The 55,987-nt window shown below is 61.3% G+C and carries 56 protein-coding genes and 1 pseudogene (1 of these 57 cut by a window edge); 17 read left to right on the top strand and 40 right to left on the bottom strand.

Translation table 11 applies throughout. From position 1 onward, the window contains the following. The 6 genes in view from ABIN98_RS28660 to cobM are tightly spaced (at most 4 nt apart) and all read left to right on the top strand, a layout consistent with a single transcriptional unit that may run on beyond the window. Positions 1 to 562, top strand: the 3' portion of a protein-coding gene (locus tag ABIN98_RS28660) for a precorrin-8X methylmutase (protein WP_346915660.1). Its footprint begins 110 nt before the window's first position; the window shows 562 of its 672 coding nt (coding positions 111-672); the start codon falls outside the window, past its left edge; it ends in the stop codon at positions 560 to 562. Continuing rightward, complete coding sequence (locus ABIN98_RS28655; RefSeq protein ID WP_346915658.1) at positions 555 to 782, top strand: hypothetical protein; 228 nt, start codon at positions 555 to 557, stop codon at positions 780 to 782. Before ABIN98_RS28660 ends, ABIN98_RS28655 begins: the two co-directional genes overlap by 8 nt. Further along, positions 779 to 1,984, top strand: a complete 1,206-nt coding sequence (gene cbiE / locus ABIN98_RS28650; RefSeq protein WP_346915656.1) for a precorrin-6y C5,15-methyltransferase (decarboxylating) subunit CbiE — start codon at positions 779 to 781, stop codon at positions 1,982 to 1,984. Before ABIN98_RS28655 ends, cbiE begins: the two co-directional genes overlap by 4 nt. 4 nt (positions 1,985 to 1,988) lie before the next feature. Next, on the top strand, positions 1,989 to 2,714 hold the full coding sequence (gene cobI, locus ABIN98_RS28645) for a precorrin-2 C(20)-methyltransferase (RefSeq protein WP_346915654.1): 726 nt from the start codon (positions 1,989 to 1,991) through the stop codon (positions 2,712 to 2,714). Further along, positions 2,684 to 4,540, top strand: coding sequence for a precorrin-3B C(17)-methyltransferase (gene cobJ, locus ABIN98_RS28640; RefSeq protein WP_346915652.1), 1,857 nt, complete (start codon positions 2,684 to 2,686; stop codon positions 4,538 to 4,540). The genes cobI and cobJ overlap by 31 nt, the downstream gene beginning before the upstream one ends. Further along, positions 4,537 to 5,316 (top strand): precorrin-4 C(11)-methyltransferase, encoded by a 780-nt coding sequence (gene cobM / locus ABIN98_RS28635; protein WP_346915650.1) that lies wholly within the window; start codon positions 4,537 to 4,539, stop codon positions 5,314 to 5,316. The genes cobJ and cobM overlap by 4 nt, the downstream gene beginning before the upstream one ends. 433 nt (positions 5,317 to 5,749) lie before the next feature. On the opposite strand, the gene ABIN98_RS28630 is transcribed toward cobM, so the two are convergent. Together ABIN98_RS28630 and ABIN98_RS28625 are read right to left on the bottom strand one after the other, a co-directional pair. Beyond that, a complete protein-coding gene (locus tag ABIN98_RS28630) occupies positions 5,750 to 6,796 on the bottom strand; it encodes an IS110 family transposase (protein WP_346915648.1) in 1,047 nt (348 codons plus the stop codon). Positions 6,797 to 7,113: 317 nt separating this feature from the next. Beyond that, positions 7,114 to 7,542 (bottom strand): RcnB family protein, encoded by a 429-nt coding sequence (locus ABIN98_RS28625; protein WP_346915646.1) that lies wholly within the window; start codon positions 7,540 to 7,542, stop codon positions 7,114 to 7,116. 184 nt (positions 7,543 to 7,726) lie between these two features. On the opposite strand from ABIN98_RS28625, the gene ABIN98_RS28620 reads away from it, so the two are divergent. After that, positions 7,727 to 8,353 carry a methyltransferase domain-containing protein gene (locus tag ABIN98_RS28620; RefSeq protein WP_346915644.1) on the top strand — a complete coding sequence of 209 codons (627 nt, stop codon included), beginning with the start codon at positions 7,727 to 7,729 and terminating at the stop codon, positions 8,351 to 8,353. Between the two features lie 10 nt (positions 8,354 to 8,363). Here the strand turns inward: ABIN98_RS28620 and ABIN98_RS28615 are convergent, their stop codons facing one another. The 3 genes from ABIN98_RS28615 to cobA all read right to left on the bottom strand — a co-directional run bounded on the left by ABIN98_RS28615 (position 8,364) and on the right by cobA (position 12,193). Continuing rightward, positions 8,364 to 9,932 (bottom strand): serine protease, encoded by a 1,569-nt coding sequence (locus ABIN98_RS28615; RefSeq protein WP_346915642.1) that lies wholly within the window; start codon positions 9,930 to 9,932, stop codon positions 8,364 to 8,366. A gap of 83 nt (positions 9,933 to 10,015) precedes the next feature. After that, complete coding sequence (locus ABIN98_RS28610; RefSeq protein WP_346915640.1) at positions 10,016 to 11,320, bottom strand: cobyrinate a,c-diamide synthase; 1,305 nt, start codon at positions 11,318 to 11,320, stop codon at positions 10,016 to 10,018. A 9-nt stretch (positions 11,321 to 11,329) separates the two neighbouring features. Next, positions 11,330 to 12,193 carry a uroporphyrinogen-III C-methyltransferase gene (gene cobA, locus ABIN98_RS28605; RefSeq protein WP_346915638.1) on the bottom strand — a complete coding sequence of 288 codons (864 nt, stop codon included), beginning with the start codon at positions 12,191 to 12,193 and terminating at the stop codon, positions 11,330 to 11,332. 122 nt (positions 12,194 to 12,315) lie between these two features. Between cobA and ABIN98_RS28600 the strand changes: the two genes are divergently transcribed. After that, complete coding sequence (locus tag ABIN98_RS28600) at positions 12,316 to 13,410, top strand: cobalt-precorrin-5B (C(1))-methyltransferase (RefSeq protein WP_346915636.1); 1,095 nt, start codon at positions 12,316 to 12,318, stop codon at positions 13,408 to 13,410. Next, a complete protein-coding gene (locus tag ABIN98_RS28595) occupies positions 13,403 to 14,152 on the top strand; it encodes a cobalt-precorrin-6A reductase (protein WP_346915634.1) in 750 nt (249 codons plus the stop codon). The genes ABIN98_RS28600 and ABIN98_RS28595 overlap by 8 nt, the downstream gene beginning before the upstream one ends. On the opposite strand, the gene ABIN98_RS28590 is transcribed toward ABIN98_RS28595, so the two are convergent. Then, the gene (locus ABIN98_RS28590) at positions 14,145 to 14,936 is read right to left on the bottom strand and encodes a WecB/TagA/CpsF family glycosyltransferase (protein WP_346915632.1); all 792 of its coding nucleotides are present in this window, start codon (positions 14,934 to 14,936) and stop codon (positions 14,145 to 14,147) included. The two genes, ABIN98_RS28595 and ABIN98_RS28590, sit on opposite strands and share 8 nt — an antisense overlap. Before the next feature lie 506 nt (positions 14,937 to 15,442). On the opposite strand from ABIN98_RS28590, the gene ABIN98_RS28585 reads away from it, so the two are divergent. The 5 genes from ABIN98_RS28585 to ABIN98_RS28565 all read left to right on the top strand — a co-directional run bounded on the left by ABIN98_RS28585 (position 15,443) and on the right by ABIN98_RS28565 (position 22,773). Further along, on the top strand, positions 15,443 to 16,357 hold the full coding sequence (locus tag ABIN98_RS28585) for a glycosyltransferase family 2 protein (RefSeq protein WP_346915630.1): 915 nt from the start codon (positions 15,443 to 15,445) through the stop codon (positions 16,355 to 16,357). Beyond that, positions 16,350 to 17,564 carry a glycosyltransferase gene (locus ABIN98_RS28580; RefSeq protein ID WP_346915628.1) on the top strand — a complete coding sequence of 405 codons (1,215 nt, stop codon included), beginning with the start codon at positions 16,350 to 16,352 and terminating at the stop codon, positions 17,562 to 17,564. The genes ABIN98_RS28585 and ABIN98_RS28580 overlap by 8 nt, the downstream gene beginning before the upstream one ends. Continuing rightward, the gene (locus ABIN98_RS28575; protein WP_346915626.1) at positions 17,561 to 18,982 is read left to right on the top strand and encodes a cellulase family glycosylhydrolase; all 1,422 of its coding nucleotides are present in this window, start codon (positions 17,561 to 17,563) and stop codon (positions 18,980 to 18,982) included. Before ABIN98_RS28580 ends, ABIN98_RS28575 begins: the two co-directional genes overlap by 4 nt. Before the next feature lie 94 nt (positions 18,983 to 19,076). Then, the gene (locus ABIN98_RS28570) at positions 19,077 to 20,393 is read left to right on the top strand and encodes an O-antigen ligase family protein (RefSeq protein ID WP_346915624.1); all 1,317 of its coding nucleotides are present in this window, start codon (positions 19,077 to 19,079) and stop codon (positions 20,391 to 20,393) included. A gap of 94 nt (positions 20,394 to 20,487) precedes the next feature. Further along, positions 20,488 to 22,773, top strand: coding sequence for an exopolysaccharide transport family protein (locus ABIN98_RS28565; protein WP_346915622.1), 2,286 nt, complete (start codon positions 20,488 to 20,490; stop codon positions 22,771 to 22,773). 15 nt (positions 22,774 to 22,788) lie between these two features. Here ABIN98_RS28565 and ABIN98_RS28560 read toward each other — a convergent pair whose 3' ends face one another. Beyond that, positions 22,789 to 24,570 carry an alpha/beta fold hydrolase gene (locus ABIN98_RS28560; RefSeq protein ID WP_346915620.1) on the bottom strand — a complete coding sequence of 594 codons (1,782 nt, stop codon included), beginning with the start codon at positions 24,568 to 24,570 and terminating at the stop codon, positions 22,789 to 22,791. Positions 24,571 to 24,749: 179 nt separating this feature from the next. Between ABIN98_RS28560 and ABIN98_RS28555 the strand changes: the two genes are divergently transcribed. After that, a complete protein-coding gene (locus ABIN98_RS28555) occupies positions 24,750 to 25,664 on the top strand; it encodes a glycosyltransferase family 2 protein (protein ID WP_346915618.1) in 915 nt (304 codons plus the stop codon). Between the two features lie 19 nt (positions 25,665 to 25,683). Here ABIN98_RS28555 and ABIN98_RS28550 read toward each other — a convergent pair whose 3' ends face one another. Further along, positions 25,684 to 26,364, bottom strand: coding sequence for a polysaccharide deacetylase family protein (locus ABIN98_RS28550; protein ID WP_346915616.1), 681 nt, complete (start codon positions 26,362 to 26,364; stop codon positions 25,684 to 25,686). Between the two features lie 235 nt (positions 26,365 to 26,599). On the opposite strand from ABIN98_RS28550, the gene ABIN98_RS28545 reads away from it, so the two are divergent. Next, positions 26,600 to 27,910, top strand: coding sequence for a lipopolysaccharide biosynthesis protein (locus ABIN98_RS28545; protein WP_346915614.1), 1,311 nt, complete (start codon positions 26,600 to 26,602; stop codon positions 27,908 to 27,910). 72 nt (positions 27,911 to 27,982) lie between these two features. Here the strand turns inward: ABIN98_RS28545 and ABIN98_RS28540 are convergent, their stop codons facing one another. From ABIN98_RS28540 to ABIN98_RS28500, 9 genes are all read right to left on the bottom strand, one after another. Then, a complete protein-coding gene (locus ABIN98_RS28540; RefSeq protein ID WP_346915612.1) occupies positions 27,983 to 30,430 on the bottom strand; it encodes a glycoside hydrolase family 2 protein in 2,448 nt (815 codons plus the stop codon). A 68-nt stretch (positions 30,431 to 30,498) separates the two neighbouring features. Continuing rightward, positions 30,499 to 31,500, bottom strand: a complete 1,002-nt coding sequence (locus ABIN98_RS28535; RefSeq protein WP_346915610.1) for a DUF1839 family protein — start codon at positions 31,498 to 31,500, stop codon at positions 30,499 to 30,501. A 16-nt stretch (positions 31,501 to 31,516) separates the two neighbouring features. Continuing rightward, on the bottom strand, positions 31,517 to 32,425 hold the full coding sequence (locus ABIN98_RS28530) for an amino acid--[acyl-carrier-protein] ligase (RefSeq protein ID WP_346915608.1): 909 nt from the start codon (positions 32,423 to 32,425) through the stop codon (positions 31,517 to 31,519). Between the two features lie 7 nt (positions 32,426 to 32,432). Continuing rightward, the gene (locus ABIN98_RS28525; RefSeq protein ID WP_346915606.1) at positions 32,433 to 33,614 is read right to left on the bottom strand and encodes an acyl-CoA dehydrogenase family protein; all 1,182 of its coding nucleotides are present in this window, start codon (positions 33,612 to 33,614) and stop codon (positions 32,433 to 32,435) included. 1 nt (position 33,615) lies between these two features. After that, entirely contained in the window at positions 33,616 to 33,867 is a 252-nt protein-coding gene (locus tag ABIN98_RS28520) for an acyl carrier protein (RefSeq protein ID WP_346915604.1), read from the bottom strand. 390 nt (positions 33,868 to 34,257) lie between these two features. Further along, entirely contained in the window at positions 34,258 to 35,055 is a 798-nt protein-coding gene (locus ABIN98_RS28515; RefSeq protein ID WP_346915602.1) for a class I SAM-dependent methyltransferase, read from the bottom strand. Further along, positions 35,052 to 36,113: a glycosyltransferase family 4 protein gene (locus tag ABIN98_RS28510; RefSeq protein WP_346915600.1), complete on the bottom strand. Its 1,062-nt coding sequence runs from the start codon at positions 36,111 to 36,113 to the stop codon at positions 35,052 to 35,054. The genes ABIN98_RS28515 and ABIN98_RS28510 overlap by 4 nt, the downstream gene beginning before the upstream one ends. After that, positions 36,106 to 36,507 carry a 6-carboxytetrahydropterin synthase gene (locus tag ABIN98_RS28505; protein ID WP_346915598.1) on the bottom strand — a complete coding sequence of 134 codons (402 nt, stop codon included), beginning with the start codon at positions 36,505 to 36,507 and terminating at the stop codon, positions 36,106 to 36,108. The genes ABIN98_RS28510 and ABIN98_RS28505 overlap by 8 nt, the downstream gene beginning before the upstream one ends. Positions 36,508 to 36,546: 39 nt before the next feature. Continuing rightward, positions 36,547 to 37,545 carry a zinc-binding alcohol dehydrogenase gene (locus tag ABIN98_RS28500; protein ID WP_346915596.1) on the bottom strand — a complete coding sequence of 333 codons (999 nt, stop codon included), beginning with the start codon at positions 37,543 to 37,545 and terminating at the stop codon, positions 36,547 to 36,549. Between the two features lie 115 nt (positions 37,546 to 37,660). Here ABIN98_RS28500 and mdoH point away from each other — a divergent pair, with 115 nt between their 5' ends. Beyond that, positions 37,661 to 39,490 carry a glucans biosynthesis glucosyltransferase MdoH gene (mdoH, locus tag ABIN98_RS28495; RefSeq protein WP_394701653.1) on the top strand — a complete coding sequence of 610 codons (1,830 nt, stop codon included), beginning with the start codon at positions 37,661 to 37,663 and terminating at the stop codon, positions 39,488 to 39,490. A gap of 94 nt (positions 39,491 to 39,584) precedes the next feature. Here the strand turns inward: mdoH and ptsN are convergent, their stop codons facing one another. The 23 genes and pseudogenes from ptsN to ABIN98_RS28380 all read right to left on the bottom strand — a co-directional run. Beyond that, positions 39,585 to 40,052 carry a PTS IIA-like nitrogen regulatory protein PtsN gene (gene ptsN / locus ABIN98_RS28490; protein WP_346915592.1) on the bottom strand — a complete coding sequence of 156 codons (468 nt, stop codon included), beginning with the start codon at positions 40,050 to 40,052 and terminating at the stop codon, positions 39,585 to 39,587. A gap of 66 nt (positions 40,053 to 40,118) precedes the next feature. Further along, entirely contained in the window at positions 40,119 to 40,706 is a 588-nt protein-coding gene (gene hpf, locus ABIN98_RS28485; protein ID WP_346915590.1) for a ribosome hibernation-promoting factor, HPF/YfiA family, read from the bottom strand. Positions 40,707 to 41,013: 307 nt separating this feature from the next. Beyond that, positions 41,014 to 42,573, bottom strand: coding sequence for an RNA polymerase factor sigma-54 (gene rpoN, locus ABIN98_RS28480; protein ID WP_346915588.1), 1,560 nt, complete (start codon positions 42,571 to 42,573; stop codon positions 41,014 to 41,016). A 68-nt stretch (positions 42,574 to 42,641) separates the two neighbouring features. Further along, a complete protein-coding gene (lptB, locus tag ABIN98_RS28475) occupies positions 42,642 to 43,397 on the bottom strand; it encodes an LPS export ABC transporter ATP-binding protein (protein ID WP_346915751.1) in 756 nt (251 codons plus the stop codon). 156 nt (positions 43,398 to 43,553) lie between these two features. Then, positions 43,554 to 44,108: a lipopolysaccharide transport periplasmic protein LptA gene (gene lptA / locus ABIN98_RS28470; protein WP_346915586.1), complete on the bottom strand. Its 555-nt coding sequence runs from the start codon at positions 44,106 to 44,108 to the stop codon at positions 43,554 to 43,556. A gap of 1 nt (position 44,109) precedes the next feature. After that, on the bottom strand, positions 44,110 to 44,772 hold the full coding sequence (gene lptC, locus ABIN98_RS28465) for an LPS export ABC transporter periplasmic protein LptC (protein ID WP_346915584.1): 663 nt from the start codon (positions 44,770 to 44,772) through the stop codon (positions 44,110 to 44,112). Between the two features lie 398 nt (positions 44,773 to 45,170). Beyond that, positions 45,171 to 45,791 (bottom strand): ribonuclease D, encoded by a 621-nt coding sequence (locus ABIN98_RS28460; protein ID WP_346915582.1) that lies wholly within the window; start codon positions 45,789 to 45,791, stop codon positions 45,171 to 45,173. Positions 45,792 to 45,946: 155 nt separating this feature from the next. Further along, positions 45,947 to 47,284, bottom strand: a complete 1,338-nt coding sequence (locus ABIN98_RS28455) for a multicopper oxidase family protein (RefSeq protein WP_346915580.1) — start codon at positions 47,282 to 47,284, stop codon at positions 45,947 to 45,949. A 156-nt stretch (positions 47,285 to 47,440) separates the two neighbouring features. Then, positions 47,441 to 47,863 (bottom strand): cytochrome c, encoded by a 423-nt coding sequence (locus ABIN98_RS28450; RefSeq protein WP_346915578.1) that lies wholly within the window; start codon positions 47,861 to 47,863, stop codon positions 47,441 to 47,443. Then, on the bottom strand, positions 47,860 to 48,249 hold the full coding sequence (cueR, locus tag ABIN98_RS28445) for a Cu(I)-responsive transcriptional regulator (protein ID WP_346915576.1): 390 nt from the start codon (positions 48,247 to 48,249) through the stop codon (positions 47,860 to 47,862). Before cueR ends, ABIN98_RS28450 begins: the two co-directional genes overlap by 4 nt. Positions 48,250 to 48,423: 174 nt before the next feature. Continuing rightward, entirely contained in the window at positions 48,424 to 48,678 is a 255-nt protein-coding gene (locus ABIN98_RS28440) for a hypothetical protein (protein ID WP_346915574.1), read from the bottom strand. A gap of 97 nt (positions 48,679 to 48,775) precedes the next feature. Further along, positions 48,776 to 49,951, bottom strand: a complete 1,176-nt coding sequence (locus ABIN98_RS28435) for an alpha-D-ribose 1-methylphosphonate 5-triphosphate diphosphatase (RefSeq protein WP_346915572.1) — start codon at positions 49,949 to 49,951, stop codon at positions 48,776 to 48,778. A 263-nt stretch (positions 49,952 to 50,214) separates the two neighbouring features. Beyond that, positions 50,215 to 51,186 carry an HAD family hydrolase gene (locus ABIN98_RS28430; RefSeq protein ID WP_346915749.1) on the bottom strand — a complete coding sequence of 324 codons (972 nt, stop codon included), beginning with the start codon at positions 51,184 to 51,186 and terminating at the stop codon, positions 50,215 to 50,217. A gap of 88 nt (positions 51,187 to 51,274) precedes the next feature. Beyond that, on the bottom strand, positions 51,275 to 51,475 hold the full coding sequence (locus tag ABIN98_RS28425; protein WP_346915570.1) for a hypothetical protein: 201 nt from the start codon (positions 51,473 to 51,475) through the stop codon (positions 51,275 to 51,277). 217 nt (positions 51,476 to 51,692) lie between these two features. Further along, positions 51,693 to 52,133, bottom strand: a complete 441-nt coding sequence (locus tag ABIN98_RS28420; RefSeq protein ID WP_346915568.1) for an alkyl sulfatase C-terminal domain-containing protein — start codon at positions 52,131 to 52,133, stop codon at positions 51,693 to 51,695. Next, complete coding sequence (locus tag ABIN98_RS28415) at positions 52,120 to 52,674, bottom strand: alkyl sulfatase dimerization domain-containing protein (protein WP_346915566.1); 555 nt, start codon at positions 52,672 to 52,674, stop codon at positions 52,120 to 52,122. The genes ABIN98_RS28420 and ABIN98_RS28415 overlap by 14 nt, the downstream gene beginning before the upstream one ends. Then, a complete protein-coding gene (locus tag ABIN98_RS28410) occupies positions 52,595 to 53,038 on the bottom strand; it encodes a hypothetical protein (protein WP_346915564.1) in 444 nt (147 codons plus the stop codon). Before ABIN98_RS28410 ends, ABIN98_RS28415 begins: the two co-directional genes overlap by 80 nt. A 4-nt stretch (positions 53,039 to 53,042) precedes the next feature. Then, positions 53,043 to 53,681, bottom strand: coding sequence for an MBL fold metallo-hydrolase (locus ABIN98_RS28405; protein ID WP_346915562.1), 639 nt, complete (start codon positions 53,679 to 53,681; stop codon positions 53,043 to 53,045). Positions 53,682 to 53,839: 158 nt separating this feature from the next. Then, positions 53,840 to 54,361 (bottom strand): hypothetical protein, encoded by a 522-nt coding sequence (locus ABIN98_RS28400; protein WP_346915560.1) that lies wholly within the window; start codon positions 54,359 to 54,361, stop codon positions 53,840 to 53,842. A 97-nt stretch (positions 54,362 to 54,458) separates the two neighbouring features. After that, complete coding sequence (locus ABIN98_RS28395; protein WP_346915559.1) at positions 54,459 to 54,881, bottom strand: cysteine rich repeat-containing protein; 423 nt, start codon at positions 54,879 to 54,881, stop codon at positions 54,459 to 54,461. 18 nt (positions 54,882 to 54,899) lie between these two features. Further along, positions 54,900 to 55,199 carry a hypothetical protein gene (locus ABIN98_RS28390; protein WP_346915557.1) on the bottom strand — a complete coding sequence of 100 codons (300 nt, stop codon included), beginning with the start codon at positions 55,197 to 55,199 and terminating at the stop codon, positions 54,900 to 54,902. Between the two features lie 124 nt (positions 55,200 to 55,323). Further along, complete coding sequence (locus tag ABIN98_RS28385; protein WP_394701652.1) at positions 55,324 to 55,836, bottom strand: hypothetical protein; 513 nt, start codon at positions 55,834 to 55,836, stop codon at positions 55,324 to 55,326. Then, positions 55,796 to 55,987 (bottom strand): annotated as a pseudogene (locus tag ABIN98_RS28380) (arylsulfatase); the annotation flags it as partial. The gene ABIN98_RS28385 and the pseudogene ABIN98_RS28380, both read right to left, overlap by 41 nt.

Here is a 55,987-nt window from a genome sequence, read left to right as displayed (position 1 = left end):
GCCCGCGGAGATGGAACCGGTTGCGATCCGGCTGATCCATGCCTGCGGCATGACGGATATCGTCAAGGACCTGATGTTCTCCGACGGTGCCGTCCGGGCGGGCCGGGACGCCCTGGCTCGGGGTGCGCCCGTCTTCACCGACGTGGAAATGGTCGCCCATGGCATCATCCGCTCCCGCCTGCCGGCCAACAACGACGTGCTGTGCACCTTGAACGATGCGCGCGCGCCTGCCCTTGCCAAAGACCTTGGAACGACCCGGTCTGCGGCCGCGGTTGAGCTGTGGCGGGACCGGCTCGAAGGGGCCGTGGTTGCCATCGGCAATGCGCCGACGGCGCTGTTTCACCTGCTGGAGATGATTGCCACCGGCGGGCCGAAACCGGCCGTCATCCTCGGCTTTCCTGTCGGCTTCGTTGGCGCTGCGGAATCCAAGCAGGCGCTTGCCGAAAACCCGTTCGGCCTTTCCTACATCGCGTTGAACGGCCGGCGCGGCGGCTCGGCCATGGCGGCGGCCGCGGTCAATGCGCTTGCCGCCGGCCTGCCGGAGGAGACCGCCGGTGGCTGACGACGACAAAAAACACGAACTGAAGTCCTCGGCGAAGAAGCCGCAGCTGCGCTCCTACGGATTTCTGTCCCATGGCGGCAACCCGGCGCCGGAGGACAAGGATGAGGGCAAGCCGGCCCGCTCACGCGGCATGCTCTCTCACTGCGCCGTCAACGAACGCACGCCCCGGGAACTGGACCCGCCGAAGCCGCGTCGCCCCTACCGGCGGAAAGACAAATGACGACACGCTGGCTCACCCTGATCGGCATCGGCGAGGATGGCTTTGTTTCCGAAGCTGCGCGGCAGGTTCTCGCAGAAGCGGAGGTCGTCTACGGCAGCGCTCGGCATTTCGAACTGGTTGACTGCATAGACGGCAAACAAAAGACATGGCCGAGCCCGTTTTCGGGGGTCTATGATGAGTTGAATGCCCTGCGTGGCAAACCGGTCACCGTGCTCGCCACTGGCGATCCGCAGTGGTACGGTATCGGCTCGACGCTTGCCCGCACCTTCGCTCCGGACGAGATCCGTGTCCTGCCCGCGCCGTCGGCGTTCCAGCTGGCCGCCGCCCGCCTGGGCTGGGCGCTGCAGGATGTGGAGACGATTTCGCTGCACGGCCGGCCCGTCGAAACCCTGAGCGGTTTCCTCTATCCGGGCGCGAAAATCCTTGCGCTGACCAGCAATGGCGAAACTCCGGAAACCGTCGCGAACCTTCTCACCGCGCAGGGCTACGGCCAGTCCCGCGTGACCGTTCTGGAACATATGGGCGGCGATAAGGAGCGCGTCGTCTCCGGCCATGCCGACGGTTGGGACCAGGCAGTTGCCGATTTCAATACGCTGGCGCTCGAGATTACCGCCGATCCGGGCACTGCCTTCCGGCCCCGCGTTCCGGGCCTCGCCGATGACGCCTTCGTGCACGACGGCAAGATGACCAAACGCGAGGTCCGCGCGGTCACGCTTGCCCAACTCATGCCTCATCCGGGCGCGCTGTTGTGGGACATCGGCCTCGGCTGCGGTTCCATTGCGATTGAATGGATGCGCTCTGCCCGCGGTGCCCGGGCGATCGGCCTGGAGCCGAACGCGGACCGGCGTGGGCTGGCTTCCGAGAATGCGCTCGCGCTCGGCGTTCCCGGTCTCGATATCCGCGACGCAACCGCACCGGACGGCCTGAATGGCTTGCCGTCGCCGGATGCGATCTTCATCGGCGGCGGGCTGACGGCGGACAGCATCGTCGATGCCTGTCATGACGCACTCAAGCCCGGCGGACGGCTCGTCGCCAATGCGGTGACGCTGGAGGGCGAGACCGTGTTGCTAGATGCCCATCGGCGCTTCGGCGGCGGGCTCACCCGGATTTCCGTGGAGCGGGCCGGCGCCGTCGGCGGGCTCACCGGCTGGCGGCCGCTGATGCCTGTTACTCAATGGCACCTGATCAAGGAAGCTGACTGACACCATGACAGGAACTCTTTACGGGGTCGGGCTCGGCCCCGGCGACCCGGAACTGCTGACGCTGAAGGCCCACCGGCTGATCTCGACGGCGAAGGTGATTTCCTATCCCGCACCGGATACCGGCCCGAGCTTCGCCCGCGCCATTGCCGCCGGCTATTTTCCGGACGATGTCCGGGAAATTCCGGTCGTGATCCCGATGCGCGAGAGCCGGTTTCCGGCAAAGGAAATCTACGACCGGGCAGCGGACGAAATCGCCGACGTGCTCGACACCGGCACCAATGTCGTCACCCTGTGCGAGGGCGATCCGTTCTTCTACGGCTCCTACATGTATGTGTTCGAACGGCTGTCGGCGCGTTACCCGACGGTGATCGTTCCGGGCGTGACCTCGCTGACGGCCTGCGCGGCGGCGCTCAGGCGTCCGCTAACGAGCCGCACCGACGTCCTCACCGTGATCCCGGGCACCTTGCCCGACGACGACATCCGCGCCCGGATCGACAGCGCCCAGTCGATCGCCATCATGAAGGTCGGCCGCCATGTCGGCCGTCTCAAGGCCCTGCTCGACGACCTCGGCCTGACCGCACAGGCCGGCTATGTGGAGCGCGCCAGCCTCGACGAACAGAAGGTGCTGCCGCTTGCCGAGTTCACCGGCGACAAGGCGCCTTATTTTTCCATGATCCTCATTTACAAGGGAGACGAAGCGTGGACGCTTCCCCCATCATCCTCGTCCTGAATTCCGCAGGTCTTGAAACCGCGAAGCGCATCGAAGCCGGCCTTCCCGGTTCCGCGATCCACGGCCTTGCCGGCCGGATCCGCGAGGCGGATACGCTGTTCAGCGAGACCATCGCCCATATCCGCATGCTGTTTTCCGCAGGGCATCCGATTGTTGGTGTGTGCGCCAGCGGCATCCTGATCCGCGCGCTGGCGCCGCTTCTCTCCGACAAACGCGCGGAGCCGCCTGTGCTTGCGGTTTCCGAAGACGGCAAAAGCGTCGTGCCGCTTCTCGGTGGCCACCACGGCGCAAATGACCTGGCGCGCCGGATCGCGGGGCATCTTGACGGCCATGCGGCGGTGACGACGGCTGGAGACACCGCGCTCGGGATCGCGCTGGACGCCCCGCCGAAAGGCTGGAAGATCGCCAACCCGGAAGACGCCAAGCCGGTGATGGCGGAACTGCTATCCGGAGCCGCCGTTCGCATCGAAGGCAAGCCCGACTGGCTGGAACAGGCCGCGCTTTCGACAAGCGACGACGCAGCGATCACCCTTGCCGTGACCGAGAAACCGGAAGAGGGCTCACCGACGCGGCTGGTGTTCCACCCGCAGACCCATGTGGTCGGCGTTGGCTGCGCCAGGGGCTGTGACGCCCAGGAACTGATCGGTCTTATCGAAACCGCGCTCGCAGACGCGAACATCGCGGTGGGCAGCGTTGCCTGTGTCGCCAGTCTCGATCTCAAGGCGGACGAGCCGGCCATGACCGCGCTTGCAGAACATCTCGGAGTGCCGTTCCGGGTCTTTTCCGCAGACCGGCTGGAACAGGAAACGCCCCGGCTGAAAAATCCCTCCGATGTCGTCTTCGAGGAAGTCGGCTGTCACGGCGTCTCCGAAGGCGCCGCACTCGCAGGAGCCGGTAGCGACGCCGAACTGGTTGCCGAAAAGCAGAAGACGGCTAATGCGACCGTCGCCATTGCCCGGGCGCCGGAGCCGGTCGACCCGGACCGGGTCGGCCGTGCGCGCGGGCATCTTTCGGTCATCGGCATCGGGCCGGGGCAGGACGCATGGCGCACGCCGGAGGCGACGCGCCTGCTGGCGGAAGCGGACGAAGTCGTCGGCTACTCGCTCTACCTCGACATCGTCGCGCCCCACATCAAGGGCAAGACGCGCCACGACTTCGCGCTCGGCAAGGAAGAAGACCGGGTGCGCTTTGCCCTGGAGCGGGCCGGCGAAGGCCGCAACGTGGCGCTGGTTTGCTCGGGTGACTCGGGCATCTATGCCATGGGTGCGCTGGTCTATGAACTGCTCGACCGGGATAAGGACAACGGCGGTGTCTCCGATGCCGCAAAACGCGTCAGCCTGATCAACGGGCCGGGGATATCCGCGTTGCAGGCGGCCTCCGCCCGGATCGGTGCGCCGCTCGGCCACGATTTCTGCGCCATTTCCCTTTCCGATCTGCTCACCCCCTGGGAGGCGATCGAAAAGCGGCTCAAGGCGGCGGCCGAAGGCGACTTCGTCGTCGCCTTCTACAACCCGGTTTCCAAGCGACGCCGGTCGCAGCTTGCCTCCGCGCGCGAAATCCTGCTGGCGCACCGGCCCGCCGACACGCCGGTGGTGCTCGGCGTCAATCTCGGACGCCCGGAGGAAACGCTCCGCGTCACCACGCTCGGCGCGCTAACTGTCGACGAGGTCGACATGCTGACAACGGTTCTGGTCGGATCCTCTAACAGCCGGGCGGTCCTGCGCGGCGACGGCAGGCCTTTCGTCTATACGCCACGCGGCTACGCCAAGCGGATCGACGCGCCCAAGAACACCACAGAAGAAGAAAAAACAGGAGAAACGGCATGACGGTCTATTTCATCGGCGCGGGACCCGGCGACCCGGACCTGATCACCGTGCGCGGGTTGAAGCTGATCCAGTCCTGCCCGGTCTGCCTTTACGCCGGTTCGCTGGTGCCGGAGGAAATCGTCGCAGCGGCGCCGGACGAAGCGCGCGTGATCGACACGGCCCCGATGACGCTCGACGACATCATTGCCGAGATTGAAGCAGCCCATGCCAAGGGGGCCGACGTCGCCCGCGTTCATTCCGGCGATCCGTCGATCTATGGCGCGACCGCGGAGCAGATGCGCCGGCTGGATGCGCTCGGCATTCCTTACGAGGTCGTTCCCGGCGTGCCGGCCTTTTCAGCGGCGGCCGCCGCGCTCAAGATGGAACTCACCATCCCGGAGGTGGCGCAGACGATCATCGTCACCCGCACCTCGATGAAGTCCTCGGCCATGCCGAACAACGAGGATCTGGAGACGCTCGGCCGGAGCGGCGCGACCCTTGCCATTCACCTGTCGATCCGAAACCTGCGCGAAATCGAGCGCAAACTAGCACCGCTTTACGGACCCGACTGTCCGGTGATCGTCGCCTATCGGGTCGGCTGGCCGGACCAGGCCTTCATCCACGGAACCCTGTCGACCATTGCGGAAAAGGTGCGCAAGTCAAAGATCACCCGCACCGCGCTGATCTTCGTCGGCCACGCCTTGAAGCCCGCTCAGGACTTCCGCGATTCCGCCCTGTACGACGCCGATCACGTGCATGTGCTGCGGCCGAAAAAGAAAGCCGCATCGAAGGACTGAACGGACCCACAGCTGTCCGGTTTAATGTTGGGCTTCTCATATATCTCATTCGAAAGATTGAAGAATTTCAGATCGTTCGGCATAGAGACACGCGATGGCCTCCCCACTTGTCATCCCGGTTTGGCGCGGTAGCGGCAAGACCGGGATCCATATGTGGACGGCCCCGTGGTTGCAAGGTTGAAGTTGGCAGGTGTTCCGGATCGCTTGCGGTCATATGTACGGCCTGCTTTGCGGCCGTTTTGCCGCTGGCCAAGATGGGTTCCGCAGCGGATGGGGTCCAAACAGTACAGCGATATCGGCCTTGAAGCCGCCACTGGATCCCACGGTATTTCCCATCCGCCTCGGTTCGACCGAACACACCTTCTCATCTTCCCTCGCAAGTTCCTCTGTCGCGCCAGCCTGTCTTTGGCCGGGGCAAGTGTTTTGTCTATCGTCAGGCGAGTCCCGGTTGCTCCTTCGGTGACCGCGGGTGATAGGTTTCGCCGCTGACCATCAGCTTCCAGGCGATGCGCGCCAGCTTGTTGGCGAGCGCGACGGCAACCAGCTTGTGCGGCTTGTGACGACACAGTTTCTCCAACCAGGGCCAGGGCGTTTTGATCCTCCCCTGCCGGCACTGCAGCAGAACGGCGCTTGCGCCGGCAACCAGGGTGGCGCGCAGCATCTCGTCCCCGGCGCGGGTGATCACACCGAGCCGGTTCTTGCCTGCCGTGGAATGGTTTTTCGGCGTCAGGCCGAGCCAGGCAGAAAAATCGCGCCCCGATTTGAAGGCATGCGCGTTGCTCACCTTGATCGCCAGCAGGGTCGCACCAACCGGACCAATGCCCGGGATGCCGGACAGCCGCTGGCTGAGTTCATCGGCACGGTGAAGCTCTCGCAGTTTTGCGTTGAGATCGGCTATCTCCTTGTCCACTCGCGCGTAGTCACGAACCAGCGTTTCGAACATATCCCGTGCCATCTCCGGCAGCGTCTCGTCCGCGCGGATCCGCTCGACAAGCCGGTCAAGCTGGAACAGACCCTTCGGGGCAACCAGACCGAACTCTGCCGCAAAGCCGCGGATCGAATTGGAAAGCTGCGTACGCCGGCCAAGGAATTGCCCCCGCAGCTTCGCCAGCATCTGCGCAGCTTGCTGCTCTGGACTTTTCACCGGCACGAAGGTCCGGGCCAGCTTCGGACGGCTCATCGCCTCGCAGATCGCTTCCGCGTCCGCCGCGTCCGATTTGCTCCGCTGCACATAGGGCTTGACGTATTGCGGCGGGATCAGCGCGACCTCATGCCCCAACTTCCGTAACTCCCGAGCCCAATAATGCGAGGCTCCACAGGCCTCAAGGCCCACCTGCGCCGGAGGCAGGCCGGCAAAAAAGTCGAGAACCTGACGACGGCGAAGCTTCTTGCTCAACACCGGATGGTCCCCAGCATCCACACCATGCAATTGAAAAACAGACTTGGACGTATCCATTCCAACGCGGCTAATATTCTTCATGGACGGCTCCATCGTTTGAGATCTTTAACAACCTCATTCTGGCACATCGATGCCGTAGGGGCCGTCCACCCCAACAGTACGCCGTGTGGTCTGCGAGTGGAAAAGATAGCAGATTCAGTACGCCGTGTGGTCTGCGAGTGGAAAAGATAGCAGATTCAATAGATTACTGAATCCCAGCCTTCGCTGGGATGACAACAAAATCTCAGATCAAACGGATTGCCATATTCAGTCAAACTTAAACCGGACACCAGTGGAACGGACCATGGCACCGGCAGCGGAAACGGGAAACCCCGTTTCCGCTTGTCTGGTGCTTCGCCTTAGCGTGTGGCGTTGACGATTGCCGAAATGATCCCGGTGGTGATCGCGATCAGCACGAAGTCGTCACCGTTGCGGACCCAGCGGTACCCTTCCGGCGGCTTCTTCAGATTGTGCTGGCGGTAGTCGACCTGCGGACCCCGGGCATTCTGGGGCATCTGTCCGCCCTTCTTCTTCCAGTTCGGCTGCTGCGCTTTTGCGGCCGGCTTTTGCGACTGGGAACCCGGCTTTTTACCCGGCTGGGCCGCCTTCGGCTGGGTCTTGGATTTGGCCGGTTGCGGTGCCTGTTTCTTAGATTGTTCCTGTTTCCTCGGCTGCTCCTGCTTCTGCGGCGGCTGCTGGGGAGCACCTGCTGCAAAGCTCGACGACGCACCCAGGACACAGGCCATTGCGACAATTATTGCTGTGTGTAACCCATTGTTTTTCTGCATGTTTCTACTCCTGAAGTTTTTACCTCCCGTTCTAGTTCCCGGTTTCTGAACAGCAGGTGAATGGGGTGATATTGTGGTGCCGGGTGGCTTTGCCCCGCCTTACCACACGCATCTCGCGACGGCAGTTTGCCTGTCTCCTGTCCGATCGCTAAGGTCTGCGCTCGATCTGCAAAGGAGGATGCCGATGTCGCCGGAAAACCCCTTGCTGCTGCGCGCCATTTCGCTCGGCGGCGACAAGACCAGGATCACCGAGTTCTACGACGACTGGGCGGATACCTACGACACCGACATGATCGACACGATCGGCTATGTCGGACACGTCATCACCGCCGAGGCGCTCGCCGCACGCGTGTCCGATAGTGCAGAAATTCTCGATGCCGGCTGCGGCACCGGACTGGTCGCGGTCGAACTGAAAAAGCGCAAAGCCGGTTTGCAGATCGACGGGATCGACCTGACCCAGGGCATGCTCGATGAAGCAGCAAGGACAAAAGCCTACCGCAAACTCATCGTCGGCGACCTGATGGGAAAACTCGACCTTGCCGACAATAGCTACGACGGCATCGTCAGTGCCGGGACCTTCACCAACGGCCATGTGGGGCCCACGGGACTTGACGAGCTGATCCGTATCGCAAAGCCCGGCGCGCCGATCGTGCTCACGGTCAGAGACACTGCGTGGGAGGCAGACGGCTTCAACACCTATATCGACGATCTGAATGCAAAGGGACTGATCCGGATCCGCGAGATCAGGCACAGCCCCTATCACGGCAACGAAGGCATCTTCTGCCGGCTCTGCATTCTGGAAGCCGTTTAGACTGCAGGGATCAATTCACCGGTTTGCCGGTCAGCAGTTTCCTCAGTTCCGATGCCGGTACCGCCAGATTGGAACCGCCGTATTCCGGCAATATCGCCGACTGGATGGCGATGACGCGACCGTGGCTGTCGAGGACGGGGCCGCCGCTGCCGCCATGGGTAGTTTCTGCGTCGAAGACCAGGGCGGACGGGGTCATCTGGGCGACGATGCCGCGGCTGGCCAGCGGCTTGATATAGCCTGCCTTCGCCAATTGGGCGGATATCTGCCAGAACCCGATCTCTTTGGTTTCCTGCAGTGACTTGATGAAGGCCACGCCCGACTGGGCGAGCATGGAGCGCAGGCCGGCAGGATAGCCCATGGCGATGACATCCTCGCCGACCGCCGGCGGGGTTTCCGCGATCTCCAGCCCGGGAACGGCCGGCGCCTCGCCCTTGACCGCCAGGAGAGCAATGTCCGCGTCATCGCTTACGGCCTCCGGCACGACTTCCAACGGGTCCGGCTCGCCGGGGATATAGGCGATGAATTTCAGCATCACCGCTTCAAGGCCGACGATCGCCGCGGCTTTCGCGGCCGCATCTTTTTCCCAGGGAAAGACAACATGCCGGTTGGTCGCTATCAGACCGGATCCGGCAATGAAAAAGCCGGTTCCGACGATCTGGCGCTCCGCGACCGGCCCTGTGCCCTCAAGCGACAGCAGCGGATTGCCCGTCGGCCCGATCAGCGCTTTCCCCTCATCGTCAACGACCTGGCGCAGCAAGCGCCCCGACGCTTGATCGCGCAGGCCGAAAGCGCATTGCAAAAACACCACCGAGGAGGAAGATCGGGCCACGATATGCGCACCGGCCTGCCAGCGCTGTTCCAGTTCCTCCAGCCGCTTGACCTGAGCGGTAAACTGACGGCCGACGTCCTGGCGCAGCAGGGTCAGATCCTGCGGCCCGAGCGCCTCCTCGCGGGCGACCGCAAGGGCGGCTGCCACCGCATCGAGACGCTGCTGGCCGGCGGCCACAGTTTCTTCCAGGTCACGGATCAGACGGCTCTGCTGCCAGGCGATAACCGCGATCGCCAGGACGGCGACGACAATCATGATGCGGAACAGGACGGTCGTGCGCAGGGCCAGTTCACCGGCAAGCTGCGACAGGGCGCTCAGGGCACGACGGGGAACCGGCCGCCGGCTGACCCTGAAATAGGCCAGGGCATCCTTGAAGATATCCGGAATCGGGCGGTGAAGGGGATGCCTCTCATCAATGAGTTCGAACCGCGACAGCGGGCCGTCCTCGCCGAATTCGATCATGTCGCGGTTGGAGAGCTGCTTTTCCTGTGCCGGTGCGCGGTTGACCCAGATGGTCCCTCCGCCGCAAGGCTCCACAAGATAGGTGCCGCCAGCGCGCCGAAACCGCGCCCGGCAGGCCGATACCGGCCCGCCGTCCGGTTCGCCGACAATCCGAAATTCGCCCGTCGGCTTCAGGATCACATCATGCTGACCGAGACTGAGCCAGGACGTCCGCCCGCGCGACGGTCCCGTCAGATGATGAAGCGCGGCGATTGCCGGCGGCTCTTCCAGATCAGCGTCATCGGTCATGGTCTAGGTCTGATCCCCCCTCTCGGATCATCCCGAAAGCGGCAGGACAAGTAAACCGTCTTGTCTTTGCATAAGATTGCGGATCAGCGCAGACCGATCACATGGGCAAAAGAACCCATGACGCTTCCCGCGCGCAGGCCCATGTCGGCCACAGCCGTTCCCTCCGCGTCGGTGGCCGCAAAAAGACGCTCCGCGTTTCCTTCGCGCTGGGTGGTCGCGTAATGGAATTCATGGGCCGCGAGTTCTCGTGTCCACGGCAGATCTGAAAGGGGTGAGAGCACCCGGTAGCCGAGGTGGCGTTTTCGTTGCGCAAAGCTCGTCTCGAGCGGCAGGAGGCCGAGCATTTCGTGACGCGCACCTTGGGCATCAATTAGCCCCTCGCCCAGGGCCATGTAGCCGCCGCACTCGCCGTAGATCAGGGTGCCATCTGCGGCGGCCTCCCGCATGGCCTTGCGGAATTTGCTAGCCGCGGCAAGCGCTCCTGCATGCAGTTCCGGGTAACCGCCCGGCAGGAAGATAGCATCGGCGTCAGGATCAGGCAGTTCGTCGGCAAGCGGCGAAAAGAAGCTCACGTTCGCCCCGGCCTCACGCCATCCCGCCAGCACATGGGGATAGGAAAAGGCGAAGGCGACATCGCGGGCGATCGCGATCCGCTGGCCGAGCGGCGGCAGGACCGCAGCGGGTTCTTGGGGCCGTGCGAGCGGTGAGGCCAAACCGGCCAGCGCGTGCAGATCAATCCGTTCCGCGCAAAGAGCGGCCGCCTGATCCAGGAAACTGTCGAGATCCCCGTGTTCTTCCGCCTGTACGAGACCCAGATGGCGTTCGGGCAAAACCAGCCCGTCCATCCTCGGCAAGGCCCCGAGCACAGATATGGGGAGAGGTGCCAGCGCGTCGCGCAGCATTTTTTCGTGGCGCGGACTGCCCACCTTGTTGAGGATCACCCCGGCGACCGTGACATCGGGTCTGAACGTTCGAAAGCCATTGACCAGGGCTGCGACCGACTGGGCCTGCTTGCTGCAGTCGACCACCAGGACGACCGGCACGCCGAGGCAAGCTGAGAGATCCGCTGCCGATCCCCTGCCGTTCGCCGCCCCGTCGAAGAGCCCCATGGCGCCTTCCACGATCAGGAGATCGGCAGTTTCTGCGTGAGAACGCCCAAGTGCGCGGACCGTCTCCGGCGTCATGGCCCAGGCATCGAGATTGATACAGGTCAGGCCGCTTGCCGCCTCGTGGAATTTCGGGTCGATATAGTCCGGCCCCGATTTGGCGGAGACGATCTCCCGGCCGGCGTTTTTCAGCGCCCGAAGCAGGGCCAGGGTCACGGTGGTCTTGCCAGCTCCCGACTGGGGCGCGGCGATCAGAAGGCCTTTTGGTTTACCCTCTTGCATCCCGCGCCTTCATCCGGCATCGGACTGACGAGCCTTCGACAGCCCGAGAGGGTCGGCATCCAGCAGACGGCCGGAGAGCCCACCCATCCAGTCGAGACCGGCACGCAGGCGCACCACCTCGCCGACACAGACGACCGCCGGCGGCTCCAGATTGGCCGCCGCCGCATCTGCGGCACAGCGCCCGAGCGTCGTTTCCAGAACCTGTTGGCCGGCTAAAGAAGCGTTGCACACGATGCCCACAGGCTCATCCACAGACCGTCCACCGGTTATCAGTTTGCCGGCTATGGTTTCCAGGTGTTTCATCGCCATGTACATGACGATCACCGGTGAGCCCGCGGCTATCCCTTCCCAGTTGATCGCATCCGGCGTCAGTCCGGTCTGGTCGTGACCGGTCAGGAAGGTCACCGCCTGGTTGGTATCGCGGTGGGTTGCCGGAATACCGGCATAGGCCAGACCGCCGATGCCGGCGGTGATGCCGGGAATGATCCGGAACGGGATACCGGCGCCGACAAGGCCGAGCGCTTCCTCGCCGCCCCGGCCGAAGACAAAGGGATCGCCGCCCTTCAGGCGCAATACCCTCTTGCCGGCCTTCGCATAGTCGATGAGCTTCAGGGTGATGTCGCGTTGCTTGGGGCTGGGCTTGCCGCCGCGTTTGCCCGCAAATTCCAGGTGGGCCTCGGGGCTTGCCCAAGACAAGATACTCTCATCGACCAGCGCATCGTAGACGATCACGTCGGCCTGCCTGAGACCGTTCAGGGCATGGAGGGTCAAAAGGCCCGGATCCCCAGGCCCAGCGCCCGCCAGCCAGACCCAGCCAGGTTCGAAAACCGGCAGTTTTCCGGGAAGGTTCGCGATTTCTGTTTCCGTCGACATGATCCCGTTCTATCCGGCCTTGCCGGGAACGCCAAGCGCAATGGCAACCTGAATGCGCGCGGATGCGACATGGGCTGTAAATCACCGGTGCCACAGGCGAATTTCACGTTATAAAGGCAGCCATGAGCGGAGCCGATCCTCAACATCTCAGACGCGGCTGGACGACGGGCGCCTGTGCCACGGGGGCGACCAAGGCGGCCTTTACCGCCCTTGCCACCGGCGATTTTCCGGACCCTGTGGATATTTCTCTCCCCAAGGGTGGAACCACCGCTTTCGCGCTTGCCCGCCATGCCCTGAACAAGACCTCGGCTGCGGCCGCAATCATCAAGGATGCCGGCGACGATCCGGACGTGACCCACGGCGCGCTGGTCTGCGCAACGCTGCGGCTGTTACCGGCGGGAAGCGGTGTCGTGTTCAAGGCCGGCGAAGGCGTCGGTACCGTCACCCGCCCCGGCCTGCCGATCCCTCCCGGCGAACCGGCGATCAACCCGGTGCCGCGGGACATGATGCGGCAGGCGATCGCCGAGGTCTCGGCAAAGACCGGCCTTGCCGGAGACGTGGAAATCGAAATCTCCATCGAAGGTGGCGAGGAGCTGGCAAAAAAGACCCTGAACGGCCGGCTTGGCATCGTCGGCGGCCTGTCCGTCCTCGGAACCACAGGTATCGTGCGGCCTTTCTCCTGTGCCGCCTGGATCGCCTCGATCCACAGGGGGATCGATGTCGCCCGGGCAACAGGCATGACCCATGTGGTCGGCGCAACCGGTTCGACTTCGGAGGAAGCCGTGCGCGCCCGTTACGATCTCGACGAGGCTGCCTATCTCGATATGGGCGACTTTGCCGGCGGGTTATTGAAATACCTCCGCGCCCATCCCGTCGCCCGTCTCACGCTTGCCGGGGGCTTTGCCAAGTTCACCAAGCTGGCGCAGGGCGCGCTCGACCTGCATTCCGCCCGCAGCCGGGTCGACTTCACCTTCCTGGCGGACCTACTCGCGGAGCAGGACGCTCCCCAGGCGCTATACGAGGCCGCGCTCTGCGCGAACACGGCCAAGGAGGTGCTGGACCTGTCGCTGAAAGGCGGGATCGACCTCAGCGCGCCTTTGGCGCGCAAGGCCAAATGGGCCGTTCTGGAGATCCTGCGCGGCGCGCCGGTCGAGGTGGAAGTGCTGATCGTCGACCGCAACGGTCATGTGACCGGGGAGACCGGCTGGGATGACTAAAAAGCACCATATCCTCATCCTTGCGGGAACACCCGAAGCCAGACGACTGGCGCACGCGCTCGCTGAACGCTTTCCCGATGTCGGGCTGACCGTCTCCTTTGCCGGTGCGGTTTCCGATATTGCCGATCCGGGTATTCCGGCTAGAACCGGCGGGTTCGGCGGCGCGGAAGGTCTGGCGGCGTTCATCGATCAGGAACACGTGACACTCATCATCGATGCCACCCATCCCTTCGCGGACCAGATCAGCCGAAACGCCGTGGAGGCCGCAAAGACCAAGGGTGTGCCGTTGATCCGGTACGAGCGGCCGGCGTGGAAACAGCAATCCGGCGATCGATGGGAGCATGTTTCAAGCCTTGCGGAGGCTGCCGAACGGCTTCCCGCTGAGGCGCGGGTCTTTCTGGCGATCGGCCGCAAGGAAATCGCAGCCTTCACCCATCGGACGGATCTGTTCGCTGTGGCGCGGATGATCGAGCCGCCGGATGTGCCGCTTCCCCATCATTGGCATCTGGAGTTGAGCCGTCCAGCACAAGCCGTGGAGGCGGAGGAGGATCTCCTGCGCGCCCACCGGATCACCCACCTGGTTTCGAAGAACAGCGGCGGCAGCCGGTCTCATGCGAAGATCGAGGCGGCGCGGCGGTTACGGATTCCGGTGATCATGATCGAGCGCCCTGCACCTGCAAGCGCGAAAACTTTTGGCGATTGCGACGACGTCCTGCGCCTGGTCGCGCGGACCGTCACTTAGAGCTTGCAGATGCCTTGCCGGATCGTTTCAGGCCGCGAACCTTGAAGAAGAACCTGGGAATACCGATCAGGTAGCGTTTGGACAGCCGGCGCGGCTCCTGAAGAAGACGGAACAGCCACTCCAGCCCGATGTTCTGGATCGGTTTTGGCGCCCGGATGACGGCACCGGACATGAAGTCGAACAACGCGCCGACACCGATCGCCACCGTGGCACCCATCCGGTCGCCATGCTGCGCGATGAAATGTTCCTGACGCGGGTTGCCCATGCCCACAAGCAGCAGATCGGGACTTGCGGATTTCACCATTTCGCAGATCTGGTCTACATCGCTCGGATCGAAGTAGCCGTTTCGAACCCCGACCACTGTGTGATGCGGATAGGTTTCTGCGATGTGCACGCCCGCTGCCCGGACCTGTTCCTCACCCGCTCCGAGAAGGAAAATCCGTAACGGGACGCCGATGTTGCGCAGGATCGCGGGAATAAGGTCCGTGCCATTCAGATTGTCCGGAAAGCCTTTGCCATGCAGGACCTTGCTCGCCAGTTCGGCGCCGATACCGTCATTGAAGAGCGTCAACGACTGAAGAGTTTCCGCATAGGCGGGATCATCGAGGGCGGACAGGATCGTATGGGCGTTGCAGATGGCAATGTCCATGCGCTGGCGCGAAAGCACAGACGTACGGATCAGGTCGATCGCCTCGGCCCGTTCCATGCGCAATATGTTCAGCGGACCGATTTTCGCTGAATCGATCTCTCGACTGAAATCGATATCCTGGTTTCTTGCCAACATTCGGACTGCTCAGACCCTTAACGATTATTATTCTGCATTCGGTTAGGCCGTTTTACGGAGGGCAATGTAGGCCTCTTTCGTAAAAACTGAATAAATTTCGATTGCCGAAGCGTTATTAGGTTAACCGGAACCTAAACGGCACATGATCAAAACATTAATCTTTTTTCACAAATAAATAATTCGTAGCATTTAATCGTGACCATAACTTTTTCAACCTAAAGAAAACCCTCATTTTTGCGTCAGAAGCCATAGATTAACGTTAAGATCGTTTACTATGTTCGCTTCACCCCTGGCTACCCGCACGGATGGCACAGTAACGCGATCGTCTCCCGACGCGACACGCCGAAGCCTGCCATCCAAAACCACGCGCGCACTCCTCCTGCCTCCGACCTGGCCTCGGCGGGTAGCGTCAATTTCACCAAATCTTCACCTCTTCGAGTGCAAAAAACTGGCATTTCCGGAAAGTGCATAATCCGTGGGATCACCACAATTCAGGACCAAGTTCAATGTCCGGTTCGCCCGTCGATGTCGCAATTGTCGTTGTCTCGTATAATTCCGCCGACACGCTCAAGGATTGCCTCGACAGCCTGCTGCAGTATCGCCCGCGCCGACACAGCTCGCGCATTCTGGTGGTCGACAACGCATCGCAAGACGGCAGCGCAGACCTGGTTCGGCAGGGATATGCCGGTGTTGAATTGATCGCCTCCAGTGAAAACGTCGGGTTCGGCTGCGCCAACAACCTGGCCATGGACAGGCAACCGGCACGCTACTACTACCTCCACAACGCCGATGCCTATCTGCAGGACAATGTCCTCGATCCGGCACTCGACTATCTGGACGCCAATCCCGAAACCGGCGTAGCCGGATTGCCGCTGGTCTTTCCCGACCACAGCCCGCAAACGGCCGCCTATGCGTTTTCAACGCCGTTGAAATGGCTGCTCCAGGCGATCGGTCTGGACAGGGTCGTCAAACCTGTCCTGCGTTCAAGATTTTTCGGCCATCTTGCAAAGCCGCTTTCCCGCCTGCCTCTGGCGCGCACCTTTCTGGACACCCACCTCGGCACCCAAGACCAGGATGCGGCATCCAAGGAAGTCGACTGGGTCTGCGGAGCTGCAATGATCATGCGCCATGAGGTCAAGAATGCGCTTGGCGGGTTCGATCCCCGGATATTCCTCTACGGCGAGGACGAGGATCTGTGCATCGAAGCGGCTAAGAAAGGCTGGCGCATCGAACAGATCCGGTGCGCGCCGGTCATTCACGATTTCGGATGGGGGAAATCCGGGCGGACATCACCGACCGTCGCTCGGCTCAAGCAACAAAGCCTGCGCTACTTCATCGACAAGCACTTCCCCCGCTGGCGGCCTTCGTGGCTCGCCATGCGCATTTTGCTCTGGCTTAAAGGACTGACCTGGAATGTATGACGCGCAACGCCCATCCAGTCCTTTGCCGGATCGACGTCCGCTCGCCGTGCATCTCAGTGCCGACTATCCGACGGCCCACCGCGGATTGACCACGACAGCCGTCAAACGCCTGGTCACCAGCACGCAGGATGCCGATCATGTCGTGTTTTCGCTGAACCGGACGAGCAATCCGTTCGACGAAGCCTTCCACGACTGCGGCCTGGACGAAGGTGTTCGCGTGTTTGCCTACAGGTACTTCTCTCCGCCTTTGGGCATCGGGCTTGCGGCCTCGATGCGACGGGTGGCACGGCGGATCGAGGCGGTTTTGAAGTCCGAAGGCCTGCAGCCGGATGTCGTCCATGCCCACAAGTTCGCTTTCGAAGGCATCGCCGGCCTGGAACTGGTGAAGCGGTGTGGTGAGGAAACACGCCTTTTTGTCTCCGTGCGCGGCGAAGCCGAGGACAAAGTGCTTCGCTTCAAGCCCCACTACCGCTCCCTGCTGCAGGCCATTCTCAACCGTGCCAGCCGGGTTTACTACGTGTCGGCCTGGTTCGCGCCCGTTCTCCACGCGAAGCTGTCTGTAGACCCGCACAAGGAACGGCTGCTGGCCAATATCGTCGGCAATACCGGCTCGGCCATCCCGGCGCAAAATCCCCAGCCGCGCTTTGCCTGCGTGCTTTATCTGCACAATTACCGGAAAAAGCGCCTGGAGGACCTGTTTGCCGCATTCGCGATCTTGCGCAGGTCCCATCCCGGGATCGGCCTGGATCTCATCGGCGGCGGAGACGAGGACAGCATTCACACCATCGAGGCGATGATCGCCCAAAACGGCCTCACGGACGCCGTGCGCATTCTCGGTGCCATGGATAATGCGGAAATCACGAAAATACTGCCGACCTACCTGGGCATGGCCCTGCCGAGCGTGAACGAAACCTTCGGCATGGCCTATCTGGAAGCCCTGTTCGCGGGTATTCCCATTCTATATTGCAAGAACACCGGCATCGACGGTTATCTCGACGGAATTGACGCAGGGATAGGGGTCACGCAGAAATCCGTTCCCGAGATCGCAGAAGGCCTCAGGCGACTTGTCGACGACAACGCCGCTTTCCGGTCCTCCCTTCAAAGCCACGCAAACCTGTTGCACGAGCGCTTCGACAAGGAGGCGATCATCGCCATGTATCGCGCTGATCTCCTGGCGGGCTGGACAGCACCCGCCGACGCCGCATGAGCCGGTCCCAAAAAACCAGTTGGCGCTATCGCCTGTTGCTTGCGGTTGCCGGAACCGTGACCGTGGCGGCCCTTGCTGTCGGCCTGTTCAAACCGGACCCCCGGAGAAGTTTCGTCGCGAAGCCCCCGTCCACGGCAGAGACTTCATCCGTCTCTGAAGCCCAATCCACCGCTGAAGCCCGGGCCATCGGCGAGGTCCAGACCACCGCTGAAACACCGGTGGCAGCAGCGGTCAGCACGAACCTTCCCGTTTTCCGGCGGGGGATCAATCTCTCGCGCCAACAGAGTTTTTCCAGACGCGATCCGGACCGGCAGGGCGCCTACCTCTGGCCGCCGTTCAGCGACGATCTTGCGCAAATCTCGGATAGCGAACTAGAAAAGCTGCGTCTTTTGGGCTTCGATTTCATCCGTTTGCCCGTCGACGCCGGTCCGTTTCTTGCCGAGTCCAAACCTCACGAAAAGATCCTCCTGGAAGACCTGAAGCAACTCGTCGGCAGGTTGCACGGTGCCGGGTTTTCCGTGCTGCTCGATGTGCATCCGGCCATCTATTCATCCGTGTGGACACCCAAGGATATTCTGGCCGATCCTAAAGGTCCGAAATACGAACGCTATGAAGCGTTCCTGTTGACGCTGGCCGGCCTTTTTCATGACCTGCCGGCAAAGACCTTCGCCCTTGAGCTCATGAACGAGCCGCAGCCGCAATGCGTCAATCCCGACGGGGAGGACTGGACCGTCGCGCAAAAGCGGCTCTATGACGTCGTGCGGGCGAAAGCCCCGGACCTTCCCCTGGTCCTGACCGGCGGTTGCTGGTCATCGGCGGACGGCCTGGTCAAGGTGGACCCGGGCATGTTTGACGGCAATACGCTCTATGATTTTCATTTCTACGACCCGTATCCGTTCACCCATCAGTCCCAATACTGGGCCTCGCCCCCGACCCGTTATCTTGCCGGCCTCAGCTATCCGGCCGAAAGCGGATCGCCGGAGCGCACGATCGAGCTTTCCCGCCAGCATCTGGCCAGGATGGCGGACAAAGGAGATCCACAACCTTCCAATGCCCTGGCAAAGGCGAAGAGGGAAATCCGGCACTACTACGGGTCGCTGCGGCCAGATCAGGCCTACCTTTCGCGGCGCTTCGACGTCGTAGGCGACTGGGCGAAAGACCATGGCATTTCGCCGGACAGAATTGTCGTTGGTGAATTCGGCGCAGTTCGCCTGCAGGATTATACGCCGGATGACGGCAGCCGCCTGCGTTGGCTGAAAGACGTCCGCATCGTCGCTGAACAACATGGTTTCGGCTGGTCCCTTTGGGATTACCTGGGCGGCTTCGGACTGGTTTCCGACTACAAGACCCGCGACATCGATGCCGGAATGGCAGGCGCCCTCGGCCTCGACGTCTCCAAAGCAGACCCGCAGGATTAAGCGAATTCAGCGAAACTCCGGGGACATGTGGTAGGTTCGGACAGGCGATTCGCTCAAACCTCTTGGGCCAGAAGATATTCCGGAGACGCCCTCCTTGTCCGATCAGCGCACTGCATATCTGGAGCAGACATCCGGCTTTGAAATGAAGACGCTGTCCAGCAGGGTCCTGGGCTGGATTCCGACCCTGGCAGTGCTCTATTCGTCGCTTCTGTCCCCGTTCCTCATCCATTTCGGCAGCGGCGACGGCTCCGATGCGAACATCACCGCGTCGCAGCCGAATGCCATCAATCAGCTTTTCTGGATCGGTCTGTTCGGCCTGACCCTGGCAGCGGCCGGGCGGCGCCTGACCAATCTCTTCCGGCTGGCGAAAGAGCCCGTGGTCATCGCTGTGCTGGCTTATCTCTTTCTCGCGTTCCTCAGTGTCTCCTGGTCCCCGGTCCCGGGCGTGGCGTTCCGACGGCTCGTTCAGCAGGCGATCGTTATCTTTTGCATGCTCATACCGGTCATCCTGGCCGATGACCGGAATTTCATTGTCGGACGGGTCCTGCTGTTCGCCGTGTTCACCGTTGCAATCAATGCCGTCGCCGTCGTCGTCATACCGCCAACCCCGATCGGCTATGCGGGCATTTATTCGCAGAAAAATGCCCTCGGAGCCATTATGGCCCTTGCCTGGATCTTCTGCCTATACGGGATTGCATCGCAACACGGTTGGAAACGCCTGGGCCTGCTCGCCACCGCTGCCCTTGCCATGGTCCTCCTGGTCCTCAGCCAGTCCAAAACGTCACTGGGCCTGGCGATCCTTATTCCCGCCGCAGCGTATTTTATCGTCGACCTTTCGTATCGCTTGCGAATCAACGCGGCCCTGCTGCTTCTTTTCTTCGCGGCCCTTGGCATCGTACTGGCCGCCTATATCTCTGCGATGACGCGGTTTGGTTTCAGCGAACTTTCGATGTTGCTGTTTCACGACGAGACCTTTACCGGCCGAACGGTGATCTGGGCATTCGTTGTCGACGTCATTTCGCGATCCGCCCTCATCGGGCAGGGATACTCCTCCTTCTGGGGTATCGGCGCCGACTCGATCGTGTTCCGTGAAGCCCCGAGCTTCGTCGTCACGTTGCTGCAGTCGCACAACGGATATCTCGACGTCCTGCTCGAAACCGGTGCCATTGGCCTTTTGATTCTGATCTTTCTGATTTTTGCATCGCTTTTTTCGGCGGCGCGGCTGGTGCCCTTCGACCGCCCGACCGCGTGGCTCTGCTTTACGCTTCTGCTTCTGGTCATTTGCCACAACAGCCTGGAAAGCAGCTGGTTCCGCGGTTACTCACAGATCTGGCTGCTGTTTCTGTTCGCAGCCCTGCTTCCCGCTTCGGCGGTCCAGCCAGCAGCACCGAACATCAACGACCGCATCTGAGGCCTCCAGAACGGCTGATCGTTAGCAGTTCCCTAACGATACCGCGCTAAACGGGAATAAGCCGATCCGCGACGTCTTTGTGAGGCTTGAATTCGTGCCCCTTCAAAATTCATCCGAATTGTTACCCTATTCCGCACCGTCTGGCGGCGTTCTGGATGTTTTTGCGATCCTCAGGATTTTGCGGAAGCGGATCTGGCTTGTCTTCCTGACCGCCTTCGTGTTCGCGGCCGCAACGGCCGCGGTGACGCTATTCCTCAGCCCGGTCTACCGGGCAACGACGCAGATCCTGATCGATCCCTCTGTCCGCCAACCCTTCGACGGAGACAATCAATCCCGCAACACCGCGCAGGACACGTTCGGCATCGACAGCCAGATCGCCGTCATCCTGTCTGACTCGGTGCTGAGGCTGGTGGTGCGCGAGCACAAGCTCGCGACCGATTCCGAGTTCGGCAACGGCGGTACAAACGGCCTCATGGGCTTGATTTTCAAGGCACTCAAGGGCGGTCAATCGAAAGATGACGGTTCCTTCGACACATTGGAAAACAAGGCGATTACTGCTCTTGCGAAGGCCATGACCGTCAAACGCGCGGGCCAGACCTTCGTCATCAATATTTCCGTCGACTCGAAAGACCCGACAAAAGCCGCAACGCTTTCACGCGCGATCGCGCAGAGCTATCTGGAAGACCACAAACGGCAGACTGAGAGCGCCGTTTCGACAATCACGAACCAGATCGACGACCGTCTCGTGGGGCTGCGGGAGCGGATGCGGCAAGCGGAAGCCAGGGTTCAGGCCTTCCGTGAGAAGAATAATCTGCAAAACGCCACCGAAGGGGAACTCCTGACTGAAAAGGAACTGACGGACCTGAGCGCGGGACTGACGGAAGCGCAGGTCGCTCTGTCGGCTGCGACCGCCAAGAACGACGAAATCCAGCGGATCATCAAAAGCGGCGGCGATATCGAGGCCTTCGGCGATGAAACCACCTCGGCGACGATTGCCAACCTGCGCGAACAGTATGCCGCGGCGGCCCGGACCGAGGCGAATTTGCTGGTCGACCATCTGCCCTCGCACCCGTCCGTCATCGGCATCAAGGCCCAGCTCAACCGCCTTCGGCGCCTGATCCAGGAGGAAATGACACGCATTGCAGCTTCGACGAAGATCGAGCAGAAAGTCGCCGCAGAACGCGTCGCCATGCTGAAACAGCAGATCGATTCCTCGCGCAGCAGCGTCAACAAGGATTCCTCAGCCTCGATCGAGCTCCGTGAACTGGAAGCCGATGCCAAGGCGACGCGGACGCTTTACGAAAACGTCCTCAACCGGACGAAGGAAATCAAGGAACTCGACCAGGTCGTCGTCCCCGATGCCCGCATCATCTCGCCGGCTATGGTCCCCGAGGATCCCATCTGGCCGAAGAAAAAGCTGATGGTGGTGCTGGCTGCGGTTCTGGGACTGCTGACAGGCGTCGGCCTCGCCGTCGGAGGTGAGGCGTTCCGGCAGTTGAAACAACGTTTCCTGATGCTGCAGGCAAATCAAGATCACGATGCATTCGAAGTCTACGCGCCGCTGGCGGCTCGGACCGCACCTGAACTGCAGATGCGCCGGATCCCGGCCTCCTCCGATCGCATGCCATCGCCACAGCCTCCCAACGGCGGCCTCGTCCTCCTGAGCAGCCTCCCGCCCCTTGCAGACCTTCGCTCACGACGCGGTTCTGTGGCCGGGGGAAGCGACATGGCTCTTCTCATCCGGCAAGCCGTCGACGACTTCTATGAGGGACGGGACAATCCGAACTGGGCATTCGGTCAGGTCGTCGACCGGATCGCAGAGACGATCTCGCGACCCGAACGCCCCGGTCAGCCGAACATCGTCATGCTGACAGCCCCTGCACCCGGGCAGGGTCAGACGACAATTGCCTATGCACTGGCCCTTGCCGCCGCCAGACAGGACCTGCACGTCCTTCTGGCTGACGCCGAACCGAGAAACCGCACGCTCAGCCACAGCCTGCCGTTCGAGGCCGGGAACCCGCGTCTGAGCATCGAGGACCGCATTTTCGAAGACAGAGACCTGGGTTTTTCCTTCGTTTCCCTGACCTCTGGACAGCCCAAGTATGCAATGCGGCGAATGAGCCTGGAGGATGCGGGCGAATTCGACGACGTCGCCCGGGATTTCGACCTCGTGATCATCGACGGTCCCACACTCGGCGAACTCGATATCGCGGATCCGCTTGTCGACCTCCCCGATACCCTCCTCCTCGCGCAGGCAGACGGCCCAGCACAGCGGGGAACCTCCACCACAATCACCCGGGACCTTTTTGCCGTGGCCGGAAGACGCCCATGCGCGGCCATCCGGACGAAGGCCGTCAAATGGCCGGCAAGCGCCGCCTGAGAGGCTCAGCCGTCGTTAAAATTTCCTGATGAACTGGCGCAGGAGCTCCAGCACTTCCTCGCGGGCGGCAACCGGCGTCAGATTATGATCGGCGCCCTCGATGCGGGAGAACCCGACATTCGGGTAAGACTTCAGTCCGCCCAAATCCGGGCCGACCCAGTTTTCGAGTTCCGAAAGCCCCCGGTCCCCGACGCTGTAGACCAGCATGACGGGAGCGCTGCGCGCGCTTAACGTCTGCAATCGGTCATGGACGACCCTGTTCAGACGGTGGTGCTTGGACAAGCCCCGCAGAACCGGCGCCAGCTTCCTTCCGCCTGCCCGCCTGATTGCGCTCAAAACCTTGGATGCCGCCTTGCGGAGCGATATCTCGCCGGACAGGACACGGCCCAGGTTTCGCGGATCGAGCGCCTTGCTGCGATAGGTGGAAAGGGTCTGGATCGGCTCCCGGATGGCGCTGTCCACGTCTTCATCCGGATCCCAGACCAGGCGGCGCGGATTGACGGCGAAAACACCCGATATCCGCGGATCGAGGGCAGCGGTGACAAACGCCAGATAGGCGCCGCTGCAACGGCCGTACACAATGACGTTCTCGAAGCCGCCTTCCCCGATAAGCCAGTCGACGGCAGCCTTTACATCGTCATTCTGTTTGGTCGCGTAAAGCACCTGTCTTGCCTGCCCGGGCCAATAGGGGCTCTCGCCCATGCCCGCCAGATCCATTCGGAACGCGGCAATCCCGTCCCTTGCGAGCGCCCTGGAAAAATCCACGGTCATCCTGGCCCAACCAATCGAATGATCATAACCGGCATTGAGAAACAGAACGGCCGTTTTCGTCACTGTCTTGGAAGGAGACGCAAGGGCGGCAAAGAACATGTTCCCGGGACCGAACCGCATGAGCGTTTCCTGGAAGTCCGGGCCCTTCAGAATGGCGGGCGGCACCACCGTCGGCGCGGCCGGTGAAACGTCCGCAGACATCGGAAAAGTCGCAGCGACCCAGTCCACGACCGCATCGACGGTCCCAAGCGGGGGGATCGACAAGGTCGGATCCGAAACATAATCGGCATAGCCTTCGAAGACCAGGCGATCACAGGCCAGCCCCTCGCCCTCGAGGTGCTCGGCAAGCTTGGCATCGCCCGGATGATCGGGACGCTCGACAAGCAGAAGTTTTTCGGTGCGCGGCGCAGGTCCCTTCATCAGATTGAGCGATTTTATCTCCCCGACAGTCGGCGCGGACAACACAAAGCCGCCTGCCATCAGGCTGCCTTCGGGACCATCCGAAGGCGCAACGAAAAAGGTGGGTTGGGTCATCGCTGTCCAGGCCGCCACTTCGCGCAACCAGGCCCGTCCTTGCGCCACAGGAGCAAGCAGGACCAGGCCTGCCAACTCCCGCTCTTCTGCGAGATCGCCCGCAAGCGTGGCGCCTATCCCCTGCCCCATGACGATCACGCGGCGCGCATGGCTCAGATCTTCCAGTTCGGCCAGGGCCCTGCGGACCGACGCGCGCCAAGCGCCGTCATCCTCCAGCCCGGCCCCCGTTCCAAGGGAATGGCCCGTTCCGGGATAGTCGAACCGCAGGCACGGGAAGCCCGCGGCGGCCAGCTTTTCTCCCAGCAAGCGATATGTCTTGCGCGCGCAGAGTTCCTCGTATCCCCAGGGAGACAGAAGCAACACCGCCGTATTGCCCTGCGCGGCATGAAAAAAGCCGGCAAGTCCGTCAAAGGCGACCGGCTGTGCGGGGTCGGTTTCAACGGCGAGAGACGTGTTCTGGCTATCCGGACGGACTGGCTGAAAATGGTTCATCTTGCTTCGGCCATTTGTAATTGTTTTCGCTAACGACGCAGCCCTGTGACCAGCGACAGACGCATTCCAACACAAACTTCCTAGCCGTCATTTAACGATGTCTCAAAGGTGAGGCTCCATAGTGCGGGACGCCGCAACCGACTGCCTGACAGTCGCACCTTCCCGACGGAGCCCGGTCGATGGAAACCGTATCGATATCGATTGCCAGCATTGGCCGACCGAGCCTCGCTGACACGTTGCATTCCCTTTCGAGACTTCCAAAGACCGAAGACCTGAAGCTGGATGTCCTGATCGCCGACGATTCCCGGGATGGCGCCGCGACACGGCTCGTCGAGAGCCTCGATCTGAATGGTCTTCCGGTCACCTGCCTGCCTGTCGCGTCGGGTAATATTTCCCATGCGCGCAATGCACTGCTGGATGCGGCGGAGAGCGACTGGATCGTCTTCGTGGATGACGACGAATGGGTGGAGCCGGACTGGCTGGCCCGGATGTTCGCCGCCCAGCGCGATTTCCAGGCGGACGTGGTCATCGGACCAGTCCTGCCGGCGTATCCGCCGGACACTCCGGCATGGCTCGTGCGGGCCAATCCCCTTTACAAGGACTGGGGCCATCGCGGCAAACGGCTCGACACAGGCCGCGGCGGCAATACCCTGGTGCGCATGCGCCTCATCCGGGAGCTCGCGTTACGGTTCGATCCAGCCTATGGGATCACCGGTGGCGAGGATACCGTCTTTTTCGCCGAAGCCGCGTCGCGCGGAGCGGTGATCGTGGCCACCGACGACGCCATCATTCGTGAACATGTCCCACCGGAACGCTTGTCGCCGACAATTATCCTGCGCAGGGCCATCAGGGCGGGCCAGTCTTACGGCATTTTACAACAGACCCACCTTCCCAGTGCCGCGGCGCGCCTTCTGTTTCTGCTGGATGCGGCAGCCAAGACGGGCCTCGCTGCATTTCTCTCGCTCATGTTCCGGCCTATCGACCGCGCGCGCCATTTTCGCATGCGGCAAAAGCTTGCGCGCAATCTGGGAAAACTCCGGTCAGCCTTCGACCTGCCCCTACCAGAAGTCTACAAGAAGCCGGATCGGGGTTAGAGCGTTTTACGATCAATTGCTAAATCCGATATCGGGCCCGCCGCAAGGCGGCAAAAGCCGTGCTGCGGATGACTTCCTTCAAGGAGAGCCGCGAAGCCATGTCCCTGTCTGGATCAAAATCTTCCGTGACAGACCAGCGTGGGCAAAACCAGGAACCGTCGAGAGACAATCCGGAGGTACTGGTATAGACGCGGGTATAGCCGGCGGCTTTCAGCTCGTGCAGCACGGATCTGTCGAAGGCGCCGAAGGGAATGGCAGCTTCCGTGACCGCCTGACCGGCTTCATCCTCGATTTTCCGCCGTGCGTCGTAGAGTTCGCGCTGACGGCCGGCCTCGTCCAGCCTGCGCCAATCGACATGGTCATAGCCATGGGTCGCGATAGTCATGCCGGCGCTCAACATGTCCCGGATCTGGCTGCCGGACAGATAGCCGTGCCGGTCGATCCGCCCGGCCAGAATGGCGAACATGGCACTGCGGCCGGCCTCGACGAGCGCCGGCAAACCGACCGCGTAATCCGACAGATTGCCGTCATCGAACGTCACTGTGAGGTGGACCTTGTGCCGCGCCTCGTATTCGCCAAGCGAGCGAATGGTGCGCCGATAGGTGTCCGACGGAACGAAATATCGTCCCTCGCCCTCCGCCAACGGCACAATCGGATCGCCAATGCCATGAAAGGTAAGCACCTGGGTTCTCGCCAGCATCTGCCGCATTGCCTCCCGAAAACTACTGATGTGCGCAAATCTGGCACAAGAACGTCAACAAAGCTTGAGGCTCCGGCAAATTCGACAGATCAGAATATTAACCGCTTGATGGTACGAGGGGAACACGACGGGACGACAGCGCGCGGCAAGGGGGACCGCCTGCGATCGATGCCATGACGACCGCCACTCGCCACGTTCGGCACGTTAAGCGGAATACACGCCAAGGGACCTTAAGGTGAGCGGCAAACTGAGTATGGAACCAGGGCAGTTCGGCAATATGCTGAAACGGTTACGGGATCGCGCGAATAGCCCGCTTGTCCGCAATACCTTCTACTACGGCCTGAACTTCGGCCTGCAGATCCTGACCCAGTTCGGCTATTTCGTCCTCATCAGCCGCGCGCTCGGGATAGGCGGCTACGGCATTTTCGCCAGTGTATCCGCCGTTGCCCTGACGGTCAGTGTCTTCGTCGGTTGGGGCAGCGATCATCTTCTCATCCAACGGGTCGCTATATACAAGGATCAGTTCGCCGCCTATTTCGGGCGGGCCCTGACACTGGTCTTCGCGACCATGATCCCCGCCGTCCTGTTCGCGATGACGGTTCTCTACTTTCTGAACACGGGCGACCTGAACCTCCTGGCTCTTGCAGGCATAGTCATCGCCGAATGCGGGTTTCGCAAAATCACCTTTCTCTGTTCCGCGGCCTATATGGCGCACGACAGGGCCGGGAAACAATTCGTCATCGACAACGGCAGCATGCTGCTACGCCTTGTGGCGATCGCGACGCTCACTCTGGTTGCCCAAGACGTGACCCTGAACACCTGGGCTGCCTGGTACGTCTGCGCGAGCGCATTCACCTCCACCGTATCGGTTGTCATGGTGGTGCGCGACTTCGGGCTGCCGCGCCTGGTGTTCAGCGGCTTCGAGTTCAAGCAGGGCTTCCTTCTCGGTCTGGAATTCGCATCGATCTCGGGGCTCAAGGACCTGGACAAGCCCGTGATCGTGCAAACCCTCGGCGCGGATCAGGCCGGCCTCTACACAGCGGCCTTCCGTATCATCGACGCAGCTACGGCCCCCGTTCGCGCCGTACTCTTTGCCACCTACACACGCTACTTCCGGCATGCCCATGAAGGCGTCGAACATGGCATCGCCTTCGGTATGCGGATCATCCCGTTCATTTCCGCCCTCGGTCTTGCCGTAGCGGTCGCAGTGCTGATCGGTGCGGGCTACGTGCCGCTGATCATCGGCAAGGAATACGAACCCTCGGTCGATCTCATCCGGACGCTCGCCCTTTATCCCTTGTTCCTGGGTGCTGCCGGGATCGGCGCGGATATCATGCGTTCGGTCGGCATGCAGGGCATCCGCGTGGTCCTCGTCCTGATCTCGAATTTCGTCGTGATCGGTATCGTCTGGGTCGGCAGCACCACCGGCGGGCTCGAAGGCGCCGTGATCGCAAGGATGGTCACGCAGTTGCTGATCCTGACAGCGACCTGGACCCTGATCGGACGGAAGAAGAAAAGCCATACCGGCGAAGGCGAAGACGGCTGAGCTCAGCCGGTCCCGTAAAACCGCGATACGCGCTTTCCAAAATGAAACCAGATCCTTCAACAGGCTGGCGTGTCAGGCGGCCGAATAGGTCTTCGCCGACACCCCGTTCAGAGCCGTGAGCCGGACGGCTGGCGATACGTCCGGATCCGTTCCGGCCTTGCGCGCCAGCATGATCCTCTTTCCGGCGCCCGGTGCCAGATGGAACCAGTCGTCGGAAACGCTGAACTCCGCCACGTCGAGATGCACGGACTGAGCGAAACGTTGCGCCTCCAGGCGCAGCACCCAGTTGCCATCGCTCACCGGTTCCAGGTCGCCCTCGATCTCCAGCGGCTGGCGCGTCTGCGGGTAGCCTTGCGGGAAATGGAAGGCTTCGGAGAGAACCTCTTCCGTTGCCGGATCGATCAGGCGAGCCACGGTGACATCATGAGCCGGCGGACCGAAGCGGTAAGCATAGGTGACGTCGAAGAACGCACCGAACAGATCGGTTGCCGCGATCTCCTGCGCTTCGCGCGGTGAAAGATCCAGTTCACGGCGTCCGGACACAACCGGAACGCTACCGTCGCGCAGACAGGCGAGCGTCAGCACGAGCGATCTCGTTTCCGACGTCTCGTTGACAACGTGGACACTGAGGCCGTTCGTGCCTTCATCGGTCACACTGACCTGAAGCGGAGAGAAGCTGCGCTTCAGCGCGTAGTAAGCCGGCTTGGGAAGTCCGGTCGAATCGACCAGTCCCCAACCGGCTCCGGGCAGCAGATCCTGAAAGGTCCAGACCAGGGCTCCCCGGCAGGAGGATTCCTTGCGCCGCCATTCGGCGAAAGTCGCCGCCATGACCTCTCCGGTCACGACCCGCGACAGATCGAGATACCGGTCCGGATCGCCGTAGCGCACACTTACCGGGTCGAGGCAGAACAGCTCCTTGAAATAGTGATCGCGCACATCCTCAAAGTCCCAGCCGGCACCCCGGTCCCGGGGGATCCGAGCCTTCCAGCGCGGATCGTGGCCCGGCTTTACCGGCAGATGTTCGGCAAGGGTCTCGGCCTGCGGCACGTTGGAGAAGGCAAGGCATTCGCCCGCAAAACGGACGTCCGCGCGTCGGGCATCCTCCAGCGGACGCTGATAGGCGCCGACGCCGTAGTAATGAGCGATGCCCGCGTTCGGCGAAAACGGCATGGCGCCCTCGCACGGGGAGTTGGGCACGTAAGCCACGTCCGGGCGCCGGTCGCGGCTGATTGCCGGCAGGATCTCTTCCGTCAGCGACCCCTTCCAGCGGCTTTCCGGCAGGCCCATCATGGCGCCCTGCTGGTAGATCTCGCTGCCGCCGCACAGGACGGCCAGTGACGGGCAGCCTTGGGTGACCTCAAGCTGATAGCGGGCTTCGGCCTCGATCGTTTCGACGAAGGCCTCGTCCTTGACCGGATAATCGTAATTGGCGAACTGGAAGTCCTGCCAGACGAGAATACCAAGCTCGTCGCACAGTTCGAAAAAGTCCCGTGTCTCGTAGGTCATGGTGCCGCCGATGCGCAGCATGTTCATGCCGGCATCGCGCGCCAGTTCCAGCCACGGGCGATAGCTTTCCCGGTCGCCCGGCAGCCTCAGGATATCCGCATTGGTCCAGACCGCGCCGCGGCAGAAGACGGGCACGCCGTTGACGATCAGCCCGAAGCCCTTGCCGTCCGCTCCCCTGTCGACCTCGATCGTCCGGAAGCCGGTTCTTCCCAGGTCGAGAACCGTGTCCGCGCACAGGATTCGAAGTGCGTGTAGCGCCGGTTCGCCATGGGTGTGCGGCATCCACGGTTCGACATCGGAAACAGTCAGCGTCGCGGACCAACGGCCATCCTCGCCGCGCACCATGTCGGCCCGGCTGCCGCAGCATTCCAGCACCGGTGTGCCGCTTACTGCCTCAAGTTCCGCCGAGACGATGAGGACACCGTTTCCGGAACCGTCGAGCCTCGCCCCGATCTCCCTGGTCTTCACGCGCGGGGTCGACGTGTCGATCAGGGAGATCGGGCGAAAAGGACCTACCGCATGCACGTCCGGGCACCAGCCGGGCATGTGGCCCAGAAGCGTGGTGCGGACGAGGCGCAGGCCCTGCGAAGTCGCAAGCTGTGGCCGCCAGCGGGCACGGGGCCCCTTCTCATCGAGCGCGGGCTGGAGGGCCCGAAAGCAGAGAACAAGCCGGTTTTCCTTGCGAAGCTCGACGGGGACCTCGTCGCCCAGAAACATGTTCCGGCTTTCGAGGACCTTCCCGCCGTTGAGATAGACCTCGGCAATCGTTGCCAGTCCGTCGAAACGCAGGATACGGGGACCGGGTTCATCGACCGCGAATTCGGTGACGTACCAGATGTCCTTGTCGTTCAAGGGCCGAGGATTTTCAGGATCGTAACGGCCGGCAAGCGCCAGGGCTTCCGCCGCCGTTCCCGGAACCTTGGCCGGCACCCAATCGGAGAGAGTGGAGAGGCCGGAGGGGTCTTTGATCCCTCCGGCCTCTGCCACGGCAAGAGACCATTTTTCCGTCAGCATTTTTTATAGCGCCCCCTGACAGAAACCGTCTTGCCCCGATCCATGATATCGCCCGGCCGCTCCGCCCCTCAGGCCGCCTTCGACGCAGGCTTGCCGAATTGAGTGTCGAGCGTGGTCATGATGGTGTCCCAGGCTTCGACCGCCGGCTGCAAGGCCGGGACGAGCTTGTCGAACTTCTTGCGCATCACCGCCCGGGCCAGCTGAAACTGGACCGTCTTGCAGGTGGTCGAAATCCGCTTGGCGGCTTCCGCCGGAACTTCGAGCCCATTGACGCCGCCGGCTGAAAGCCAGTCGAGATGGCTCGCGAACAATTCGTAATTCGCACCCAGCTGGCGCAGGGTGTTGAAGGCATAAAGATGGAAGAAATCGAACGGCCGGTCGGCAACCGCTTCAACCTGTTCCGGGAAGACCTTCGAAAAGGCCGCGATCGGGTTCGCTTTCGGCCGGCGCGCCAGATGACGGCGCAACAGCTCGACCGCGGTCTCGACAATCTGCGCGGCATCCGGCTTCGGCCCGTCCGGGAATTTCACGAATTCCGTGTAAGGCAGGAAGGCCGGGGCCTGTTCGGAAACATTGCGATGGAACACGCCATCGAAGTCGTTTCCTTCCAGATGGTGCAGCCCGAGCCCATGGAAATAATCCATGGACCGGCCTTCGATATCGAGCCGGTTCACTGCGACCGTGGTCTTGCCGTGGGCCTGGTGATAGCCGACGCCATGGGTGTCCGGCAGGAAGTAGCTGTCGACCTCCACCAGAGACAGGCGACCACGGCGGATCTGTTCCAGCACGTGGTTTTCCACCCGGTCGTAGATGGCCAGCTCGGTCACCTTCAGACCGTAGAGGGCCTCCAGATCTTCCAGTGGCACCTTGAAGAAGGTGAACTGATCGCCTTCGAAATCCTGGGTGACCGAATAACCCAGACAGGCCTCCGGCGGCAGGCCGAGGGCCGGCAGCACCTCGATCCAGACATCGAGGTAGCAGTTGGTCTCCGGCCAGTCCCGTTCGGCGGAATGCAGCGCATGGCGCTGGTAACCGTCCGGCTTGAGTGCCGGAAAGACAGCGTCCGTCATGATTGCACCTATCCCCTTAACCCCAAAGCGCCTTGCGGACACCTTCCGGCCAGGTTTCGACGTCGAAACCGTGGTGACGGAACAGCGCCAGAGCGATGCGCTCAAGGCCGAAACCGACACAGGCGGTGTGTGCCGGAGAGCCGTCGGCCTGTTTGATGTTCCAGGCCTTGCCGAAATTGTCCATGTGGTAGTTGAAGCTCATGCAGGCGGTCGGCTTCGCGGTGGAGTTCACCGGAACGACCAGCTCGAACTTCAACTCCTGCTCGCGCTGGCTGACGCCCATCATGCGTCCGGCCCGGCCGAAGAACGGATCGTTCGCCACTTCCACTTCGTGGGGAAGCTGAAGGATCTTCATCATCTCCTGACCGCGCTGCTTCCAGGTTTCCCGAAAGTCCATGGCCTGTTCCGGGCTGCCGACGCGGACATATTCGCGCTGGCGGAACATCTGCATGCGGGCCGGATCCCTGGAGGGCTCATGACGGAAGCAGTAGGACTGCAGCGCGACGTAGGCGCCGTCCGCGGTGAGCGGTCCGCGCTTCGCCAGAATCGGATAGAGCGGATAGCAGGCGGCCGGCGTCAGGGCGACATCGGTCGCCTTCTGCTTGTCGGTCCAGTCCTTGCCCTCGGCGATGCACTGGATCAGGCCCATGTGGTCGTGATCGTTGCCGCAGAAGGCGTGCACGGTGCCCGCAAGCTGCGGGAAGTTCTTCATGTAGCCGCTGGTTTCGAAATCCGTCATCGGCATGCCCGGGGGGAACACCATGGCTTCGGAAATCTCATCCTGGCCGAAGGTCAGGGCGAAGGCCTCGAACTTCGAGATCACGTCCTCGAAGACGCCGCTGCGGGCATAGAGGCCGTCGACACCGCTGTCGTGCAGGATGCCCTGGTTGAAGAGCTGGTCGAGAAAGGAAACTTGCGCGTCCATGGCCTGATTACCCCAGAAAGCTCGTGTCTTGCTTCTTGACGACCAGCATGTTCGACGTGTTGCCGAGGATACGGTCGTTGTTGATCATCAGCTGGGCCGAATGCGCGTCGCGCAGATGGCGGCCCAGGCTGAACGGCGTTCCGTTCTTGTAGCCGGCGATGCCACAGATCAGCATGCAGTGGTTGATGATCGTCAGGATCATCTGCGACGTGCCGACCTTGATGTTGTTCATCTCCACCGAGAAGCTCATGGCGTTGAGCGCGTCCGGATTGCCCTTGGCCGCTTCAAAGCGCTTCAGGCCGGAAATCAGATTGGCCTTGATGAGCTGCAGCATGCTCGAGGCTTCTGCCAGACGCAGGGCGCCCGGAGGCGTCTGGCCCGGGGTCCGGCGCGCTGCCGCCTTGACGAAAGCCTGGGAGCGGGCAACCGCATCGGCCGCCATGCCGAACCACAGGGCACCCCACAACAGGTGCGACACGGCCAGCATGGACTGGGCCGCGATTTCCGCGAAAGGCTTGGGCAGGATCTGCTCCGCCGGCGCTTCCCCGCGGAAGATGTAGCCGTCGGACCGGGTGCCGCGCATGCCGAGCGTATCCCAGTCGGCGGTGTGCTCAAGCGTGTACTGATCCTTCAGGAACAGGGTCGCGACCTGATCGGAATGGGGCGCGTCCGCGTTCCGGCGCGAGGTCACCATAATGGCATCCGACGCTTCGCCGTAGGAAATCACGGTGGCGTCCTTCTCCAGGCGGACGGTGCCGTTTTGCACTTCGACCGCGCAGATGGAATTGCGCAGGTTACCGCCGATCCCCGCTTCGCTCGTCGCGGAGCCGATCAGCAGCTGTTCTTCGCAGATCCGCTTCAGAAACGCCTGGTGCCAGTCGCTGCCGACCGCGTGGTCCGCAAGGCTGGCGATCTGGATCTGATGCATGGCGTAGATCATGGCCGTCGATGCGCAGGCCTGACCCAGGATGGAGCAGACTTCGGCGATCTCGGTCAGGGTCGCCGCCTCGCCACCCAGTTCGGGACGCACCATGATGCCCATCAGCCGCTCGGCCTTGATCGCTTCCATACCTTCGGTCGGGAAGCGGGCCTCGGCATCCACCCTGTCGGCGAATTCGCCGGCAACCTTTGCCGCGCGCTCGGCCCGTTCAGTCAGGCTCAGCGCGGAAATCGGACCTGCGACGTTCATATCAGGCCACCTTCTTGTCTTCTGTGATCTGGGACAGCGCCTCGGCAATCGCCGCGATGGACGAGAACGATTTGCGGTTCAGGAGGTTTTCCGGGAATTCGACATCGAACTCGTCCTCGAGCGCCAGCATGAGCTGGACGGAGGCAAAGGAGGACAGACCCGCTTCATAGAGGTCGTCGGTGTCTTTCAACTGGTCAACAGAAACGGGAAGACTGCCGTGCTTGGCCAACAGCTCGCGAATAATGGTCGTCATAGTGGTTTCCTGTCGATTGTGCCGGTTTGATGATTTTGTCCGGCTGTTTGCGCACCTCGTAAGATCTAACTAGAGAATAATAGATAAACTTACCTTAAAACGCTTGGTTAATTTATTGATAAAGTTAAAAAGCAAATTGTTAACCTAAAACGATTATTAAATTTATTTAATATAGAACGCTTTTCACAACAAAAAGAGGCACTTAAGAAAGCGCCTCTGCGTAATCATCGTATTTTTGCTTATAATATCCCTGAGAGAACCTTATCCGAGGCGCTCTTCAGACGCGCAATTGTTTCTCAAAGTGTCCACTGAAGGATCCCTTCCCGTCCGAAAATCAGATCCAGACCATTCAGACTGCTCCCTAAACGGCTAACTCTTCGAGCACATGGGTTAGAGAGGAATGGCGGCCATGTCCCGGTGCCCGACTTCGATCGCGAGCGCGCCCTTTGCTATCTGTTCCGTCCGCATCTCCAGCCAGTGGGACAGCCGTTCCGGATCCAGTCCCATGTCCGACCCGGCAGATACCCAGCCGGAAATCAGTTTCCGCTGAAAGGCCTGCGCATCCCGATCCGCGTGCCAGTCAGAATGGCCGGACACCACCCGGTAACCGGCGGCTTCAAACAGCGCTTCGGCCGCGACCGCCGCATCGGGACCAAGGGCGGCACCAAATCCCTTGTCCGTCTTCTGATGGGCGTTCATCGCCTGCCGAATATCCTCGTCGAACGGATCGACGGACATGCAGGAAGCGCGGCCGTCATAGGTGAGGCTGGCGAGAAACGGCAGGCGCGCAGCGGTAACGAGGCTGACGAGTTGCTCCAGAAAAGGCCTGGTGACCAAATCGAGAAAGGCGGATGTCGTCACCCCGTCGACGCTTGCGAAGGGCAGTGTGGCGAGATCGCCGGAAAGATCCACCTGACGGTACGCGACCGTGCCTTGTCCAAACTGGGAGAACCGGCGGCGGGAAACTTCCAGCAGGGCCGGATCGTTGTCGGTCAGGATCCAGTCCTGATGCGTTTTCAAACGACCGGACAGGGCCGCGACAGTGGAGCCTGCCCCGCTTGCGAGATCCATCAGGCGGACCGGCCCTTTGGGAAGGGCAGACAGAAATGCGTCTTCGACTTGCTCGTTGCGAGCCGCCAGATCCACCGGTTCCCGAAGCCGCAACCAGTCGGCGGAAAATCCGCTCATGACCTATCCTCCAGAACGGCGGAAAACGCATCGGCCGCGTCCGCCCAAGTCGGCAACTTCTCGGCGGCCTGGCGCGCAGCCGCCGCAAGGTCCTCACGCGCCTGCGTATCCGAAATGAGCAACTTCAGGGCAGCCGTGAGCCGGCCCACATCCTCCACACCGCAGTATATCGCGGTACCTTCAGGCAAGGTCTCACGCACCGCGCCGCCGCCGCTGCCGATCACGGGCAACCCGTGAGCCAAAGCCTCGGTATAAGCCATGCCGTAGCCCTCGTAACGGCTCGCCAGGGCGAAGATATCGGCCTTGGTGTAAAAGTCGGCCAAGTCTTCCGGCGGAACGGCGCCGTGAAACGTCACCCGGTCCTGCAGTCCGTTTGCCTGGAGCTGGGTTTTGAGCATCCGAAAACAGCTTTCGTCTCGCGTGGTATCGCCGACAATGCCCAGGCGCCAGGGCAGATCGGTCAACCCGGCCAAGGCCTGGAACAAAAGATCATATCCCTTGCGCGGCACGATGGTGCCGACGGCAAGCAGGTTCGGACAGTTCGTCTCCGGCTTCATCCCGATTACGACACGGTCGGTGCCGGGCAGAACGACATGGATCCGTTCCGAGGCAATGCCGAAACAGTCTCGCACCTGCGCCGCCGTCGCCGGGCTGGTCACGATAATTGTCCGCGCCTGTTCCAGTCCCGCTTTTTCCGAGGCCCGCAGACGGTCCGCTGTTTCTTGCGGCAGACCGTTTTCCAGGAACAACGGATGATGCACCAGAGCGATCAGGTCATGGCTTCCTGCCAGCCGTTCCGCCATCTCCCCCATTGCGCCGTAGGCCAGTCCGTCGATCACGATCCGGCTCCCCAAGGGCAAGGCTTCGATCCGGCGCGCAGCCTCGTCAAGGACCTCAGCTTCGGGAAAGGGAAACCCGTCTCCGAGCGGAAGAAGATCCACTGTCCAGCCCTTGTCCCGCAGTCCGGAGATGATCCGACGGTCGTAGCCGTAGCCGCCGGTCGGTGTCTCCAAGTCGCCCGGATAGGCAAAGACGATCTGACGGCCGGGCTCAGCCAATGGGCGCCTCGTACCAGGCGCGGGCGACATGGGATTCGGAAATGGTCACCCGGATCGCGCCGATCTCCGATCCCGGACGGCCGAGGCGGTCGCCGCGGGCAGCGGCGGCCAGATGGTCATGCACGTGTTTGGTCAGGAATTCCGTCGTGGTGTTGATCCCGGCGAACTGCGGCAGGTCGTCCAGGTTCTTGTAGTTCAGCGGCTCCAGCACTTCTTTCAGCGCCTCATGCGCCCGGCCGATGTCGATCACCACGCCGTTTTCATCAAGCGTCGCGGCCAGGAACGCGGCATCCACCACGAAGGTGGCGCCATGCAGCGCCTGGGCCGGGCCGAACAGCTCGCCCTTGAAGGAATGGGCGATCATGACATGGTCTCGAACTTCAACTGCAAACATCGATTTCAAATTCCTCAGGTTTGGAAAGAGGGAACGGGTTCATTCGTAGGTGAGAACCGTCGCAAGGGCGTTCGGGTCGTTGAAAAGGTCCGGCAGGCGCTCCGGCGCGCTGTCGAAAGGAATACGATGGCTGATCAGGCGGTCGAGCACGGGATCGGCCAATAACGACATGGCGGTTTCCAGCCGCCGTTTGAAACTCCACCTGTCACGGCGTTCGGCCTTGATGCGGCCGACCTGGCTGGATTTCAGGACAAGACGGCGGCTGTGAAAGTCGCTGCCGAGGAGAACCGGAACCGGCTCGTCGCCGTACCAGCTCATTTCGATGACGGTCGCGCCGTCGCCGGCCGCACTTAACGCCGATTGAAGCCCGGCAGCGGTTGCACTGGTGTGGAACACGAGATCCTGATCCTGCGGCAGATCTGACGGCAGGGCGAATGTGCAGCCGAAGGCCTCGGCAATGTCCCGCCTCACCGGATTGACGTCCACCAGCGTCACCCGCGTCGCCGGGAGACGGGCGACGAGATAAGCGGTCAACAGGCCGACGACGCCGCCGCCGACCACGCAGATGTGATCCCCAGGTGAAGGCATTCCGTCCCATAAAGCATTGAGGGCAGTCTCCATATTGGCAGCCAGCACGGCGCGCTCTAAGGAGATGCCGGTGGGAATCCGGACCACGTGCCCGGCGGAGACGGTAAAGACAGACTGATGTGGATAAAGGCAAAAGACACTGCTGCCCAGAAATTCATCGGGGCCTGCCTCGACGATACCGGCCGCGGCATAGCCGTATTTGACCGGAAAGGGAAAATCGCCTTCCTGGAAGGGCGCGCGCATGCGCTGCCACTCGGCCTGCGGCACGTTTCCGCGGCAAACCAGGCGTTCCGTTCCCCGGCTGACGCCGCTTGCCCGGGTCCTGATCCGCACCACATCGTCTTCGAGACGAGGAAGTTTTTCGGCACGCACCGCACAGGCGCCCGGCGCGGTGTACCAGAGCGCCCTGGGATTTTCGGGGCTTGCCGTAAATTCGTCGAAATTCGTCATGAAACAACCCGATCGACAAAATGCCGTTGTCATTATTCCGTATCAGCAGATGACAAGATCCCTACTGCGATCAGGACAGGTTTTGAAAGTCACAAATATGCGCGCTGGATTTGAAATGTCTCTTTTCCAACAGTCACAACCGGCCATGACCGCCCGCAGGATCACCTTTCTGACCCTGTTTATCGCCAGTTTCGCCGCGTTGACGGTGCTGATGGCGGTGACCCTTTCTCCCAACGGCTATGGCGTGCTCGACTTCCTCGTGCTCGGCTGCTTCATCGTCACCCTGCCCTGGACCATTATCGGGTTCTGGAACGCCGTCATCGGTCTTGCGGTCATGCGCCTGTCGCGCGATCCGGCCAGGATGGTCTGCCCCATCGACGCGGGCGATCTCTCCGCGGCGCTCACCAGCCGGACGGCAATCCTGTCCTGTGTCCGCAACGAAGACGTTTCCCGGCTGGAGAAGACCCTCAACGCGATGCTGGCAAACCTGGTTCGCAGCGGCGAATCTTCTGCTTTCACCCTGTTCGTCCTGAGCGACAGCTTCGAGGACGAGATCGTGCAGGCGGAACAAGTCCTGGCCGACCGGCTCGCAAAGCGCTGGTCGAACAAGATCGCGATCGTCTATCGCCGCAGGGAAGACAACCCGGGCTACAAGGCCGGCAACATCGAGGATTTCTGCGACCGCTGGGGCAAGGACTACGATTTCGCGCTGGTTCTCGATGCGGACAGCTACATGTCGGCGGAGGCCATGCTCGGCCTTGTCCGCCGGATGGAGGCCAACCCGAAGCTCGGTATCCTGCAAAGCCTCGTGGTCGGCCTGCCGACGGACAGTGCCTTTGCCCGTATCTTCCAGTTCGGCATGCGCCTCGGCATGCGTTCCTACACCATCGGCAGCGCCTGGTGGCAGGGCGATTGCGGCCCCTACTGGGGGCACAATGCGGTCCTGCGGATCAAGCCGTTCATCGAACACTGCCGCCTGCCGCAACTGCCCGGCAAGGGCCCGCTGTCGGGCTGGATCCTGTCCCACGACCAGGTGGAGGCGGTGATGATGCGCCGGGCCGGCTATGAGGTCCGGGTCCTGCCGCAGGAAGGCGGCAGCTACGAGGAAAACCCGCCCCACCTTCTGGAATTCATCCGCCGAGACCTGCGTTGGTGCCAGGGCAATCTGCAATACAAGCGGCTGTTGAACATGCCCGGCCTCAAGCCGGTCAGCCGCATTCAGCTCGTTCTCGCCATTTTGATGTTCATCGGGTCTCCGGCGTGGGTCGGTTTCATGGTCTCGGCCGCGTGGCTCGGCATGGCGGATACCGGTGCGGCCCCGTACAGGGCCGATACGGGTGCGGCGATCTTCCTGATCATCATGACCATGGTCTTCGCGCCCAAGCTGGCAACCATCGCCGATATCCTGATACGCGCCGACCTGCGCCGCGCCTTCGGCGGTTTCTTCAGGGTCATCATCAGCTCCGCCGGCGAAATCCTCTATGCCGCAATGCTCGCGCCGATCATGGCCGTCGCCCACACGCTGTTCATCGGCGGGCTCATCTTCGGCAAGACCATCGGCTGGGGCGCGCAGGGGCGCGATCTGGAGCGTCTTCCGCTCGGCCTGACCGCCCGGAAACTCTGGCCGCAGACCCTGTTCGGGCTGGCCGCCATGGCCTGGATCAGCCAGCAGCCGTTTGCCCTCGTCTGGCCGGTGCTGCCGATTGCCGTCGGACCGCTTCTTGCCATTCCCGCCGCGATCCTGACGTCCACGCACGTCCTGGGCCTCGCAGGCATCAAATCCACCCTTTGGCGGATCCCGGAAGAAAGCGACCCGCCGGCCGAGCTTTGGGCCCTGGCCCTTCCCGCGCTGGCCGAACGCGAGTTCGCCGGAGCAATCGAGTCCTGGGACGATGTCCCTGTCAACGGCGAACCGGTTCCCGTCCCCATTCCCGTCGAAGCCTGAAACCTGCCAGCTCTTACGCAGCAAAAAACCGGCCTCTCGAGGGCCGGTTTTTTAATCTCTGCAGATCCTGGATCTTGAGAGGAAGCGCCCGCCGTCAGGCAGCGTTCGACGAGGCGATCGGCTGGGTAAGCAGCTCGTAGATCTCGTTGGGATCATGGGACGCCCTAAGACCTTGGGTCACGTTGGCGTCGCGCAGCTGGCGAGCGATGCGGGCAAGTGCCTTCAGATGGTCGGCGCCGGCGCCTTCGGGCGCCAGCAGCAGGAAGACCAGATCGACCGGTTGGTCGTCCAGTGCATCGAAATCGACCGGTTTGTCCAGCCTGGCAAACAGGCCGACCAGATGGTCCAGACGCGTCAGCTTGCCGTGTGGAATGGCGATGCCATGACCGACACCGGTCGAACCGAGACGCTCTCGCTGAAGCAGCGTATCGAACACCTCGCGTTCGGAAAGCCCCGTCAGTGCCGCTGCCTTAGCCGACATTTCCTGGATTGCCTGCTTCTTGCTTTTCGCCTTCAGCCCCGCAATCACCGCATTCTTCGTCAGAAGATCACTCAGATCCATATTTGCCTGCCACTGTCCGGGACCGGACCGACGCTGCCGCGCGGGTCCGACCCGGATTCTTCTGGTTTATTCCGCAGCCTGTTTCGCGACCAGGTCCGGATCGATCCAGCCGATATTTCCGTCTGCCCGGCGGTAAACCACATTCATACCGCCATTGGCCGCATTCTTGAACATCACGACCGGAGCCTCGCTCAGGTCCAGTTCCATGACCGCCATGCCGACCGTCATGGTCTTCACCTTTGCCGAAGTCTCGGCAATCACCAGAGGATTGAAATCCTCCGGCACTTCCTCTTCCTCTTCCGGCGATGCCAGAACGTAGGACACAGCTTCGAACGCTTCACGTCCGGACCCGTTGTTGAGATGGTGGTCCTTCAGTTTGCGTTTGTAGCGGCGCAAGCGTTTCTCGATCTTGTCGGCCGCAAGATCGAAGCTCAACCGCGGTTCCTGGTCCTGCGCGGATACCTGGAGGATCGTCCCGGTATCCAGATGCAACGTGCATTCGGACTTGAAGCCTGTTCCTTCCCGGCTCAACGTGACGTGCCCGTTGTAGCCGCCGGGAAAATACTTCGACAGCGCATCTTCAATCCGGTCCGTGACGTGCGTCCGCAATGCGTCGCCAACGTCCACGTTCTTTCCCGAAATCCGTAATGTCATGGGGACCTCTTATTCTTGTATCGACCGATAGGTCACCGGCTACCGTGCCGGCGCCCGAAACGCGGTGAACGTTTCAGACCTACAGAATGGACCAGTCAGCGCCCGAGCGCCATCCCCTTCGTCTCTCGTCATGCGGACGGTCGTATAAGCTCGTGCCCTGCCTGTGTCAATTGTAGGACCGCGCATTTTCGCGCAGATTTCTTCACGATTTGTGTATTCGATCGTAGAGGCAGGACACATCCGGTTTGCGAAGTGAAAGGCCGCTCAGGCGACCCGTCCCCAACATTGCTACGTTGCGTCAGGAGATCTAACGGTTCGCGCGCTTCTCCCGCCGCCGCTGAACGGAGGATCCGATCTTCATGGCCTCGCGGTACTTCGCGACCGTGCGCCTGGCGATATCGATTCCGTCATCTTTCAAAAGCTTAACGAGGGTGTCGTCGGACAGAATGGCGTCGGGAGATTCCGCGTCGATCATCTGCCTGATCTTGTGGCGGACGCTTTCGGCCGAATGGGCATCCTCACCTTCCGTCGCCGAAATGGCGGAGGAGAAAAAGTATTTCAGTTCGAAAATACCGCGGGGCGTCGCCATGTATTTGTTCGACGTCACCCGGCTGATCGTCGATTCATGCATACCGATCGCATCGGCGATCGTCTTGAGATTGAGCGGCCGCAGATACTCGATGCCATAGGTCAGAAATCCGTCCTGCTGGCGCACGATCTCTGTGGATACCTTGAGGATAGTCTTGGCCCGCTGGTCCAGGCTCTTCACCAGCCAGTTGGCCGTTTGCAGGCAATCGGTCAGGTATTCCTTTTCCGTTTCGTTGCGCGCCGTCTTGGTAATCGTCGCGTAATAGGTCTGGTTGACGAGCACCTTGGGCAGGGTGTCGGAGTTCAGTTCGACCGACCAGGAGCCGTCGCTGGCCCTGCGGACGAAGACATCGGGCACCAGCGGCTGGACCAGCGCAGATCCAAAGACGCTGCCCGGTTTCGGATCCAGCGCCCGCACTTCCGCGACCATCTCGGTCAGATCCTCGTCATCCACCCCGCAGACCTTGCGCAAGGCCGCGTAGTCGTGCCGCGCCAGGAGATCCAGGTTTTCGATCAGCGCTTCCATCGCCGGATCGAAGCGATCCCGGTCCATCAGCTGCAATTTGAGGCATTCGCGCAGGTTACGGGCGAAGACGCCGGCCGGTTCGAAGGTCTGCATCAGCGCAAGAACACTCTCGATGCGGTCTTCCTCCACCCCGAACTGTTCGGCGGCCTCGGCGAGATCCAGATCGAGATAACCGTTCTCATCCAGGGAATTGATCAGGTGATTGCCGATCAGCTTGTCCACCGGATCGGAGATGACCAGATGCATCTGGTCTTCCAGGGAATGAACGAGCGACTCTTCCTCCGCCACGAAGGCTTCAAGGTTGTAATCCTCGCCGGCGGAGCCGCTGGAGACATTCTTGTAGCTGTCGCCGCCCTTCAGCGCCGCCGGATCGGGCGATGCGGGTACGCCGGGTTCATCCGGAAACACGTTGCCCAGATCGGTATCGAGCCGCGAGGCGATGGCTTCCGAGCCGGTTTCCAGCTGGCTTTCCATCCAGTCGCCGGAGGCCGGTTCGCCGCCGGATGCGGCCGCTCCTGCATCCTCTCCTGAGTAATCCCCGCCTTCGGACAGCGCGCCGCCGGCGTCACTCTCGCCACCGCCGGGAAGGTCGCCGTCCCCCTTTTCCAGAAGCGGGTTGCGCTCCAGCTCCGCATCGACATAGGCGACAAGATCGAGGTTCGACAATTGCAGCAGCTTGATCGCCTGCATGAGCTGAGGCGTCATGATCAGCGACTGACTTTGTCGCATCTCCAGCTTTGTTGAAATTGCCATTTACGCCCGGCGCGCCCTGCTGATGTTTTGGTCCACTTCTTGCTTATAGCGTATTAGGGGACCTGTCATCAAAGCGTAAATTGTTCCCCGAGATAAAGGCGGCGAACGTCCGGATTGGTTACGATTTCGTTTGGAAGGCCTTCGGTGAGCACTTCGCCGGCCGCAATAATATAGGCCCGGTCGATCAGTCCGAGGGTTTCGCGCACGTTGTGATCGGTGATCAGAACGCCGATGCCGCGTTGGGTCAGGTGCCGAACGAGTTGCTGGATATCGCCGACCGCGATCGGGTCAATGCCCGCAAAGGGTTCGTCGAGCAGCATGAACGACGGGCGGCTGGCCAGCGCCCGGGCGATTTCGACACGGCGCCGCTCGCCGCCGGACAGGGCGATCGAAGGCGACTTGCGCAGATGGGTCAGGCCGAATTCGGCCAGCAGGTTGTCCAGTTCCTCGTTGCGCTTCTTCCGGTTCGGCTCGATCACCTCGAGCACGGCGCGGATGTTTTCCTCCACGCTCAGCCCGCGGAAGATGGAGGCTTCCTGCGGCAGATAGCCGATACCGAGGCGGGCACGGCGGTACATGGGCATCTTGGTGATGTCCAGGCCGTCGAGCATGATCGCACCCTGATCCGGGCGGATCAGGCCGGTGATCATGTAGAAAGTCGTGGTCTTGCCGGCGCCGTTCGGCCCCAGCAGCCCGACGGCTTCACCCGGTCGAACCGCCAGGCTCACGAACTTGACCACCTGACGACGGCCGTAGGTCTTGCCGATACCGTCCACCACCAGGGCTCCGGTCGGGTCATGACCGTCTTCGGACATTTCATTCATGTCCACGGGCGTGGCTGTCGAGGCGATGGAAAACAGTTTCACAAATGCGATCCATTGATTGAGCGCGCAGCCCTTTTCTTAAGGCTTCGCCCTTCCTCTGTCGAGTTAAGAAGAAGGCAGGCGCCCGGGCAGGTCTTGCGGTCGTTATGACCGAAATTAGTTCTTATTGAGGCTTTTCGGCTGAAGTAGAACTTTCACGCGACCAGACCCCGAGGACGTTCCGGAAACGCCCCCTTGCAGGTTCGCCGTCCCGGTTTTCAGGTTGACGGTCAGCTTGTTGCCCACCACCACGTTCGGCCCTTGGCTCAGAACCACTTCCTTGCCGGTCATGACCATCACCTGACGGTTCATGTCGAAACTCGCCTGGTCTCCGGTGGCGGTCTGATCCTTGGCCGTGATGTGGACCCGTCCCGAAGCCTCCAGGCGCGATATTTTCTGCTGAACGTCGCCTGTCGCGGATCCGTCGTAGAAGACGCGCAGCCGTTCGGTCTTCAGTTGGGTGTCGCCCTGAGACACGACCACATCGCCCTTGAACGTGGCGCTGTTGGACTTGTCCTCGACCTCCAGCTGTTCCGCCTCGATCTGGATCGGCTCCTTGGAGTTCGAACCGAACCCTGCAAAGGCATCGGAGAAGGTCTGCGCCGACGCGACATGGGGAAATGCCAACACGCAAAGCACGCCTGCAAGTGCCAGATGGAGCAGTTTACTCATTCTATTTCCCCTGTTCCGTCGGCTGGAGGGTCATCTTGATTCCGTCGGTAAACCGCACCTTGCCTGCTTCCTGATCGTAGCTCAACCGACCGGCCCTGATCGTTCCCTTCTCGGAGCGGATCGAAATCGGTTCGTCCGTGCGCACCTCGCCCGTCTTCAGATCGATCGATACTTCGGACAGGTCGACGGTATAGCCTTCGCTCCATTCGAGCTGAAGCCCGTCGTAAAGCTTCAGCGTTTCCTTGCTGTTATCGAATATGCCCTTCAGGGCGGTGACCTTGGCGAGCTGGTTGGGACCGGGAACGATATCCGCCCGGATCATTTCCAGATCGATGATCATCGGATTGCTGAGCCGCTGTACGGCCCGGGTTGCCGTCACCCTGTAGGAACGGTCACCATCATGGCCGGACAGTTCCGGTCGGTGCATGACCAGCCCCTCGGACGTGAGGCTGACGGCGCCGATGCCGAGATCGGACAGGTAATTGAAGACGACGATCAGTCCGACCATGCCGGCAAAGATCAGAACACCGACTGCCGGGAAGAAAAATCGAAGAAACCTGACCGCACGGCTGTGCCGGCGCGCCGTTTTCTGGGCACGCGTCATCTCCCTCACCCCGACAAGCGCTGCGCGCAGAGGATGGGTATCGGCAACATCAAGCGTCACGGTTCAACCCCGCAGTTCTAGAGCGAGTTAGATCTAAATTGCCGCATTTGACCGAGGTGATTTTGTCTGCTGACAAGGCGGGTTGCGCGCCGTGATGTGGTTCCACCACAAGCGCGAGCCAACGCAGTCAGCGGGCAAAAGCGCCCGGCCCTTCGGGTGGCGAAAAGCAGCCCATCGGCAGCGTTGCGCCGTTCGCCCGATGCGCCGCATCGCGCTTCACGACGCGCCTTGCCGAATGAACCGCTTTTCACCATCAAATGTGTCAATTTAGATCCAACTCGCTCTAATCCGCATTCCGCGGACCGGTCCCGACTCCCCCTCGGCACCCATATAGGAATTCAGAAACAGGATTACAGGCTTTTGCGCTTCCATCCATTCGGCAATCTATCCGAATGCCATCAGGAATGGGCGAAAATATCCGTTTCCTCCCAGCCCTTCAGGTCAAGTTCGGCACGGGTGGGCAGGAACTCGAAGCAGGCCTGCGCGATGTGAGTCCGCTCTTCCCGCTCCAGCATCATTTCCAGCCGCGCCTTCAACTGATGCAGGTGCAGCACATCGGAGGCCGCATAGGATAGCTGGGCGTCCGACAGCGTCTCGGCGGCCCAGTCGGAGCTTTGCTGCTGCTTGGACAATTCCACGCCCAGAAGCTCGCGGGTGATGTCCTTCAAACCATGACGATCGGTATAGGTGCGCACCAGCTTGGAGGCGATCTTCGTACACCAGACCGGCGTCACGTGAACTCCGAGATACTGGTGCAGGACCGCGACATCGAACCGCGCGAAGTGAAAGATCTTCGGCTTGGACGCATCGGACAGCAGGGCCACGAGATTCGGCGCTTCCGTCTGGCCGCGATCGATCTGCACCACGTCGGCGGTTCCGTCGCCCGGAGACAGCTGAACGACACACAGCCGGTCGCGGTGCGGATTGAGCCCAAGGGTCTCGGAATCAACGGCGACGGCATCGGCTTGCGCGTAGGCGCTCAGGTCGGGCAGGTCGTTCTTGTGGTAGCGGATGGTCATGCCGAATACGGCTCCTTCACATGAAATTTCAGCCCGGCCGTCGATCGCGAAGCGCCGGTCGCATCAAAAAGAACCGGCGGGGAGGCCCGCCGGAACGGTGGCACTGACGTAAATCATGGCCGGGAACTTGGCAAGCACCGCAGCCCCCACCTCGTTCAGGTCACCCTGATCCAGGTCGTCATGCCGGCCGCCGCATGTTCCAGCATGTGGCAGTGGAACAGCCATTTGCCGGGATTGTCGGCCTGAAACGCGACTTTGACGGTTTCTCCCCGTTCGATCAGGAACGTGTCCCGCCAGGGACCCAGCGTTCCATCCGCGCCGACGGTCCGGAAATGATGTCCATGAAGGTGGATTGCGTGGGGCCAGGCAGTGTTGTTGATCGTCTCAAGGAGAACGGTTTCACCACGAGCGGCCTCGAACAAGGGCTCCTCGTCCACATTCGCGATCCCGTTGAAGGCCCAGACCTGACCGGTTGCCCGGATATCGTCCCGGGTCATCATCAGGCCCTTGTGACGCATCGGTCCCATCTGGCCCATCGCCCCGCCTGTCATGTCGAGGACGATCCGCTTCGCATTCGAAAGGTCTGGCGCGGGAAGCGTGTTGGCCTGGGGCAGGCGCGCGGGCGGGTTGCCCTTACCGTCCCCGGTGACCTTGAATTCGGCAAAGGCGAACCGCTGACTGGTGGAGACCTCCACAAGCGCAAGATCGCGGCCGGCTTCTGGAACAACGACCAGATCGACCCTTTGCGCCGGGGCAATGACGAGGGCCTGCGCTGTCGTCTGTTCGGCATCAGTCAAGACCTGCCCGTCATAACCGATCACCTGGCCGCCGATGCGGTCCGGATCGAGTTCCAGCACCCTGGCGTTGGACGCATTGACTAGACGGATCCGGTAGGCCTCGCCCGCATTGAGCGAAAACGACGGATCGCTCTTCCCGTTCACGGTCAGCCAGTTGCCGAGCCGGCCGGCATGAGACCAATCCATCAGGGAACCGAAACTAGCCGTGTCGAGACGTCCGTCGTCATTGAGACGCCAGTCGTCCATGATCAGCATGAGATCGTGGTCGCGGTCGAAAACCGGGTCGTCCTCCTCGATGATCAGGGGACCGTAGAGACCCCGACCGACCTGGTTCCAGCTCTTGTTATGGGCGTGATACCAATAGGTCCCGGCATCAGGCGCGACGAAATCGTATTCGAACGTTCCGCCAGGCGGCACCGGATCCTGGGTCAGGCCGGAGACCCCATCCATGGCGTTGTCGATCCGAACCCCGTGCCAGTGGATCGAGGTTGCCTCTTCGAGAGCATTGATCAGGCGCACCTTGACCCGTTCGCCGCGCCGGACCCGGATTTCCGGTCCCGGCAGGCCGCCGTTATAGATCCACAGGTCCGAGGCAGCGGCATCTTCGCTGTAGAGCTTGTATTGGCCCGGTCCGGCGGTGATTTCGAAAAAGCCGTCGGCCGCTCGGGCAGCGCTGAACAATGCACCGGATGCCATTGTGGACCCGACAAGCCCTCCTGCTCCCGCCAACAGAGCGCGGCGGGTCAACAAGATGTCGCTTTTCCGGATTCCGCTGAAACCTGATCTGCCTTTTGCCATGACGTATCCTCCCCGGCGCCCAATGCTGCTGATCGAGCGAGCCGGACCTGTCGGTCAGAAAATGCCGTTTTCCCGCTGCAAAGTCCGCACATAAGTGACGATGCTGGCCACCTGATCTTCCCTTATGCCCTCGACCGGCGGCATGTCGCCGAAGGGCCAATGATGGGCTCTGACGCCACGCATGGCCGCCAGATAGAAAGAGCCGTCCGCATGGTGGTTCGGCTCGTAGATCTTGTGAACCAGGGGCGGACCGTTGCCGTCCCGGCCGGCCGCATTCTTTCCATGGCAGCTTGCGCAGTTGTCGTTGAACAGCGCCTCGCCTTTCAGCGCCTCGTCGCCCAGAGCAGGTACCTTGACCGCAACCAGCGCACTTCCGGCAGCAGCTGCAACCGACGCCTCGTCGTCCTTTTTCAGCAGGAGAGTGCCTGCCAAGGCGACCACCGCGACACCAGCGGCTATCAGAACCGGTTTCTTCATGTCTCACCCGCAAGGTCGTCGATGATCGGGCAATTCGGCTTGTCGTTGCCGTGGCAATTCCCGGCCAGGTTTGCCAGCGTTGCCCGCAGGGACTGGAGTTCGGCCAGCTTCCGGTCGATCTCGTCGATCTTGGCGAGCGCGATCGCCTTCACGTCCGCACTCGCCCGATGCTCGTCCTCATAGAGCGACAGCAGCAGACGGCACTCGTCGATGGTGAAGCCGAGGCTGCGCGAACGCTGCAGGAATTTCAGCCTGTGAACATCGGTTTCCGAATAGTCCCGGTAGCCGTTCTCCGAACGCGCGGGCCGGATCAGGTCGATGTCCTCGTAGTAGCGGATGGTCTTCGGCGGCAGATTGGATTGTTCGGCCGCAAGTCCGATATTCATGTCGAGCTCCCAGCTGGCGTCTCATCGTTCGAACCGGTCATCCGTCCGAAGATAAGACTTCCAGTAGCTGGAAGGTCAAGACTTATCGGCCATGGGTCATTGCGGGCGGTCCTGACGCCGGATCGCCCGCAATGACCAAATTGCTTTCTTCCGGAAGCTCCGGGCTCTGCTGGACTACTCCACGCCGCCCATCGATTTCGCCTGATCGATCAGTTCCTGGCACGCGGCCTCGTCGCCTTCCTTATGCGCCTTGTAGGCCTTTTCGAGAAGGGCGCGCATCTGGTTCCCGGTCTCGAAATCGATCCCGTTGCTGTCGGCACGCCCGAGCGTTGCCTCGACTTTGTCGATATCGGCGCTGCAGTCCGCGAAGGCAATCGCGGGTGTGGCGACAACGACGGCGGCGGCCAGCAGTAATTTTATCGAACGCATAAAAATTCTCCCTTTGGTCTCTTCCACTCAATAAGTTCCAAAAAACCTTAGCTTGGCATTAAGCGCCAGATCCGAGCAGATGTGCAGACGGCCTTTCCTAAAGCACCCGGTCTCCAAGCCGCCAGGCGGTTCTCAGGTAGGGGTGGCCGCCATGAAGGCCAACCCGCAACAGGTCGGCGCGCCGGCCGACGGCGATTTCACCACGGTCTTCAAGGTTGGCGGCCTCCGCCGGTGTCTTCGACGCCATGCACACCGCGGCCGGCAGATCCTCCTCGAAATGCTCCGTGGCCGCAATCAGGAAGACCGCATCGAGAAGCGAGCGCGGCACATAATCCGATGCCAGGATATCCACGAGCCTTTCCGCCATCAGCTCCGCGACGGCGACATTGCCCGACTGCGATCCGCCGCGCAGGACGTTCGGGGCGCCGCCGACCGTGATCATGCCGTTTTCCCGGGCCAGACGGGCGGCCTCGAGGCTGCAGGGGAATTCGGATATGGCAATGCCTTCTGCGAGCGCAAGATCGATGTGTTCCGGATCGGTGTCGTCATGGCTCAGAAGCGGCAGGCCATGGTCATGGGCCATGCGGACGACGGCGGGCCGGACAGCGGCGCTGATCTCGTCTGAGAAGTTCAAAAGCTCCTGCGTGTCGCGCTCGACCACGGAGCGGGGAAGGCCGGTGTCGGCCATGCGCCGCTGCATGTAGCCTTCCACATCCTTGCTCTGGCGGCGGCCGGGCAGATGTTCCATGACCGAAATCACCCGGACGATCTCCCGCCCGATATTCTCCTCAACCAGCCTTGCGGATTCCGCGTCGGTGATCTCGCAGCGCAGATGGACCAGATGCTCCGCGCGCAGCATGCCCGCATTCTGGGTTGTCTCCAAAGCCTCGATCATCGGCGCCAAGATTTCCCGCCGCTGCGGGTTCTTCAGCGTCGCGCCGACGCACAGGCTGTCGAACACGGTGGTGACACCGCCGCCGATGATCTGGGCGTCATGAGCCAGCGCCGCCCGCACCGGATCCCAGCGCACGTGGGCACGCGGATACAGATGCTTTTCGAAGTGATCGGTGTGGATGTCGACGAGGCCCGGCAGCAGGTAATCGCCTTCCAGGTCGATCCCGCCCTGCGGCGCCACGCCGGTATCGATGGCGACGATCACTCCGGCGCTCACGGCGACATGCCCGGTGATCACTTCATCGGCGAGGATAATCCGCGCATTCTTGAAAACGGCGGCCTCTCCGCCGGCCAGGTTCGATTGCTGCGCGATGTTCATCCTTGTCCCCTTTCCGGTCATCGCCCTCCGGAACAGAGCCGGATCGGCCACAGCCTATATGGATTTGAAAATACCGGCGGGGACAATCGCCTGTCTTCATGACAGTTGTTGCAGCAGACCCATAAAAATGATTTGCCGGGTTCGCTCAACAGTGGACAACGAGCCAATCCCAGTCCCCGAACAGGGTTTGTGGCTATGGCGCAGGCGCGAACGACGTTCTTCGTGACAATCACGGGCGGTTTCTCGTCAAGCGCAAGGCCTGATCAGTCCGGAAAGATCCGCTTCCAGTCGTTTTTCATGCTGATAAGCGGAAAACCATGATCCTTCGCAGCAGCGAGCCCCTTGTCCAACTTTCCGAAATGGGACTCCTTGTCATAAGCATATTCCCGCTTCCCATCATCGTGATGGACCAATGCGACGAAGCGTTTCCCCGGTCCGTATTTCGTCCAGGCCAGCATGCCGAGATCGCCGTCGGAATTACCGAACGCGGCAATCGGCTGTTTACCGATGAAACGCTGGATCGCGACAGGTTTTCCCGGACCGTCGTCGATGAATTCCACTTCCGGCAGCCGGAAGATGATCGGCACGCCGCCGCGCAGGAGGAACTGTGTCTTGATCGAGGAGCCAACGACATTCTCAGGCACGACGCCGTAGGTTGCGGCCGTCCACGGACGCATGAAGGCAATGCCGCCGCCGGAGACGATGAAGACCTTGAACTCGTTGGCTCTCAGGTAGTCCATCACCTCAAGCATCGGCTGGTAAATCATCGAGGTGTAGAGCTTGCCGGTTTCCGGATGCCTGGCGGTTGCGATCCAGTCCGTGACAATGGCGTCAAACTGTTTGGTCGTCATGCCGGCATGAGTGGCGGCGACAATCTGAAGAACCCCCTTGTCGCCGAATTCATCAAGCAGCTTGACCCCGCCTTCCAGGGCAGAGGCGAAGGGCTCGCGGTCTTTCCATTCGGGATGCTGTTTCGACAACGCCTTTAAACGGTCGAGCGCGAAGGCAAGCTGCACATACATGGGCTGTTCGACCCAGAGCGTGCCGTCATTGTCGAAGGTCGCGATCCGGTCGGATGGGGCCACATAATCCGGGCCGCCCTGTGTGGTGACAGCGTCCACGAAGGCGATGATCGCCTGCTTGTTGGCGCCGTCATTCCAGGACGGGAGCGGGTCGGATTGAGCACCGGCGCCCGCACACCAGAGCAAAAGCCCGAACAGGCCGGCAATAAGCATTTTTGAAAATGACTTGGAGCTCATCGGATCACCTTTCTGAATACGGCTGTCGCGGGAGGCCTATCCTTCTTTTCAAAGTCGATCGGCCTTACTCAATAGCCCCCATCGATTTGGCCTGATCGATCAGTTCCTGGCAGGCGGCTTCATTGCCTTTGCGGTGCTCTTCATAGGCTTTCTCCAGGAGCGCCCGCATCTTGTCGGCAGTCTCGAAACCGATGCCCATATCATCGGCCCGGGTCAGAGCGGCCTCCACCTTGTCGATATCCGAGTTACAGTCAGCAAAAGCCATGGTCGGGGGTGGCGACCACGATCGCAACGGCCAGCAGAAATTTTGTCGAACGCATTGAATATCTCCCTTTGGGTCACTCCACTCAAAAAATTCCTAAAATGGCAAATGCAAATCAGTCCCATGTTATCTTTTGGTAGTTCTGATCCGAATGTCTTCTTCACCGTTTTCAAAAGAAGCCGGGTAGCCGGCGCCCGAAGGCACCGGCCTTGATCTTGAGTTACTTCGTCCCTACCGGCATCACGACCTGATACCAGGGATCGAAGCTGTCCAGCAGTCCGACGAACTCCTCGAATTTCTTGGGATCCCCGTCGAGCTTAATCTTGCCGCCTGTCACGCCCTGCTCGACCTTCAGCTTTCCGGCAATAACCTCGTTCAAGGTCGCCCGGTCAAGGGTGAGACTGGCATCGGCGTCGCTTGCCTGCTGGTCCTTGTGGTACTGGAGAACGCCATACTGAACCACCAGCAGGTATTTCTGCTTGGTGTCAGGGAGATCCATATTCAACTTGATCGTCTTGCCTTCCGCTTTGGGACCATCCAGACGGATTGAGAGGAAGTCGAAAAACAGTTCGAGCGGCATGGCAGAGACGGTGTCGGGGCTTGCGAAAACGGCGACCGAAACGGGTTTAACACCTTCGCGCAGATCCTTAGCAGCGCTCATATACCAACCGCGCCAGGTTCCTGCTTCGGCCTGATAGCTCGAGCTGCTCGCTGGCATCCGCCATGAGATTACGCGCCGCCATGTTGGTGGGATCGGCGTAGACCACCTGCATCAGCACTTGCATAACCCAACGGTAGTCGCCCTTGTCGAAATCGACCTTAGCCTTCTCAACGATTGCATCGGCACCGCCCATGTAGTCGACGTACTTCTTGGCGGCTTCGACCCGGGGCAGCGGGTGCAGTGTGGCAGGATTGCCGTTATACCAGCCAAACTGTTTGTCGATGGCTGCTTTCACGTTGTGATTGGTCGTGCCGTAGTAGCCGCGCAGTCCCCATTCGGATTGAAGGTCCTTGGGCAACTTGATCATCTCGGCGGCCTCGATCATGTCGTAACCCGAGTTCGCCAGGCGGATCGACTGGTCGTTGATATATTTGTAGGCGGCAGATTGCCTGGTCAGGTGCTCACTGACGCGCTCTTTGTCCCAAACGGGCCAGTGATGCGGCGCGTAGAGAACTTCGGCTTCGCCGCCCCACGCGTTCATTGGCTTCTTTCAGGTATTTGGCCCAGTTGTACGCACTACGGACCTTGGCCCCGCGCAGGCTATAGACATTGTGCTGCGTGTGGACTGCGTCCTCCGCGGTGGAGAGTGCCTTGTATTCTGGGATATAGAAGAACATTTCCGAAGGTGCTTCGGTATCCGGAGCGAGCATGAACTCGATATCCAGACCGGCAATCTTTTCCTTCTGCACTTGCTCGGTGATCACATTGGTCGGCACGGCGAAGGTGATGGTTCCTCTGGAATTGATCAGGCCCAGACCACTTGTCACGCTGCCAGTAGGGCCCGGCGTCACCAACTGGCTGTACTGGTAGCCGCTGAGGCGTGTCTGGCGGTTACCGCCGATCACGTTTTCATTGAGGGCAGCTTCCGTGAAGCCCTCCGGCGCATAGATCTTGACCTTGCCGGAATCGATATCGTCCCTGGCTCACGACACCTTTGACACCGCCGTAATGATCGATGTGGGAGTGGCTGAAAATCACCGCCACGACGGGCTTGTCGCCGCGATGCTTTCGATAGAGATCCAACCCTGCTTTGGCGGTTTCGGCAGATACCAGCGGATCCATCACGATCACACCGTCCGGCCCCTCGATGAAGGTGATGTTGGAGATGTCCAGACCGCGAACCTGATAGATGCCCTTTGTCACCTCGAACAGTCCGGTGAAGTGCTGCATTATCTGCGCCTGACGCCAGAGGCTGGGGTTGACGGTGTCCGGTGCCGGATTGTCGCCCGCCAGGAAGTCAAACGTCGTCAGATCCCAGATAACGTCTCCCTTTGCATTTTTGACCACGCCGTTGTTTTCCAGTGGAGCGATGAAGCCCTTCTTGGAGTCCTCGAAGGCCTGCCTGTTACTGAAGGGCAATTCCTTGAGCAGTGCCGCATTGGCCTCTTTTGTCGCCTCTGTGGCGGGTTTGGCAGTATCCTGTGCCAGAACGGCTTGACCGAGGCCGGTTGCCAATATGGTGGCCAGGAGCAGTGGCTTCAGTTTCATTACCATTTCTCCGTACATAGTGAGAGAGCAAAGATTGTCTGTTGGTCTATCGCCTGCTGATCCGAGATGCAGGGGAGGCGGCGAGGAACACGTGACGGATCGCTGCCGTCTCGCTTCCGTTCCCTTCGATGACCACGAGGCCCTGCGCCAAGGCATCGTCAAAGGAGAGCGTCCCGGCGCGAATTGCTGTCAGCACGGGTTCTCCCGTCAGCACAACCGCCTCCCTTTCGCTGGGGCCATCGGTAATGGATCTTTATTCCGACCTTGCCGTCAGATTGCGAGAACCGTGTCCACAAGCCGCTTTCCACGTAGCCCAGAGAGAAGCTTGCCGGCAGTTCCGCAGCGGTGGCGGAAGCGTCAAGAGTTTTCCGAAACCGCTGCAAACGCGGCATTGTATTGAGGAAGAGGGTCGCTACGTTGCGCGGCGCATCGAGGGCTGCGGCGTCAATAACTCCTCTGTCCGCCGCGTTACGTAAGGCCACCGCCACCGAGAGAGAGCCAGGATACATACCATCGAGTCTCGTCTCCGGTATGGTGTTGTGAAAACCGCAACTAATCGCTGCCGGGGCTGCGAGGGATGCCGCGAAAGAAAAGGCGAGTATCGTCGCAAGGTTCTTGCCGGTACGGCCGGTGTCCGGGCGTTTGCCCGCGCCCGACGAAAGAATCGTCTTACCAGACATCGAAGCCTCCTTCCCAATTTGGTTCTGAATTGCCAACCGGTGCCCCCTCGTTTGCAGGCTGTTTTCCTCAGCACCGGATCGCTCCCCTTTTCACCTCTTATTCGGACGCAAGCTCCGCAGCGAATTTGTCGACTGACGCGAGGCATTCCGGGGAAATTCTGGCGGCGTTCTCTTGCAGACAGGACATAATGCGGCCTCCGCCGAACTCCGTGTTGGGACACTGTTTCTCGATATCGGCCGCACAGATCGCCATAGCATCGCGAATGGTTGCGAAAACATGATCCAGAATATCTCCAATATCGGAGATTGAATTGGCGCAGGCTTCCTCGAGCTGATCCTCGTGCGCATACAGGCACGAGATTATCCGCCCGCTTCCCGGGGTGACCTGGGCACACAGTTCCTGGATCGGCTTCTCACACGCCTCGAGCACACCCTGCGCCCGTCCCGGCTGAGGCAGCAGGAAGGCTGCCGATGTGAGCACCAGGGCGAATAGAACGGCAAAACTTGCTGGTTTGGTCATCTTCCCCTCCGATCGCGTCTATGGATTGACGACGACGTAAACAGTCACGCCGTTCTGAACGGTCGGAGCGTAGTAGACGCCGCCGCAATTGTAGTAAGTGCGATAAGGTGAACATCCGGAGACTGAATTCCGGTAGGCAACGCGCCGCGTGGTGCGCCGTGCGGTCCGTCTGGAAACCCCAGCGACACTGACCGGCGTCAGTGGACGGCCGACTTCGGCACGTGCATTCGAAACACCGAAGGGCAACAGAGGTAACGGATCGAGCAGAAGCGCCGCCGATATGGCGAAAGCCCAAGTGAAGCAGTGTTTTCGTAGCATTGCCGACGTCTCCCTACTTGCGTTGACTGTTGTGGCCGTGGCGGCCGTCCTTTCTATTTTCGGCTGCCGCGAAGTCTTGGGTTGCAGTCCGGGCCGGTTACGGCCCGGACTGCCGTCTTTGGGCTCAGTTTCCGGCCCGGTTTGACATCGCCTTTTCGATCTTGGCTTTGATCCCGGACAGATTGAAACTTGCGCCGGGCTGCATTGGCGGGAAGTCAAGCGCGGTCTTCGCAAGCTTGGCGACTTCCTGCTGGACGAAGACAAAGCGCCAGAACTCATCTGCCCACCAGTTTCCGGCGAACAGGGAATCCCCGACATTCATCTTTTCGAAGGGGTCCAGCCTGAGGTTCACAATGCCTGGCCAATCAAGCGGCACCTTCGGTCCAAACCAGCCATCGGGCTGCTCGATGAAGGTGTATTTGTAATCCCCGACACGGGCCGCCGCGAGTGTGGACTCGGTGAAATACCAGAGCTCGTTCCGTGCCGACTTGCCACCCTTGGTCAGCATGTCGAGCTGGTTATAGCCGTCGAGATGGACCTTGTACTCCGTTCCGTTGAGCGTCTTACCCTTGGTCAGGTCAGAAGCGATATCGCCATCATAACCGGCGGCAGCGGCAAAGGTCGGGAACCAGTCCATGCCGGACATCACTCCGTTGATCACCCTGGTTGGGCTTGACCTTGCCGGGCCAGCGAACAACCAGCGGAACACGGAAGCCGCCTTCGGTGCCCATGCCTTTCCAGCCCTTGAACGGCGTTGTGCCGCCATCAGGCCAGGTAAAGCCTTCGGC

The organism is uncultured Roseibium sp., assembly GCF_963675095.2.
GTDB lineage: Bacteria > Pseudomonadota > Alphaproteobacteria > Rhizobiales > Stappiaceae > Roseibium.
The sequence above is the reverse complement of the archived record's forward strand: the minus strand, read 5'-3'. Positions and strand labels throughout refer to the sequence as shown.

Bases quoted from the DNA above. Each gene is read 5' to 3' on its own strand.
- ABIN98_RS28425 (WP_346915570.1), bottom strand. From the start codon at position 51,475: ATGGCTTTTGCTGACTGTAACTCGGATATCGACAAGGTGGAGGCCGCT.
- ABIN98_RS28390 (WP_346915557.1), bottom strand. From the start codon at position 55,199: ATGCTACGAAAACACTGCTTCACTTGGGCTTTCGCCATATCGGCGGCG.
- ABIN98_RS28600 (WP_346915636.1), top strand. From the start codon at position 12,316: ATGAGCGGAGCCGATCCTCAACATCTCAGACGCGGCTGGACGACGGGC.
- ABIN98_RS28440 (WP_346915574.1), bottom strand. From the start codon at position 48,678: ATGCGTTCGATAAAATTACTGCTGGCCGCCGCCGTCGTTGTCGCCACA.
- lptA (WP_346915586.1), bottom strand. From the start codon at position 44,108: ATGAGTAAACTGCTCCATCTGGCACTTGCAGGCGTGCTTTGCGTGTTG.
- cbiE (WP_346915656.1), top strand. From the start codon at position 779: ATGACGACACGCTGGCTCACCCTGATCGGCATCGGCGAGGATGGCTTT.
- ABIN98_RS28615 (WP_346915642.1), bottom strand. From the start codon at position 9,932: ATGACCGATGACGCTGATCTGGAAGAGCCGCCGGCAATCGCCGCGCTT.
- ABIN98_RS28400 (WP_346915560.1), bottom strand. From the start codon at position 54,361: ATGTCTGGTAAGACGATTCTTTCGTCGGGCGCGGGCAAACGCCCGGAC.
- ptsN (WP_346915592.1), bottom strand. From the start codon at position 40,052: ATGGATCTGAGTGATCTTCTGACGAAGAATGCGGTGATTGCGGGGCTG.
- ABIN98_RS28525 (WP_346915606.1), bottom strand. From the start codon at position 33,614: ATGAACGTCGCAGGTCCGATTTCCGCGCTGAGCCTGACTGAACGGGCC.
- cobA (WP_346915638.1), bottom strand. From the start codon at position 12,193: ATGTCGACGGAAACAGAAATCGCGAACCTTCCCGGAAAACTGCCGGTT.
- rpoN (WP_346915588.1), bottom strand. From the start codon at position 42,573: ATGGCAATTTCAACAAAGCTGGAGATGCGACAAAGTCAGTCGCTGATC.
- ABIN98_RS28620 (WP_346915644.1), top strand. From the start codon at position 7,727: ATGTCGCCGGAAAACCCCTTGCTGCTGCGCGCCATTTCGCTCGGCGGC.
- ABIN98_RS28610 (WP_346915640.1), bottom strand. From the start codon at position 11,320: ATGCAAGAGGGTAAACCAAAAGGCCTTCTGATCGCCGCGCCCCAGTCG.
- ABIN98_RS28500 (WP_346915596.1), bottom strand. From the start codon at position 37,545: ATGACGAATTTCGACGAATTTACGGCAAGCCCCGAAAATCCCAGGGCG.
- ABIN98_RS28585 (WP_346915630.1), top strand. From the start codon at position 15,443: ATGTCCGGTTCGCCCGTCGATGTCGCAATTGTCGTTGTCTCGTATAAT.
- lptB (WP_346915751.1), bottom strand. From the start codon at position 43,397: ATGAATGAAATGTCCGAAGACGGTCATGACCCGACCGGAGCCCTGGTG.
- ABIN98_RS28555 (WP_346915618.1), top strand. From the start codon at position 24,750: ATGGAAACCGTATCGATATCGATTGCCAGCATTGGCCGACCGAGCCTC.
- ABIN98_RS28415 (WP_346915566.1), bottom strand. From the start codon at position 52,674: ATGAACGCGTGGGGCGGCGAAGCCGAAGTTCTCTACGCGCCGCATCAC.
- ABIN98_RS28405 (WP_346915562.1), bottom strand. From the start codon at position 53,681: ATGAAACTGAAGCCACTGCTCCTGGCCACCATATTGGCAACCGGCCTC.
- ABIN98_RS28630 (WP_346915648.1), bottom strand. From the start codon at position 6,796: ATGAAGAATATTAGCCGCGTTGGAATGGATACGTCCAAGTCTGTTTTT.
- cueR (WP_346915576.1), bottom strand. From the start codon at position 48,249: ATGAATATCGGACTTGCGGCCGAACAATCCAATCTGCCGCCGAAGACC.
- ABIN98_RS28625 (WP_346915646.1), bottom strand. From the start codon at position 7,542: ATGCAGAAAAACAATGGGTTACACACAGCAATAATTGTCGCAATGGCC.
- mdoH (WP_394701653.1), top strand. From the start codon at position 37,661: ATGTCTCTTTTCCAACAGTCACAACCGGCCATGACCGCCCGCAGGATC.
- ABIN98_RS28515 (WP_346915602.1), bottom strand. From the start codon at position 35,055: ATGAGCGGATTTTCCGCCGACTGGTTGCGGCTTCGGGAACCGGTGGAT.
- ABIN98_RS28540 (WP_346915612.1), bottom strand. From the start codon at position 30,430: ATGCTGACGGAAAAATGGTCTCTTGCCGTGGCAGAGGCCGGAGGGATC.
- cobI (WP_346915654.1), top strand. From the start codon at position 1,989: ATGACAGGAACTCTTTACGGGGTCGGGCTCGGCCCCGGCGACCCGGAA.
- ABIN98_RS28520 (WP_346915604.1), bottom strand. From the start codon at position 33,867: ATGACGACCATTATTCGCGAGCTGTTGGCCAAGCACGGCAGTCTTCCC.
- ABIN98_RS28560 (WP_346915620.1), bottom strand. From the start codon at position 24,570: ATGAACCATTTTCAGCCAGTCCGTCCGGATAGCCAGAACACGTCTCTC.
- ABIN98_RS28430 (WP_346915749.1), bottom strand. From the start codon at position 51,186: ATGCTTATTGCCGGCCTGTTCGGGCTTTTGCTCTGGTGTGCGGGCGCC.
- ABIN98_RS28460 (WP_346915582.1), bottom strand. From the start codon at position 45,791: ATGACCATCCGCTACCACAAGAACGACCTGCCCGACCTGAGCGCCTAC.
- ABIN98_RS28395 (WP_346915559.1), bottom strand. From the start codon at position 54,881: ATGACCAAACCAGCAAGTTTTGCCGTTCTATTCGCCCTGGTGCTCACA.
- ABIN98_RS28450 (WP_346915578.1), bottom strand. From the start codon at position 47,863: ATGAAGAAACCGGTTCTGATAGCCGCTGGTGTCGCGGTGGTCGCCTTG.
- cobM (WP_346915650.1), top strand. From the start codon at position 4,537: ATGACGGTCTATTTCATCGGCGCGGGACCCGGCGACCCGGACCTGATC.
- hpf (WP_346915590.1), bottom strand. From the start codon at position 40,706: ATGACATTACGGATTTCGGGAAAGAACGTGGACGTTGGCGACGCATTG.
- ABIN98_RS28385 (WP_394701652.1), bottom strand. From the start codon at position 55,836: ATGGACTGGTTCCCGACCTTTGCCGCTGCCGCCGGTTATGATGGCGAT.
- ABIN98_RS28575 (WP_346915626.1), top strand. From the start codon at position 17,561: ATGAGCCGGTCCCAAAAAACCAGTTGGCGCTATCGCCTGTTGCTTGCG.
- ABIN98_RS28595 (WP_346915634.1), top strand. From the start codon at position 13,403: ATGACTAAAAAGCACCATATCCTCATCCTTGCGGGAACACCCGAAGCC.
- ABIN98_RS28505 (WP_346915598.1), bottom strand. From the start codon at position 36,507: ATGTTTGCAGTTGAAGTTCGAGACCATGTCATGATCGCCCATTCCTTC.
- ABIN98_RS28420 (WP_346915568.1), bottom strand. From the start codon at position 52,133: ATGAGCGCTGCTAAGGATCTGCGCGAAGGTGTTAAACCCGTTTCGGTC.
- ABIN98_RS28550 (WP_346915616.1), bottom strand. From the start codon at position 26,364: ATGCTGGCGAGAACCCAGGTGCTTACCTTTCATGGCATTGGCGATCCG.
- ABIN98_RS28455 (WP_346915580.1), bottom strand. From the start codon at position 47,284: ATGGCATCCGGTGCATTGTTCAGCGCTGCCCGAGCGGCCGACGGCTTT.
- ABIN98_RS28535 (WP_346915610.1), bottom strand. From the start codon at position 31,500: ATGACGGACGCTGTCTTTCCGGCACTCAAGCCGGACGGTTACCAGCGC.
- ABIN98_RS28530 (WP_346915608.1), bottom strand. From the start codon at position 32,425: ATGGACGCGCAAGTTTCCTTTCTCGACCAGCTCTTCAACCAGGGCATC.
- ABIN98_RS28590 (WP_346915632.1), bottom strand. From the start codon at position 14,936: ATGTTGGCAAGAAACCAGGATATCGATTTCAGTCGAGAGATCGATTCA.
- ABIN98_RS28435 (WP_346915572.1), bottom strand. From the start codon at position 49,951: ATGAACATCGCGCAGCAATCGAACCTGGCCGGCGGAGAGGCCGCCGTT.
- ABIN98_RS28580 (WP_346915628.1), top strand. From the start codon at position 16,350: ATGTATGACGCGCAACGCCCATCCAGTCCTTTGCCGGATCGACGTCCG.